The sequence below is a fragment of the Sphingobium sp. TCM1 genome (genome assembly GCF_001650725.1).
Classification (GTDB): domain Bacteria; phylum Pseudomonadota; class Alphaproteobacteria; order Sphingomonadales; family Sphingomonadaceae; genus Sphingobium.
This window is the reverse complement of record NZ_LXVX01000041.1, coordinates 1-56,056: the sequence shown is the minus strand read 5'-3', so window position 1 is coordinate 56,056 and position 56,056 is coordinate 1. Positions and strand designations below refer to the sequence as shown.

52 protein-coding genes (1 of these 52 cut by a window edge) are annotated in these 56,056 nt (G+C 66.2%); 29 read left to right on the top strand and 23 right to left on the bottom strand.

Features of this window, described 5'->3' with window-relative positions:
- Positions 1-182, top strand: partial view of a hypothetical protein gene (locus tag A7Q26_RS23860; RefSeq protein WP_066865685.1) — the 3' portion only. Its footprint begins 223 nt before the window's first position; only the last 182 of its 405 coding nucleotides appear in the window; its start codon lies beyond the left edge, outside the window; its stop codon occupies positions 180-182.
- 57 nt (positions 183-239) lie between these two features.
- Here A7Q26_RS23860 and A7Q26_RS23855 read toward each other — a convergent pair whose 3' ends face one another.
- From A7Q26_RS23855 to A7Q26_RS23845, 3 genes are all read right to left on the bottom strand, one after another.
- Entirely contained in the window at positions 240-428 is a 189-nt protein-coding gene (locus A7Q26_RS23855) for a hypothetical protein (RefSeq protein ID WP_066865683.1), read from the bottom strand.
- A 56-nt stretch (positions 429-484) separates the two neighbouring features.
- A complete protein-coding gene (locus A7Q26_RS23850; RefSeq protein ID WP_066865680.1) occupies positions 485-841 on the bottom strand; it encodes a hypothetical protein in 357 nt (118 codons plus the stop codon).
- A gap of 225 nt (positions 842-1,066) precedes the next feature.
- On the bottom strand, positions 1,067-1,786 hold the full coding sequence (locus A7Q26_RS23845; protein ID WP_066865677.1) for a hypothetical protein: 720 nt from the start codon (positions 1,784-1,786) through the stop codon (positions 1,067-1,069).
- Between the two features lie 254 nt (positions 1,787-2,040).
- Here A7Q26_RS23845 and A7Q26_RS23840 point away from each other — a divergent pair, with 254 nt between their 5' ends.
- The 6 genes from A7Q26_RS23840 to A7Q26_RS23815 all read left to right on the top strand — a co-directional run bounded on the left by A7Q26_RS23840 (position 2,041) and on the right by A7Q26_RS23815 (position 9,394).
- Positions 2,041-2,487, top strand: a complete 447-nt coding sequence (locus A7Q26_RS23840; RefSeq protein WP_066865674.1) for a DUF3576 domain-containing protein — start codon at positions 2,041-2,043, stop codon at positions 2,485-2,487.
- A gap of 101 nt (positions 2,488-2,588) precedes the next feature.
- A complete protein-coding gene (gene leuS, locus A7Q26_RS23835) occupies positions 2,589-5,102 on the top strand; it encodes a leucine--tRNA ligase (protein ID WP_066865672.1) in 2,514 nt (837 codons plus the stop codon).
- A 98-nt stretch (positions 5,103-5,200) separates the two neighbouring features.
- Complete coding sequence (gene lptE, locus A7Q26_RS23830; protein ID WP_066865978.1) at positions 5,201-5,701, top strand: LPS assembly lipoprotein LptE; 501 nt, start codon at positions 5,201-5,203, stop codon at positions 5,699-5,701.
- Positions 5,698-6,726 carry a DNA polymerase III subunit delta gene (gene holA / locus A7Q26_RS23825; RefSeq protein ID WP_066865669.1) on the top strand — a complete coding sequence of 343 codons (1,029 nt, stop codon included), beginning with the start codon at positions 5,698-5,700 and terminating at the stop codon, positions 6,724-6,726. Before lptE ends, holA begins: the two co-directional genes overlap by 4 nt.
- Positions 6,727-6,757: 31 nt before the next feature.
- Entirely contained in the window at positions 6,758-7,162 is a 405-nt protein-coding gene (gene msrB / locus A7Q26_RS23820) for a peptide-methionine (R)-S-oxide reductase MsrB (protein ID WP_066865665.1), read from the top strand.
- 141 nt (positions 7,163-7,303) lie between these two features.
- Positions 7,304-9,394 carry a transglycosylase domain-containing protein gene (locus A7Q26_RS23815; RefSeq protein WP_066865662.1) on the top strand — a complete coding sequence of 697 codons (2,091 nt, stop codon included), beginning with the start codon at positions 7,304-7,306 and terminating at the stop codon, positions 9,392-9,394.
- A gap of 12 nt (positions 9,395-9,406) precedes the next feature.
- On the opposite strand, the gene A7Q26_RS23810 is transcribed toward A7Q26_RS23815, so the two are convergent.
- Positions 9,407-10,399, bottom strand: a complete 993-nt coding sequence (locus tag A7Q26_RS23810; protein ID WP_066865659.1) for an aspartyl protease family protein — start codon at positions 10,397-10,399, stop codon at positions 9,407-9,409.
- Between the two features lie 265 nt (positions 10,400-10,664).
- Here A7Q26_RS23810 and rho point away from each other — a divergent pair, with 265 nt between their 5' ends.
- Together rho and A7Q26_RS23800 are read left to right on the top strand one after the other, a co-directional pair.
- A complete protein-coding gene (gene rho, locus A7Q26_RS23805) occupies positions 10,665-11,921 on the top strand; it encodes a transcription termination factor Rho (RefSeq protein WP_066865656.1) in 1,257 nt (418 codons plus the stop codon).
- A 122-nt stretch (positions 11,922-12,043) separates the two neighbouring features.
- A complete protein-coding gene (locus A7Q26_RS23800) occupies positions 12,044-12,766 on the top strand; it encodes a YjbE family putative metal transport protein (protein ID WP_066865653.1) in 723 nt (240 codons plus the stop codon).
- Between the two features lie 77 nt (positions 12,767-12,843).
- On the opposite strand, the gene A7Q26_RS23795 is transcribed toward A7Q26_RS23800, so the two are convergent.
- Together A7Q26_RS23795 and A7Q26_RS23790 are read right to left on the bottom strand one after the other, a co-directional pair.
- Positions 12,844-13,812, bottom strand: coding sequence for a quinone oxidoreductase family protein (locus A7Q26_RS23795; protein WP_232313910.1), 969 nt, complete (start codon positions 13,810-13,812; stop codon positions 12,844-12,846).
- On the bottom strand, positions 13,812-14,513 hold the full coding sequence (locus A7Q26_RS23790; protein WP_066865650.1) for a dienelactone hydrolase family protein: 702 nt from the start codon (positions 14,511-14,513) through the stop codon (positions 13,812-13,814). The genes A7Q26_RS23795 and A7Q26_RS23790 overlap by 1 nt, the downstream gene beginning before the upstream one ends.
- 154 nt (positions 14,514-14,667) lie before the next feature.
- On the opposite strand from A7Q26_RS23790, the gene A7Q26_RS23785 reads away from it, so the two are divergent.
- The 7 genes from A7Q26_RS23785 (at position 14,668) to pepN (ending at position 23,179) form a co-directional block, all read left to right on the top strand.
- On the top strand, positions 14,668-14,922 hold the full coding sequence (locus A7Q26_RS23785) for a DUF6489 family protein (protein ID WP_066865647.1): 255 nt from the start codon (positions 14,668-14,670) through the stop codon (positions 14,920-14,922).
- Between the two features lie 5 nt (positions 14,923-14,927).
- Positions 14,928-16,220 (top strand): tRNA uridine-5-carboxymethylaminomethyl(34) synthesis GTPase MnmE, encoded by a 1,293-nt coding sequence (gene mnmE, locus A7Q26_RS23780; RefSeq protein ID WP_066865644.1) that lies wholly within the window; start codon positions 14,928-14,930, stop codon positions 16,218-16,220.
- A 59-nt stretch (positions 16,221-16,279) separates the two neighbouring features.
- A complete protein-coding gene (gene mnmG, locus A7Q26_RS23775; RefSeq protein ID WP_066865641.1) occupies positions 16,280-18,130 on the top strand; it encodes a tRNA uridine-5-carboxymethylaminomethyl(34) synthesis enzyme MnmG in 1,851 nt (616 codons plus the stop codon).
- Positions 18,127-18,771 carry a 16S rRNA (guanine(527)-N(7))-methyltransferase RsmG gene (rsmG, locus tag A7Q26_RS23770; RefSeq protein ID WP_066865637.1) on the top strand — a complete coding sequence of 215 codons (645 nt, stop codon included), beginning with the start codon at positions 18,127-18,129 and terminating at the stop codon, positions 18,769-18,771. The genes mnmG and rsmG overlap by 4 nt, the downstream gene beginning before the upstream one ends.
- Positions 18,768-19,550: a ParA family protein gene (locus A7Q26_RS23765; protein ID WP_066865634.1), complete on the top strand. Its 783-nt coding sequence runs from the start codon at positions 18,768-18,770 to the stop codon at positions 19,548-19,550. The genes rsmG and A7Q26_RS23765 overlap by 4 nt, the downstream gene beginning before the upstream one ends.
- Positions 19,547-20,479: a ParB/RepB/Spo0J family partition protein gene (locus A7Q26_RS23760; RefSeq protein WP_066865631.1), complete on the top strand. Its 933-nt coding sequence runs from the start codon at positions 19,547-19,549 to the stop codon at positions 20,477-20,479. The genes A7Q26_RS23765 and A7Q26_RS23760 overlap by 4 nt, the downstream gene beginning before the upstream one ends.
- Before the next feature lie 99 nt (positions 20,480-20,578).
- Entirely contained in the window at positions 20,579-23,179 is a 2,601-nt protein-coding gene (gene pepN, locus A7Q26_RS23755) for an aminopeptidase N (protein WP_066865628.1), read from the top strand.
- A 265-nt stretch (positions 23,180-23,444) separates the two neighbouring features.
- Here pepN and A7Q26_RS23750 read toward each other — a convergent pair whose 3' ends face one another.
- From A7Q26_RS23750 to A7Q26_RS23735, 4 genes are read right to left on the bottom strand one after another with little or no spacing between them, the layout of a single operon-like run.
- Positions 23,445-24,056 (bottom strand): ABC-type transport auxiliary lipoprotein family protein, encoded by a 612-nt coding sequence (locus A7Q26_RS23750; protein ID WP_066865626.1) that lies wholly within the window; start codon positions 24,054-24,056, stop codon positions 23,445-23,447.
- Between the two features lie 17 nt (positions 24,057-24,073).
- Positions 24,074-25,036 (bottom strand): MlaD family protein, encoded by a 963-nt coding sequence (locus A7Q26_RS23745; RefSeq protein WP_066865624.1) that lies wholly within the window; start codon positions 25,034-25,036, stop codon positions 24,074-24,076.
- Positions 25,037-25,039: 3 nt separating this feature from the next.
- Positions 25,040-25,912, bottom strand: coding sequence for an ABC transporter ATP-binding protein (locus A7Q26_RS23740; RefSeq protein ID WP_066865621.1), 873 nt, complete (start codon positions 25,910-25,912; stop codon positions 25,040-25,042).
- Entirely contained in the window at positions 25,912-27,021 is a 1,110-nt protein-coding gene (locus A7Q26_RS23735; RefSeq protein WP_066865618.1) for an ABC transporter permease, read from the bottom strand. The genes A7Q26_RS23740 and A7Q26_RS23735 overlap by 1 nt, the downstream gene beginning before the upstream one ends.
- 98 nt (positions 27,022-27,119) lie before the next feature.
- Between A7Q26_RS23735 and A7Q26_RS23730 the strand changes: the two genes are divergently transcribed.
- Positions 27,120-27,797, top strand: a complete 678-nt coding sequence (locus A7Q26_RS23730) for an HAD family hydrolase (protein WP_269747284.1) — start codon at positions 27,120-27,122, stop codon at positions 27,795-27,797.
- On the opposite strand, the gene A7Q26_RS23725 is transcribed toward A7Q26_RS23730, so the two are convergent.
- From A7Q26_RS23725 to A7Q26_RS23715, 3 genes are all read right to left on the bottom strand, one after another.
- Positions 27,794-28,771 (bottom strand): 2-hydroxyacid dehydrogenase, encoded by a 978-nt coding sequence (locus tag A7Q26_RS23725; protein ID WP_066865614.1) that lies wholly within the window; start codon positions 28,769-28,771, stop codon positions 27,794-27,796. The genes A7Q26_RS23730 and A7Q26_RS23725 overlap by 4 nt on opposite strands.
- The gene (locus A7Q26_RS23720) at positions 28,768-30,093 is read right to left on the bottom strand and encodes a cystathionine gamma-synthase family protein (protein ID WP_066865611.1); all 1,326 of its coding nucleotides are present in this window, start codon (positions 30,091-30,093) and stop codon (positions 28,768-28,770) included. The genes A7Q26_RS23725 and A7Q26_RS23720 overlap by 4 nt, the downstream gene beginning before the upstream one ends.
- A 145-nt stretch (positions 30,094-30,238) precedes the next feature.
- Positions 30,239-30,451, bottom strand: coding sequence for a hypothetical protein (locus A7Q26_RS23715; protein WP_066865608.1), 213 nt, complete (start codon positions 30,449-30,451; stop codon positions 30,239-30,241).
- 206 nt (positions 30,452-30,657) lie between these two features.
- On the opposite strand from A7Q26_RS23715, the gene A7Q26_RS23710 reads away from it, so the two are divergent.
- Both A7Q26_RS23710 and A7Q26_RS23705 read left to right on the top strand, forming a co-directional pair.
- On the top strand, positions 30,658-33,081 hold the full coding sequence (locus A7Q26_RS23710) for a ligase-associated DNA damage response DEXH box helicase (RefSeq protein WP_066865605.1): 2,424 nt from the start codon (positions 30,658-30,660) through the stop codon (positions 33,079-33,081).
- A 43-nt stretch (positions 33,082-33,124) separates the two neighbouring features.
- A complete protein-coding gene (locus A7Q26_RS23705; protein ID WP_066865969.1) occupies positions 33,125-33,655 on the top strand; it encodes a hypothetical protein in 531 nt (176 codons plus the stop codon).
- 53 nt (positions 33,656-33,708) lie between these two features.
- Here A7Q26_RS23705 and A7Q26_RS26385 read toward each other — a convergent pair whose 3' ends face one another.
- The 3 genes from A7Q26_RS26385 to gyrB form a co-directional block, all read right to left on the bottom strand.
- Complete coding sequence (locus A7Q26_RS26385; RefSeq protein ID WP_443018185.1) at positions 33,709-34,041, bottom strand: hypothetical protein; 333 nt, start codon at positions 34,039-34,041, stop codon at positions 33,709-33,711.
- 179 nt (positions 34,042-34,220) lie between these two features.
- Positions 34,221-34,781: a DNA-3-methyladenine glycosylase I gene (locus tag A7Q26_RS23695; protein WP_066865600.1), complete on the bottom strand. Its 561-nt coding sequence runs from the start codon at positions 34,779-34,781 to the stop codon at positions 34,221-34,223.
- A gap of 4 nt (positions 34,782-34,785) precedes the next feature.
- Positions 34,786-37,290 carry a DNA topoisomerase (ATP-hydrolyzing) subunit B gene (gyrB, locus tag A7Q26_RS23690; protein ID WP_066865598.1) on the bottom strand — a complete coding sequence of 835 codons (2,505 nt, stop codon included), beginning with the start codon at positions 37,288-37,290 and terminating at the stop codon, positions 34,786-34,788.
- An 87-nt stretch (positions 37,291-37,377) separates the two neighbouring features.
- Between gyrB and A7Q26_RS23685 the strand changes: the two genes are divergently transcribed.
- A complete protein-coding gene (locus A7Q26_RS23685) occupies positions 37,378-37,872 on the top strand; it encodes a hypothetical protein (RefSeq protein ID WP_066865595.1) in 495 nt (164 codons plus the stop codon).
- A gap of 43 nt (positions 37,873-37,915) precedes the next feature.
- Here the strand turns inward: A7Q26_RS23685 and A7Q26_RS23680 are convergent, their stop codons facing one another.
- Positions 37,916-39,115 (bottom strand): hypothetical protein, encoded by a 1,200-nt coding sequence (locus A7Q26_RS23680; RefSeq protein WP_066865592.1) that lies wholly within the window; start codon positions 39,113-39,115, stop codon positions 37,916-37,918.
- A 125-nt stretch (positions 39,116-39,240) separates the two neighbouring features.
- Entirely contained in the window at positions 39,241-39,843 is a 603-nt protein-coding gene (yczE, locus tag A7Q26_RS23675; RefSeq protein WP_066865589.1) for a membrane protein YczE, read from the bottom strand.
- Between the two features lie 89 nt (positions 39,844-39,932).
- On the opposite strand from yczE, the gene yczR reads away from it, so the two are divergent.
- Positions 39,933-41,396: a MocR-like transcription factor YczR gene (yczR, locus tag A7Q26_RS23670; RefSeq protein ID WP_066865966.1), complete on the top strand. Its 1,464-nt coding sequence runs from the start codon at positions 39,933-39,935 to the stop codon at positions 41,394-41,396.
- Between the two features lie 89 nt (positions 41,397-41,485).
- On the opposite strand, the gene ppa is transcribed toward yczR, so the two are convergent.
- Both ppa and A7Q26_RS23660 read right to left on the bottom strand, forming a co-directional pair.
- The gene (gene ppa, locus A7Q26_RS23665) at positions 41,486-42,028 is read right to left on the bottom strand and encodes an inorganic diphosphatase (RefSeq protein WP_066865586.1); all 543 of its coding nucleotides are present in this window, start codon (positions 42,026-42,028) and stop codon (positions 41,486-41,488) included.
- A gap of 36 nt (positions 42,029-42,064) precedes the next feature.
- Positions 42,065-43,984, bottom strand: coding sequence for a M61 family metallopeptidase (locus A7Q26_RS23660; RefSeq protein WP_066865583.1), 1,920 nt, complete (start codon positions 43,982-43,984; stop codon positions 42,065-42,067).
- A gap of 217 nt (positions 43,985-44,201) precedes the next feature.
- Between A7Q26_RS23660 and A7Q26_RS23655 the strand changes: the two genes are divergently transcribed.
- The 7 genes from A7Q26_RS23655 (at position 44,202) to A7Q26_RS23625 (ending at position 53,145) form a co-directional block, all read left to right on the top strand.
- Positions 44,202-45,536, top strand: a complete 1,335-nt coding sequence (locus A7Q26_RS23655; protein ID WP_232313909.1) for an alginate export family protein — start codon at positions 44,202-44,204, stop codon at positions 45,534-45,536.
- Between the two features lie 58 nt (positions 45,537-45,594).
- The gene (gene hisS / locus A7Q26_RS23650; protein ID WP_066865577.1) at positions 45,595-46,917 is read left to right on the top strand and encodes a histidine--tRNA ligase; all 1,323 of its coding nucleotides are present in this window, start codon (positions 45,595-45,597) and stop codon (positions 46,915-46,917) included.
- Positions 46,917-48,002, top strand: a complete 1,086-nt coding sequence (gene prfA / locus A7Q26_RS23645) for a peptide chain release factor 1 (RefSeq protein ID WP_066865574.1) — start codon at positions 46,917-46,919, stop codon at positions 48,000-48,002. Before hisS ends, prfA begins: the two co-directional genes overlap by 1 nt.
- Positions 48,003-48,045: 43 nt before the next feature.
- Positions 48,046-48,876 carry a peptide chain release factor N(5)-glutamine methyltransferase gene (gene prmC, locus A7Q26_RS23640; protein WP_066865571.1) on the top strand — a complete coding sequence of 277 codons (831 nt, stop codon included), beginning with the start codon at positions 48,046-48,048 and terminating at the stop codon, positions 48,874-48,876.
- A 311-nt stretch (positions 48,877-49,187) separates the two neighbouring features.
- Positions 49,188-50,030: a DUF4167 domain-containing protein gene (locus tag A7Q26_RS23635; RefSeq protein WP_066865568.1), complete on the top strand. Its 843-nt coding sequence runs from the start codon at positions 49,188-49,190 to the stop codon at positions 50,028-50,030.
- A gap of 119 nt (positions 50,031-50,149) precedes the next feature.
- Positions 50,150-51,577, top strand: coding sequence for a DUF4139 domain-containing protein (locus A7Q26_RS23630; RefSeq protein ID WP_066865564.1), 1,428 nt, complete (start codon positions 50,150-50,152; stop codon positions 51,575-51,577).
- 14 nt (positions 51,578-51,591) lie between these two features.
- A complete protein-coding gene (locus A7Q26_RS23625; RefSeq protein ID WP_066865561.1) occupies positions 51,592-53,145 on the top strand; it encodes a DUF4139 domain-containing protein in 1,554 nt (517 codons plus the stop codon).
- A 10-nt stretch (positions 53,146-53,155) separates the two neighbouring features.
- Here A7Q26_RS23625 and A7Q26_RS23620 read toward each other — a convergent pair whose 3' ends face one another.
- Together A7Q26_RS23620 and A7Q26_RS23615 are read right to left on the bottom strand one after the other, a co-directional pair.
- Entirely contained in the window at positions 53,156-53,518 is a 363-nt protein-coding gene (locus tag A7Q26_RS23620) for an acyl-CoA thioesterase (protein WP_232313911.1), read from the bottom strand.
- Between the two features lies 1 nt (position 53,519).
- The gene (locus tag A7Q26_RS23615; protein WP_066865554.1) at positions 53,520-53,819 is read right to left on the bottom strand and encodes a hypothetical protein; all 300 of its coding nucleotides are present in this window, start codon (positions 53,817-53,819) and stop codon (positions 53,520-53,522) included.
- A gap of 76 nt (positions 53,820-53,895) precedes the next feature.
- Here A7Q26_RS23615 and A7Q26_RS23610 point away from each other — a divergent pair, with 76 nt between their 5' ends.
- Positions 53,896-54,324, top strand: coding sequence for a CBS domain-containing protein (locus A7Q26_RS23610; RefSeq protein WP_066865551.1), 429 nt, complete (start codon positions 53,896-53,898; stop codon positions 54,322-54,324).
- A 13-nt stretch (positions 54,325-54,337) separates the two neighbouring features.
- Here the strand turns inward: A7Q26_RS23610 and A7Q26_RS23605 are convergent, their stop codons facing one another.
- On the bottom strand, positions 54,338-55,825 hold the full coding sequence (locus tag A7Q26_RS23605) for a lipopolysaccharide biosynthesis protein (RefSeq protein ID WP_066865549.1): 1,488 nt from the start codon (positions 55,823-55,825) through the stop codon (positions 54,338-54,340).
- Positions 55,826-56,056: the final 231 nt, after the last annotated feature.

Below are 56,056 nucleotides of genomic sequence, written 5' to 3'. Positions count from 1 at the left end.
AGAATGAGCTGATCGGTAGTTGCAACGGCCTGACCTATGGCGACACGATGATCGTGCGCAGTTTCGGGTCGCAACTGTGCCGGGGCGATTTCACCACCACCGCCAATTTGCAGACGGGCATCACATCGGGTGCCTGCGCCCTGGGCGACTTCATCCCCTACCGCACGCCGCCGGGGAAGTGACAGGCGGGGGAACGGTCGTTCCCGAGCCGATGGCTTCGAAGGGCGGCCTGCCGTTCATCAGGCGGCGAACGCGTCGAGCGCGGCGTTGAGGCGTTGCCGGTCGGCCCGCGAGAGCGTTTCGCCACGCGCGATCTTGTCACGCGCGGTTTCGAGCATGGCTTCAAGCCTGTGCAGCCGGACAAGTCCGCCGGCTGACAGGGGCGATGGTGCGGCCGCCAGACCCGGTCCGGTGCGTCGATGATTCATTCCCTGATCCATTCCGGTTGGCGCTGCGGGGCCGCGGGGCTGCGGGGGCATCGGCGTCAATCGTTCAGCAGGACAGCGAGACCCGCCGCCGCGATCAGCAAGAGCAGGCCGTTGAAAATGACCGCACGGGAAAGAGTGTCGTCGCGAAACAGATCGGCAAGCCAGCGCAGGCCGCCGATCCTGTCGGGAAGGCCGGGCAGGGACGCGGGGGCGACCGGGTTGGCGGTGCCGCCTTCATTTTCCCAATCATCGATCGCTGCCTCCAGCCGCATTTCACGATCCCGCGAATCCGTGTCGGCGCGCAGCGTCCGTTCGCGCGCCGCGCCCAAGGCAAGGCCCTGCCGCTCGACACGGATGTGCAGATCGCCGGGCGGCAGTGAGGATGAAGCGTAGGAATTGGATGAGTTGGACATGTCGCTCTCCTTTCCAAACGGGAGCGCAAATCTCTCTCAGTCACAACATGTCTGGATCATCAGTGTCGCGATGCGGGATCTTACCACAGGGCGTGCCGGCGACCTAATGGTCTCTTCGTAGGGGGCGGGCGGACGCCTGTGGTCGTGACTGGCGCCGACGGTCTGCGGCTGATCAAGGCGAGGCGAATCGTCAGCCGCGCTGTACCCGGGACCGACCCGGCCGGATCAGAATTTGAAGATGGTGCCGAGATAGACGGCCTGGCTGTCCTGCCGGTCGTCGGTCATCGGGGTCAGGCGGCCCACGACATTATTGTTGTAGCGCACGCCCGCCGTCACATTGAGGTTGCGGGTCAGCGAATAGGAGCTGGCGAGGTCCAGCGAATAATCCTTGTCCGCCGATGGATTGCGCACGCCGGTGACGGTGTCGCGGCGGTTTTCGATCAGCACCTTGGTGCTGAAGCGGTCCTTCTTGCCGTCATCCAGCGAGAAATTCTTGGCATCGACCATGGTTTCGACCGGCACCGGGTCCAGCGCCTTGCGGCCCACTGCTTCGGGCAGGGCGAACTTGCGCCAGTTGTGCGATCCGCTCAGGCTGAACGCCATCGGCTTGATGTCGACCGGATCGGACGTCGGGCTGGTGACGCGGTCGGCGGCGCGGACCATGATGGTGATCGAGCGCTGGCCGCTCAGCGATCCGCTGGTCGGGGTGAAGCGAAAGCCCTGACGGCTGGCCGAGGCGGCGACCTTCGCATAGGCGGCTGCCAGTTGCGGGTCCTTGGTCGTCGGGGTGAAAGAGGAGATGCTGCCCAGCGCGCCCAGCGAGACGGGGGCGTCGGCGCGCAGATGAACAAGGTCGGTCGCGGCGCCGAACGCGGGCGACAGCAAGAAGCCGGCAACGGCTGTCGCCGCGCCTGCTATCGCCAAATGTCCCCTGTTCACACGCATGTCCCGACTCTCATCCCCGCTGTCTTAATCTTTGGTAACGCTTTACACCCGCAAAGCCGCCACTGGCTAGGGGCGGGAGTCCCTTTTTGTCGGAGCTGTTGCACGGAATACACAGGATCGGGCGGCAGGTTCCGCCATGTGGGATGCGCAAGCGCGGCGGACCGATGCGGCGCTACCCTGCGCCCCCTTGCCCATTGCCGCCCGCGCACTATAGAAGCGGGCTGATTTTCGTCATTTCAGTTAGGACATGCCTGATGGTCCGCCGCCTTCCCGCCTCCGTTTCCGCCGGCCTGCTGCTGGCCGCGCTCCTGCCGCTCGCTGCCTGCGGGGGCGGCTCCAAGGAACGCCCCAAGGCGGACCTCGCCGCGTCGAAGGTGACGACGATCGGCGTCAACGCCTATCTGTGGCGCGCCAGCCTCGACACCCTGTCCTTCATGCCGATGGTGCAGACCGATTCGAACGGCGGCGTGATCGTCACCGACTGGTACACCAATCCCAACAGCCCCAATGAGCGGATGAAGCTGACCGTGTCGATCCTGGACCAGGATCTGCGTGCCGACGCGCTGCGCGTCGCGGCCAGCCGCCAGGTCAACCAGAATGGCCAGTGGATCGACGCGCCGGTCAAGGCGGCGACGACGCAGAAGCTGGAGGAGATCATCCTCACCAAGGCGCGCGACCTGCGCCGCATGGCGATCGGCTGACCCAAACCCCTTCCGGGCGGGGCGGGTGCCACGCCCCTTTCACACCATCGGGGCTGGGCTTCATCAAAGGCCCAGCCCGCTCGCATTTGTAAGGACATGACATGCAAAGGCGCTTCAACCCGTTTGAGGCCGACGCCCGCTGGCAGGCGACCTGGGACGAGCAGCAGAGCTTCAAGGCCGACGATGCGTCGACCAAGCCCCGTTCCTATGTGCTGGAAATGTTCCCCTATCCGTCGGGGCGCATCCATATCGGCCATGTCCGCAACTATTCGATGGGCGACGTGCTGGCGCGTTTCCGCCGCATGACGGGCCATGAGGTGCTGCATCCGATGGGCTGGGACGCCTTTGGAATGCCGGCCGAAAATGCCGCGATGGAAAAGAAGGTCCATCCGGGGTCATGGACCCGCGAGAATATCGCCAACATGCGCGCGCAGCTCAAGAAGCTGGGCTTCGCGATCGACTGGAGCCGCGAACTCGCGACATGCGAGCCCGACTATTATGGCCATGAACAGGCGCTGTTCCTGGACATGCTGGAAGCGGGGCTGGTCTATCGCAAGGAAAGCGCGGTCAACTGGGACCCGGTCGACATGACCGTGCTGGCGAACGAGCAGGTGATCGACGGGCGCGGCTGGCGATCGGGCGCGCTGGTCGAGAAGCGCAAGCTGTCCCAGTGGTTCCTCAAGATCACCCAGTTCGCCGACGACCTGCTGGAGGGCCTCAAGACCCTCGACCAGTGGCCCGACAAGGTGCGGACGATGCAGGAAAACTGGATCGGCAAGTCGGTCGGCCTGCAATTCCATTTCGAACCGGTCGCGCCGTTCGACACGAGGATCGAGGTCTATTCGACCCGTCCCGACACCATCTTCGGCGCGAGCTTCGTGGCAATCGCGGCCGACCATCCGGTGGCGCAGGCGGTGGCGGCAGGCAACCCCGACGCCGTCACCTTCATCGAGAAGTGCAAGGAAGGCGGCACCACCGCGGCGGAACTGGAAACGGCGGAGAAGCTGGGCTTCGACACCGGTCTCACCGTTGCGCATCCCTTCGATCCCGACTGGCAGTTGCCCGTCTTCATCGCCAATTTCGTGCTGATGGACTATGGCACCGGCGCGGTCATGGGCGTGCCCGGGCACGACCAGCGCGACCTGGACTTCGCGCGCAAATATATGCTGCCGGTGGAGCGCGTCGTCGCGGCGGAAGGCGACGAGCAGGCGCCGATCCACAATGAAGCCTATACGGGGCCGGGCCGCCTGGTGAACAGCCGCTTCCTCAATGGCATGGCGATCGAGGAGGCCAAGGCCGCCGTCATCGCCCGCGCCGGATCCGAAGGCTGGGGCGCGGGCAAGACCGTGTTCCGCCTGCGCGACTGGGGCGTGTCGCGCCAGCGCTACTGGGGCACGCCGATCCCGGTCATCCATTGCGATAGCTGCGGCCCGGTGGGCGTGCCCAAGGAGCAGCTGCCGGTCGTGCTGCCAGAGGATGTCAGCTTCGACATTCCCGGCAATCCGCTTGATCGCCATCCGAGCTGGAAGCATGTCGACTGCCCGTCCTGTGGGCGTCCGGCCGTGCGCGAGACCGACACGCTCGATACGTTCGCGGATTCGAGCTGGTATTTCATCCGCTTCGCCAGCCAGCCCAAGGACAGGCCGTTCGACCGGGCAACGGTCGAGCAATGGCTGCCGGTCGGGCAGTATATCGGCGGCGTGGAACATGCGATCCTGCACTTGCTCTACGCCCGCTTCTGGACCCGCGCGCTGCAGCATATGGGGCAGTTGGGCTTTGCCGAGCCGTTCACCGGCCTGTTCACGCAGGGGATGGTGACGCATGAGACGTACAAGTCGCCCGAAGGCGCCTGGCTCGCGCCGCAGGATGTGGTGAAGCAGGGCGAAGGGCTGGTCATGGTCGATGGCGGGGCGTCAGTGACGGTCGGCCGTGTCGAGAAAATGTCCAAGTCCAAGAAGAATGTCGTCGATCCCGATGACATCATCGCCCAATATGGCGCGGACGCGGTGCGCTGGTTCATGCTGTCCGACAGCCCGCCCGAGCGCGACCTGCCCTGGACGGAAGCCGGGATCGAGGGCAGCTGGCGCTTCGTCAACCGCGTCTGGCGCCTGTTCGGCGAAGCGGATGCGTCGGCGGAAGGCGCGGATAAGGCGCTGGACCGCAAGCTGCACCAGACGATCGACGGCGTAGCCCGCGATGTCGAGGCGCTGGGCTTCAACAAGGCGGTCGCCAAGATCTACGAACTGGTGAACGCGATCGAGAAGGCCAGGCCGTCGGCGTCGCGCACCGCCGCGATTCGCACGCTGGCGCTGCTGGTCGCGCCGATGACGCCGCATCTGGCCGAAGAGGGCTGGGCCGAGATGGGGCAGGACGGCCTGATCGCCGACGCGGCCTGGCCTGCGGTCGACCCGGCGCTGCTGGTCGATGACGAGGTGACGATCGCCTGCCAGGTGATGGGCAAGCTGCGCGACACCATCACCGTGGCCAAGGGGACGCCGAAGGACGAGCTGGAACGCCTCGCCCTCGCCGCGCCCAATGTGGTCCGCATCCTCGACGGCGCGACGCCGAAGAAGGTGATCGTGGTGCCGGATCGCCTGGTCAATCTGGTCATCTAACAACATCCGTTCAGGCTGATCCTGTCGAAGCCTTTGCTTTTCTTCGGAAGAAGGAAAGCCCTTCGACAGGCTCAGGGCGAACGGTTATGGAGGTTGGCATGAAGCCTTCGCCCCTGCTCTTGATCGCTCTTGCGTCCCTCACCGCCTGCGGGCTGCGCCCGGTCTATGGCGGCGGGAGCCATGGCGCGGTGGCGCAGGCGCTGGGCAATGTCGAGGTCGCGCCGATCGAGGGCAAGGCCGGATGGCTGGTGCGCAACGCGCTCAACGACCGGCTGTCGGCGATGAGCGGCGGCAGCGGGCCGCGCTACAAGCTGGTGGTGAAACTGGACGACGACATCAGCGGCTTCGGCCTGCGCGCCGACGCCGCCATCACGCGCGAGCGGAGGACGCTGCGGGCGCGCTACCAGCTGGTCGACGAGGCCACCGGCGCGCAGATCCTGGACGATACCGCCGGTTCGGACGCGGGCATCGACGTCACGTCCAGCGAATATGCCACGATCGCGGCCGAAGACACCGCGCTGGAGCGGCTGTCGCAGACGGTGGCGGACCAGATCGTGACCCGCCTCGCGCTCTTTTCGCGCAAGGCCCCCAATCCTTGAAGGCCAGCCGGGGCCAGATCGAAAAGGCGCTGGATGCGCCGCCCGCCGACGTCCGCTTCTTCCTGCTCTACGGCCCCGACGAAGCGGGGAGCCAGGCGCTGGCGAAGCGGCTGGAGCGCGCCATGGGGCCGCAGGCGGAACGGATCGACCTGGACGGATCGACGCTGAAGGATGACCCGGCGCGCCTGTCGGACGAGGCGGCGTCCTTTTCCATGTTCGGGGACCGGCGCTGGGTCCGCATCAGCGGCATGGGGGACGAATCGCTGCCGGCGCTGACCGCGCTGCTGGAGGCGGAGGCGGCGGGCAATCCGGTGATCGCGGTGGCGGGTGCGCTCAAGAGCACGTCCAAGCTGGTCAAGCTCGCGCTCGACCACAAGGCGGCACTGGCTTTCATCTCCTACCAGCCCGATGCGCGCGAATCGGAGCAGATCGCGATCGCCATCGCGCGCGAGGGCGGGCTGCGCCTGCCGACCGAACTGGCGCGCCGCATCGTCGATCTCGCCAATGGCGACCGGGCGTTGATGGCCGGCGAGGTGGAGAAGCTGATCCTCTATCTGGACGCCGCGCCCGAGCGGCCGTGCGAGGCGACCGCCGACGCGCTCGATGCGCTGTCCGCCGACAACCCCGATACGGAGGTCGCGCCGCTGGTCAACGCGGTGCTGGGCGGCGACCTGAAAGCCATGCACCGGGAATTGACGAGCCTGAGCGAAACCGGCGCTGCCATGGCGTCGGTCATCCGCCCGCTGCTGACGCGGGCCATGCTGATCGCCACGATCCGCGACGCCTTCGACGCCAGCGGCCGGCTGGAGGCGGCGATCGAGACTGCGGGCAAGGCGGTCTTCTGGAAGGAGAAGGGGCTGGTGTCGCGCCAGGTGCGGCTGTGGGATGCGCCCGGGATCGCGCGGGTCATCCAGCGGCTGCTGGAGGCGGAGCGCGCCAGTCGCGGCAGCAGGGGCACAGGCGACCTGATGGTTCGCCACGAATTGCTGGCGATCACGCGACAGGCGGCGCGGGAGCGGGCTTGATCGCCCTGCGGGACAGCGCCATATTGCGGCCATGGAGAAGATGAATCTCACTGAAGCCGAATGGCGCCAGCGCCTGTCCCCCGAGCAATATCATGTGCTGCGCGAGGCGGGGACGGAGCGCGCCTTCACCGGCAAATATAACAGCAACAAGGCGGACGGCGTCTATTTTTGCGCCGGGTGCGGCACCGAACTGTTCGATGCCGCGGAAAAATATGACAGCGGATCGGGCTGGCCCAGCTTCACCGCGCCGGTCGATATCGACGCGGTCGAGGAAGTGCGCGACACCAGCCACGGCATGATGCGGACGGAGGTCCGTTGCGCCACCTGCGAGGGGCATCTGGGCCATGTCTTTCCCGACGGGCCAGGGGTCGATGGCCTGCGTTACTGCCTGAACAGCGCCAGCCTGGACTTCAAGCCGCGCAGCGAGGGAAAATAGCGGAGAGGTCCGCAGCGACGGACGCCGCTCATCCGCGACAAAGCGCGATTCCGCAGGGACGCCGCAATGGTGTTTTTCCACGCCGGACGCATGATTTGCGCTGGCCGCCGCACGCAATAGCGCCTATTCGAAGCGGCACAAATGGCAGGATCAAGCAAGAGCAAGGGCGCGCCCGGTCGCGCAAGGAAATGGCTGGTGCGCGGGCTGAAGATCGGCCTGGCGGCGGCGGTGGCGGGCCTGCTGGCCGTGGTGATCGCGGTTGTGATCGCGATGCAGTCGCTGCCCGACTATGACAGCCTGAAATCCTCCCCCAATGGCCAGATGATCCGCGTTCATGCCGCGGACGGCAGCGTCATCGTGTCGCTGGGGCCGAGCTTCGGCCAGTGGCTGAGCTATGACCGCATCCCGCAGGTGATGGTCGACGCGATGGTGTCGACCGAGGACAAGCGTTTCTACCTGCACCCCGGCGTGGATCCGATCGGCATGGCGCGCGCCGCCTGGGTTGCGGTCGAGCGACGGGGGCAGGGGCGTCGCTGGCAGGGGGCGTCGACGATCACCCAGCAGGTCACGCGCAACATCTTCCTCAACAACAGCTACAGTTTCGGCCGCAAGATCCGCGAAATGGTGCTGGCTCTGGCGCTGGAGCGGAAATTCTCCAAGCGGCAGATCCTCGAACTTTACCTCAACAAGGTCTATTTCGGCGGTGGCGCCTATGGCATCGACGCGGCCAGCCGCAAATTTTTCGGCCATCCGGCCACTGCGCTGGACCTGCCCGAAGCGGCGATCATCGCCGGCCTGGTCAAGGCGCCGTCCAGCTACTCCCCCACCGCCGATGCGGAGGCCGCGATCGGCCGCGCCGGCGTGGTGCTGGACCTGATGCAGGAAAATGGCGCGATTTCGGCGTCCGAGCGCGCCGGCGCCGACCTGGCGGGCGTCCGCATGGCGCCCGAGCCGCCGCAAAACAGCGTGCGTTACTTTACCGACTGGGCCTTGCCCCAGCTCGACCTGCTGATCGACGAGCCGAACGAGCCGCTGGAGGTCTACACCACCATCGACCTGAACATGCAGAATGCGGCGACGGCGGCGATCAAGGCCAATGTTCCCGCAGGCACGCAGGGCGCATTGGTCAGCCTGGACCGCGACGGAGCGGTGCGGGCGATGGTCGGCGGGCTGGATTATGTCAGCTCCAACTACAACCGCGCCACCACCGCGACGCGCCAGCCCGGTTCCGCGTGGAAGATCTTTGTCTATATGGCGGCGCTGGAGGCGGGCTATACCCCCGACACCGGCGTCACCGACGAGCCGGTGACGATCAACGGCTGGTCGCCGCGCAACAGTTCGGGCCGCTTTTCCGGCGACATCGACGTTCGCACCGCCTTCGCTTACTCGATCAACACCGTCGCGGCGAAGCTGGGCGTCGAGGTGGGCTTCCCGACCGTCGCCGACATGGCCCGCCGCTTCGGCATCACCACCCCGATCAACACCCATCCCTCCATGGTGCTGGGCACGTCGGACGTGCGCCTGATCGACATGACCCGCGCCTTCGCCTCGATCGCGCGCAAGGGGATCGCGGTGACGCCCTATGGCATCACCAAGGTGACGACCGCCGACGGCCGCCTGCTCTACAGCCATCAGGACGATACCAGCCGGGTGCTGGTCGCCCCATGGGTCGCCGCCGGCATGACCGACCTGATGCAGACCGCCGTGTCGACGGGCACCGGCCGTGCGGCGTCGATCGGGCGTCCGGTCGCGGGCAAGACCGGCACCACCAGCAGCAACAAGGATGGCTGGTTCCTGGGCTTTTCGAGCGGCATCACCACCGGCGTGTGGATGGGGCGTGACGACGCCCGGGCGGTCGGCGTTCTCCAGGGCGGTCGCGCCCCCGCGCGCGCCTTTGCCGACTATATGAAGGTGGCGGTGGCGAAGCGGCCGGTCGAACAGTTCGAGACCGAGGTCACGCTGCCCGAATGGCAGCTGGAACCCGATGAGGAAGCCTATTTCGGCACCCCGGACAGCGGCGCCGATGGCGGCATGATGGTCGATGAGAACGGGCTGCCGATCGACCGCCCCCGGCCCGAGGGGTCGGACGCGGACGAGCCGCAGATGGAGGTCGATCCGGAGGATCGGCCCCAGCCGCCGCGCCTGGACCAGCAATGGATCGACAATGTGTTGGGTCGTGATCGGCAGCGGCAACAGCCGCCGGCTGCGAACCGGCCGACGCCGGGGCAGTAGCCTGCGTCGCCGCTACCCGGTGGGTTGATCGTTCGCCGCCAGGCGCAGATTATCGACCGCGCTGGCATCGGGCAGCAGGAAGTCGACCTTGCCCCGGCCGAAGTCGATCGCGACCCGGTCGAAAATCTTGAGCGCGCTGATACCCAGCAGCAGCGCCGGCTTGTCCTGCATCCCCAATTCGGCAAAGGGGCTGGCGTCGGCGAAGATCACCGGCACCTCGGTCAGGTTGACGCGCCCCATCCGCACCGACTTGATCCGGCCGACCTGCCCGACCAGCGTGCCGCCGGTGACGCTGGTCAGCGTCGCGGTCAGCAGATCGGGCGCGCGCTTCTTGCGGACCAGCTTGTCGCGCAGCGCGAGATTGCCGATGCTGTAATTGGTGCCGGTGTCGAGCATGATGTTGACCCGCATCCCGTTGACGTCGGAATCGAGCAGGATCAGCTGGCCGCGCTTGCGCCGGGCCTCCACGACGATCGTGTCCGGTTCGACCGAGACTCGTCGTCGCGCGCCGCTGTCGGCGATCTCCATTCGCCCGGTACGGAAGTTGAGCGTCACCCGCTTGGCGTGCAGGCTGTCCAGGCCGAGCAGGCCCGGCGCGCCCAGATGCTCGCCCTCCAGCACGGGCGCCTCGATATCGTCGACCGTGCCGCCGCCAAAGCCGAGCCTCGGCACGGCGACGGTGGTCGCTTCGGACCGGCCGGTCATGCTGATGATGACGACATTGGACCGGGCGGGCAGGGCGAGTCGCTCGGCCAGGTCGCGGGCGATGACGGTGCGCTGCGACCCGGTGTCGATGATGAAGTTCCACGGCCCCTTGCCGTCGATATGGATGGGGATGGTGACGCGCTCGTCCGGCGACGGCCCGGTGCGGACGACCGTGGGGGGAACATGCGGGTCAAGGGCGGCTTCGGGCGCAGGTAAGGGCGAGGGGGGCGCATCCTGCGCGGCGAGGGGCGCGCCGCCGATCGCAAGCGCGATCCCCAGCAGGGCACGAAGCCGTCGCATATCCTCATCCTCTCTCTCTTATCGATCGCTTATACCATGAAGGGCGGCGGTCGCGCCAGCGCCACCGCTGGCCGCGCCTTCCTGTAAAAGCGCGAATTTCCGCTGGATCGCCGCCAGTGCCGCCTTGACTAAAGCCCTGCCGGATCGTTAAACGCGGAATATTCATCCTCGCCCGTCCGGAGCGAGGGTTGCCCGGCCTTCCTGTCCGGCTATCCCCTTCCTTTCCGGCCCATTTTCTCTTCCACCGCATCGGACCGACTCGCAAATGCATCTCAAGGACCTCAAGAAGCAAGCGCCCGCAGACCTCGTCACCATGGCCGAGGAACTCGGCGTGGAAGGCGCATCGACGCTGCGCAAGCAGGACCTGATGTTCGCCATCCTCAAGGCCGAGGCGGAAAATGGCGAACAGATCATGGGCGAAGGCACGATCGAGGTGCTGCCCGACGGCTTCGGCTTCCTGCGCAGCCCCGAGGCGAACTTCCTCGCCGGTCCCGACGACATCTATGTCTCGCCCAACCAGGTCCGCAAGTTCGGCCTGCGCACGGGCGATACGGTGGAGGGCGAGATTCGCGCGCCCAAGGATGGCGAACGCTATTTCGCGCTGACCAAGCTCAACACCGTCAATTTCGACGATCCCGATGTGGTCCGCCATCGCGTCAATTTCGACAATCTGACGCCGCTCTATCCCGAGCAGAAGTTGCGGCTCGACACGCTGGACCCGACGATCAAGGACAAGTCGGCGCGCGTTATCGACATCGTTTCCCCGCAGGGCAAGGGCCAGCGCACGCTGATCGTCGCGCCGCCCCGCGTCGGCAAGACGGTGATGCTCCAGAATATTGCCAAGGCGATCACCGACAATCATCCCGAAGTCTTCCTGATCGTGCTGCTGATCGACGAGCGCCCGGAAGAAGTCACCGACATGCAGCGCAGCGTGAAGGGCGAGGTCGTATCCTCCACCTTCGACGAGCCGGCCACCCGCCACGTCCAGGTCGCCGAAATGGTGATCGAGAAGGCGAAGCGCCTGGTCGAGCACAAGAAGGATGTGGTGATCCTGCTCGACTCCATCACCCGCCTCGGCCGCGCCTACAACACCGTCGTACCTTCGTCGGGCAAGGTGCTGACCGGCGGTGTCGACGCCAATGCGTTGCAGCGTCCCAAGCGCTTCTTCGGCGCCGCGCGTAACATTGAGGAGGGTGGTTCGCTTTCCATCATCGCGACCGCGCTGATCGACACCGGCAGCCGCATGGACGAAGTCATCTTCGAAGAGTTCAAGGGCACCGGCAACTCGGAAATCGTGCTGGACCGCAAGGTCGCCGACAAGCGCATCTTCCCGGCGCTGGACGTTGGCAAGTCGGGCACCCGCAAGGAAGAGTTGCTGGTCGAGAAGCCGACGCTCAGCAAGATGTGGGTGCTGCGCCGTATCCTGATGCAGATGGGCACGGTCGACGCGATGGAATTCCTGCTCGACAAGATGAAGGATTCCAAGACCAACGAGGATTTCTTCGCGACCATGAACCAGTAAGCGGCATGGCGGGGGGCGATCCGGATGGATCGGCCGCCGCCCTGCCTTATGTTTTTGCCGTGATCGCCGGGCCATGCCATGGTCCGGCTTTCGCTTTTTAACCACAGGGACGTTGGGCCGCCATGTTCGACCTTTTCGCCACCGCCGCCGCGACCGTTCAGGGACTGGGTTCCCCGGCCGACATCTGGCAGCATATCGTCAATGATTTCAGCAACATCGGATCACCCAGCGCATTAGCCGCCTTTGGCCAGGTGCTGATGATCGACATATTGTTGGCCGGCGACAACGCCATCGTCGTCGGCGCGCTGGCGGCGGGCCTCCCCGCGGCGCAGCGGCAGAAGGTGATCCTGATCGGCATCATCGCCGCACTGGTGCTGCGCATCGGTTTCGCGCTGGTGGTCAGCCAGCTGATGCAGATTGTCGGCCTGATCCTGGCGGGCGGCCTGCTGCTGCTCTGGGTCAGCTTCAAGATGTGGCGCGAACTCCACCCCAAGCGTGGCGGCGATACGCCGGGCGACACCAGCGACGACGACGTGTCGGGGCTGCGTCCGGCCAAGAGCTTCGCCGGCGCGGCATGGGCGGTCGCCGTGGCCGACGTGTCCATGAGCCTGGACAATGTGCTGGCGGTTGCCGGTGCCGCGCGGGATCATCCCGGTATCCTCATCATCGGCCTGATCCTGTCGGTCGCGCTGATGGGTATCGCGGCGAACATCATCGCCAAATATATCGAGCGTTTCCGCTGGATCGCCTATCTGGGCCTTGCCGTCATCATCTATGTCGCGGTGAAGATGATCTATGACGGCTTCGTCGATCATCAGGTGGGCATCCTCACCCTGTTCGCCTGATCCCGGATTACGGCCACGAAAAAGGGGGCGGCACCGTCGGTGCCGCCCCCTTTTTCATGCGTTTCGGCCGAAGATGGTCAGGGCAGGAGGACGGTCGCGCCGGTGGTCTGTCGTGCCTCCAGCGCCCGATGCGCCTCCGCCGCGTCGGCCAGCGCGAACCGCTGGCCGATCGTCGCGGTGACGACGCCGCGCTGCATCCGGTCGAACAGGCGATCGGCGGTGTGCGCCAGTTCCTGCGCCGTCGCTATATAATCGAACAGGGTCGGACGGGTGACATAGAGCGACCCGCCGCGGCTGAGGTCCAGCAGGCTGACCGGCGGCACCGCCCCGGAGGCATTGCCGTAGCTTACCATCAGGCCGCGCCGCTTGAGGCTGGCGAGCGAGGCAGTCCAGCTGTCCTTGCCGACGCCGTCATAGACGACATCGACGCCCTTGCCCCCGGTCAGTTCGCGGACCGTGGCGGCGAGTCCGTCGAACGCGCCATGCAGGCTGTGATCGGCCGCCACGGTCGCCGCCTTTTCTGCCGACCCGCAATGGGCGATGACGACCACGCCCTTGTCGCGCAGCCAGGGAAGGAGGATCGATCCGACGCCGCCCGCCGCGGCATGGACCAGCGCGACCTGGCCGGGCCGGAGGGCGATGCTGTCCTCCGCCAGATAGCAGGCGGTCATGCCCTTGAGCATCATGGCCGCCGCATCCGCGCTGGAGATGGCGTCGGGGATCTTCACCGCCCGATCCGCGGCGATGAGGCGATGCGTGGCATAGGCGCCGAGTCCGCTGACGCAGCCCACCCGGTCGCCCGGCGCGAAGCCGGTGACGCCCGCGCCCACCGCGACGACCCGGCCCGCGCCTTCCGATCCCAGGGGCGTTGGGAGGGGCGCGGGGTAGAGGCCGGTGCGATAATAGGTATCGATGAAGTTGAGACCGATCGCGTCCTGTTCGATCAGCAATTCGCCTTCACCCGGTGCGCCCGGATCGAAATCCTCGCGCGCGATGACTTCCGGCCCGCCATGGCTGCGCGCCACCATGCGCCATGTTTTGGCCATCAGGCGAGATGCTCGGCGAAAAAGTCGGCCGTTCGCCGGTCGGCAAGGGTTGCGGCCTGCTCATCGCGGCGGGCGCCCATTTCGGCGGCAAAGCCGTGATCCAGCCCTTCATAGTCGTACAGCGTGACATGGCGATTGTCCGCCAGCCCTTCATGCATCGCCTTCTGCGCGTCGGGCAGGACGAAGTGATCGGCCGTGGGAATGTGCAGCAGCACCGGCTTGCCGATCGCATGTTGCTCGTTCAGCAGCCCGTCGATGCCAACGCCATAATAGCCGACAAAGGCGTCGCCATCGGTGCGGCAGGCGGCCATGAATGCCAGCCGCCCGCCCAGGCAATAGCCGACCAGCCCGACTTTGCCGGTGCCGCCCAGTCCGGCGCGCGCGGCCTTGATTGTCGCTTCGATGTCGCGGATGCCCCGGTCCTGGTTGAATTTCTGCATATGGCCGATCGCCGCCTGGAATTCCTCCGGTACGTCGGCGTCCAGTTCGATATGCGGCTGCTCGCGCCAGAACAGGTCCGGCGCATAGGCGAGATAGCCCGCCTTGGCCCAGTTGTCGCATTTCCGGCGAATGCCCTCATTCACCCCAAAAATTTCCTGGATGACGATGATGGCCGCGCTCGGTGTTCCTTCGGGTTGCGCCACATAGGCGTCGAACTGCGCATCGCCTTCCAACGTGGCGATAGGGGTGAAGCTGCCCATGCCGATATCCTTTCCACCTTTGATTCTGGTCCGCATATTGGCTGATCGCGACAAAGGCGCAACCACTTGCCGCGTTTAAAAATTTGCGTTGATAGCGCGAGTTGCGGCATGACGGCGCAACGCGATCCGCCGGTCAACAGGGAAGGGCAGGGACATGAAGGTAACCGTCGATGTGGACTGCACGCCGTCCGAGGCCCGGGCCTTTCTGGGCCTGCCCGATGTCACGCCGATCCATGACAAATATATCAAGACGATGCTCGACAGTTTCGATGGCGTCGGCAGCGTCGAGCAGATGGAAACGCTGTTCAAAAGCTTCTCGCCGCTGGGCGACGCCGGGATGCGCCTGTTCCAGCAGATGATGAATGTCGGGCTGGCGGGCATGTCCGGGAGCAAGGACGAGAAGAAATAAGGTCCGTGCTTTCCGGCGAGGACGACACGATTTTTGCCCTGTCGAGCGGTGCGCCGCCGGCGGGGATCGCGGTGATCCGCGTGAGCGGCCCGCAGGCGCGCGCGGCGCTGGAGGCGCTGGCCCGTCGCGTGCCGCCGCCGCGTACAGTGAGCCTCGCCTTGCTGAAAGACCCGCGCGACGATGGCCCGCTCGATCGCGCGCTGCTGCTCTGGTTGCCTGGTCCGCACACGGTCACGGGCGAGGATATGGCCGAGCTGCATTGCCATGGCGGCCGTGCGGTGGTGGCGGCGGTCGAGGAGGCGCTGGGCGCGACGCCGGGCCTGCGCCGCGCCGAAGCAGGCGAATATACGCGCCGGGCCTTCGCCCATGGCCGCATGGACCTGACCGCTGTCGAGGGGCTTGCCGACCTGCTGGCCGCAGAGACTCAGAGCCAGCGCCGCGCCGCGCTGTTGATGGCGGAGGGGCATTTTTCCCGCCGGATCGAAGGATGGCGCGGGACCCTGCTCGACCTGTCGGCCATGGCCGAGGCGGCCCTCGACTTTTCCGACGAGGATGATGTGCCTGACGCTGCGATCGAGGCGCGGATCGGGGCGGGCATCGCCACGCTGGCGCAGGACGTGGATGCCATTCTGGCAGCGCCCTCCGCAGATCGGCTGCGGGACGGCGTGCGCGTGGTGCTGGCGGGCCCGCCCAATGCAGGCAAGTCGACCCTGCTCAACGCGCTGGTCGGACGGGATGCGGCAATCGTGTCGGACATTGCCGGGACGACGCGCGACCGGATCGAAGCGCCCGCGGCGATCGGTGGCACGGCCTTCCTCTTCACCGACACGGCGGGGCTGCGCGGCGAGACGGGCGACGCGATCGAGGCGATCGGGATCGATCGCGCGCGCGCCGCGCTGGCGGCTGCGGACATCATCCTGTGGCTGGGCGACGCGGACGCACTCCCGCGTGACGATGCTATCCTGGTGGCCGCGCAATGCGATCGCGCCGACGCCGATCGCCCCGGGCTTCGCCTGTCCGCGCGGACCGGCGAAGGGATGGATGTCCTGATCGCGCTGCTGCTGTCTCGCGCAGCCGCATTGCTGCCGGGGGAGGGCGACTATGCCCTGCATGCGCGGCAGCGACAGCGAGTTGGACAGGTGCGCGATCATCTCCTCGCGGCCGGAAGCACGGCCGATCTGCTCGTTGCGGCTGAGGAACTGCGACTCGCCAGGGCGGCCATCGATGCGCTTACCGGGCAGGCCGGGACTGAGGATATGCTCGACCGCCTCTTCTCGGGCTTCTGCATCGGCAAATGAATGATGTTCCACGTGGAACGCTTTTGACCTGCCCCGGCCCAATCTGATATGGGCGCGTCATGCGAACAAGCTATGATGTTATAGTGGTCGGTGGCGGCCATGCCGGCTGCGAGGCGGCTGCCGCTGCGGCGCGCAAGGGAGCGTCGGTGGCGCTGCTCACCTTCGATCGCCAGACGGTGGGCGCCATGTCCTGCAACCCGGCTATTGGCGGGCTGGGCAAAGGGCATCTGGTCCGTGAGGTCGATGCGCTCGATGGGCTCATCGGCCGTGCGGCCGATGCGGCGGCGATCCATTATCGGATGCTCAACAGCAGCAAGGGCGCGGCGGTGCAGGGACCGCGCGTGCAGGCGGACCGCAAGCTGTATCGCGCGGCCATCCACGCATTGCTGGCGGCGCAGCCGGGACTCGACATCGTCGAAGGCGAAGCCGCCGCGTTGATGCTGGACGGGGATGCCGTGGCTGGTGTCGCGCTGGACGACGGCCGGACGCTGGCGGCCTCCGCGATCGTGCTGGCGACGGGGACATTCCTGGGGGGCAAGCTGTTCCGGGGCGACGAGCGCGAAGCCGGGGGGCGGATCGGCGAGCGCGCCGCGACCGCGCTTGGCCTTCAGCAGCGCGCCCTGGGTCTGCCGGTCGCCCGGCTCAAGACGGGGACGCCGCCACGCCTCGATGGACGCACTATCGACTGGGCGAGGCTCGAGACCCAGCCATCGGACGACGAGGGCTGGACCATGTCTTCCCTGACGGCAGGGCGACGGTTGCCGCAGTTGGCTTGCGCCATTACCCGGACCAATGATCGGACCCATCAGATCATCCGCGACGGCCTTGGCCGCTCGCCACTGTTCAGCGGGGCGATCGAGGGCAGAGGGCCGCGCTATTGTCCCTCCATCGAGGATAAGGTGCTGCGCTTCGGCGACCGCGACGGGCATCAGGTTTTCCTCGAGCCGGAGGGGTTGGACGACCATCTGGTCTATCCCAATGGCATCAGCACTTCGCTGCCAACCGATGTGCAGGTCGCGATGGTCCGTTCGATGCCCGGTCTGGAGCGGGTCGAGATCGTCGTGCCGGGCTATGCGGTCGAATATGATCATGTCGATCCGCGCGCGCTGGACGCAAGCCTTGAAGTTCGCAACGTGCGGGGCCTGTTCTGCGCCGGGCAGATCAACGGCACCACCGGCTATGAAGAGGCGGCCGCCCAGGGCCTCGTCGCCGGGGTCAACGCGGCGGCGCGGGCGCGTGGCGAGGCGCCGATGATACTGGATCGCGCTACAAGCTATATCGGCGTGATGATCGATGATCTGGTCCTGCAGGGCGTGACCGAACCTTATCGGATGCTCACCGCCCGCGCCGAATATCGCTTGCGGTTGCGCGCCGACAATGCGGAGACACGGCTGGGTCCGATCGGCCTCGCCCATGGCGTGATCGGCGCGACTCGCGCGGGGCGACTGTCCGAGCGGGCGGCGTTGCGCACGACGATCGAAGCGGAACTCGGCCGGCTTTTGACTGCGAGCGACATGGCGCGGGCGGGCGCGGCGGTGCGCCAGGACGGCGCGCGACGCAGCCTGTTCGACTGGGCGCGTTTCCCGGAGGTCGACAGGGCGCTGCTGCTGGAACTGGCGCCGACGCTAAGCGTCGCGCCGGACGATCTGCGGGCCGAGATATTGGAGGACGCGCATTATGCGCCCTACCTCCAGCGCCAGGAAGCCGAGGTGGCGGAACTGCGCCGCAACGAGCGGGTGCATATCCCCGCCGACTTCGATTTTCATTCGATCGGTGGCCTGTCCACCGAGATGATCGAGCGGCTCGACGCGGCGCGGCCGGAGACGCTGGCTGCCGCAGGGCGGATACGGGGCATTACCCCAGCAGCGCTGGCGGCGATCCTCGTCCACGCGCGGCGGGAGGCGGCGTGAGCGAAGAGGAAGCGCGCGCCTGGCTTCAGGCGCAATTCGATGTTTCACGTGAAACATGGGTCAGGCTTGAGCGCTATGTCGCCATCCTCCTGTCGGCCATGGACGAACAGAATTTGATCGCCGAATCGACCCGGCCGCATGTGTGGGCGCGCCATATCGTCGATTCTGCGCAACTGCTGGTCCATGCCGATCGGGCGGGGGAGGGGGCCTGGCTCGACCTGGGGTCGGGCGCAGGGCTGCCGGGCGTCGTCGTTGCCTGCCTGTCCGAACGGCCCCTGATGATGGTCGAATCCCGACGCAAGCGTATCGATTTCCTGAACGATGTCGCGGCTGATTTGGGCCTGTCCCATGCGCGCGTCTTTGGTGGCCGGGTCGAGACGGTGCCCGCCACGCAGGCCGCGATCATCAGCGCGCGCGCTTATGCGCCGCTGCCCAAATTGCTCGCATCCGCGCTGCACCTGTCCGATAAAAACACGCTGTGGGTGCTGCCGAAGGGACGAAATGCACAAAATGAACTGGAGGCGGCGCGTCCGGCATGGCAAGGTATGTTCCACGTGGAACCCAGCGTGACCGATGACGACAGCGCCATCATCGTCGCGCGAGGCGTCGCGCCCGCCGGCAAGAAGAAAGGTCGTTCATGATCCGCATCGCCATCGCCAACCAGAAAGGTGGGGTGGGAAAGACCACGACCGCGATCAATCTGGCCACGGGCCTGGCGGCCACCGGACTGCGCGTGCTGCTGGTCGATCTCGACCCGCAGGGCAATGCGTCGACGGGGCTGGGGGTGGGGCAGGCGGAACGCGCCCAGTCCAGCTATGACCTGCTGGTCGGCAATTGCGCGCTGGATGACACGATCGTCACCACGCGCGTGCCCAAGCTCGATCTTGTGCCGGCGACGCAGGATCTGTCGGGGGCCGAAATCGAGCTGATCGACTATGAGGAGCGGACCCATCGGCTGGAGCGTGTCCTGTCCGAAGCACAGCCGGGCCGCTGGGACATCTGCCTGATCGACTGTCCGCCTTCGCTCGGCCTGCTGACGATCAATGCCATGGTTGCCGCCCAATATCTGCTGGTCCCGTTGCAGTGCGAATTTTTCGCGCTGGAGGGTCTGTCGCAACTGCTCCAGACGGTCGAGCGGATTCGCGGCCGCTTCAATCCTGGCCTGTCGATCATGGGCGTGGCGCTCACCATGTACGACCGGCGCAATCGGTTGACCGACCAGGTGGCCGACGATGTCCGCGCCTGTCTGGGCGATCTGGTCTTCACGACCGTGATCCCGCGCAATGTGCGCCTGTCCGAAGCGCCGAGCCATGGCGTGCCCGCCCTCATCTATGACTTCCGCTGTTCCGGATCGGAAGCCTATATGCGTCTCGCGCGCGAGCTTATCGCGCGCCTGCCCCGACAGGAGGTTGCCGCTTGAGCGACGAAACGACCGACAAGCCGAAGATCGCCAAGCGTCCCCAGGGTCTGGGTCGAGGTCTGTCCGCCCTGTTGGGCGATGTCTCCCGCGAAGAGCCGATCGCGCCTGCCGCCGTGCCGCAAGCCAATGGCAAGGCCGTGCAGAGCATCGAAGTCGCGCTTATCCATCCCCACCCGGAGCAGCCGCGGCGGCATTTCGATGATGGCGCATTGCAGGAGCTGGCCGACAGCATCGCCAAGCGGGGGGTGATCCAGCCGATCATCGTGCGCCCCCATGGCGGCGGATTCCAGATCATCGCGGGCGAGCGGCGCTGGCGCGCGGCGCAGCGCGCCCAGCTTCATCGCATCCCCGCCATCGTCCGCGATTTCGACGAGCAGGAAACGCTGGAAATTGCGCTGATCGAGAATATCCAGCGCGAAGACCTCAATCCGATCGAGGAGGCTGAAGCCTATCGCAAGCTGATCGCCGAATTTCATCACAGCCAGGAGGCGCTTGGCCGGATTGTCGGCAAGTCGCGCAGCCATGTCGCCAATTTGATGCGCCTGCTCGACCTGCCCGAGCCGGTGCAGCAGCAGCTGATGTACAATCGGATCAGCATGGGCCATGCCCGCGCGCTGATCGGGGCGCCTGATTGCGAAAGGCTGGCGCAACAGGTCGAGGAAAAGGGCCTTTCCGTCCGAGACACCGAGCAGCTGGTGCGGCGGGTCAAGACCGGCGCTGACGCACCCGCAGCGCGTCGCAGCGCGGGCGCGGTCGGAGACAAGGATCCTGACATCGCGGCGCTGGAACGGCATCTGGCGGACATATTGGGGCTGAAGGTCGACATTGGCCATGACGGTGCCTCGACCGGAGGGACGCTGGCGCTGCGCTATTCCAATCTCGATCAGCTCGACATGCTGTGCCAGCGCCTGTCCGGCGAGCGGATTTGACGTTCAAACGCCTGTGGGGATGCTGACGGGCGCGATCTTCCGTGCCTTCCCGGTCGAACCCTACTGGTCTTTTGGCGGCCTGCTCCCTACTGTGAGGGCATGGCCGATATGCTCTCCACCAACGCCGCCGCTCCCGCCGTCATCCGCCGCGCCGACTATAGCGCGCCCGACTGGCTGGTGCCCGACATCGCGCTCGATTTCGACCTCGATCCCGCGCTGACGCGCGTGCGCGCGACGCTCTCCGTCACGCGCAATGGCGATCATGCCCGCCCGCTGCGGCTGGATGGGGACGGGTTGGTGCCGCTGGAAGTGAAGATCGACGGCCGCTTGCTCGGCGACGAGGAATGGCATCTGGAAGCCGGCGCGCTCATCATCGCGCTGACCGGCGCAACACACAGCATCGAGACGCTGGTTGAGCTGGCGCCGGAGAGCAACAGCAAGCTGATGGGCCTTTACGCCAGCGGTGGGCTGCTCTGCACCCAGTGCGAGGCCGAGGGATTCCGTCGGATAACCTTCTTTCCCGATCGCCCTGACGTCCTCTCGCGCTACAGCGTTCGCATGGCGGCCGACAAGACGCGCTTTCCCGTGCTGCTCGCCAATGGCGACCCGATCGACCAGGGCGAACTGGACGGTGGCCGCCATTGGGCGCTCTGGAACGACCCCTTCCCCAAGCCCTGCTACCTGTTCGCTCTGGTGGCGGGCGACCTCGCGTGCAATGCCGACCGCTTCGTGACGATGAGCGGACGGGAAGTGCGCCTCGGCATCTGGGTCAAGGAGGCCGACCTGCCGCGCACGGCTCACGCCATGCAGGCGCTGAAGAACAGCATGGCCTGGGACGAACGCGTCTATGGCCGCGAATATGACCTGGATGTGTTCAACATCGTGGCGGTGGCCGACTTCAATTTCGGCGCGATGGAGAACAAAGGCCTCAACATATTCAATTCCCGCTATATTCTGGCCGATCCGGAGACCGCGACCGACATCGATTATGATGGGGTCGAGGGTGTGGTGGCGCATGAATATTTTCACAACTGGTCGGGCAATCGCGTCACCTGCCGCGACTGGTTCCAGCTGAGCCTGAAGGAAGGCTTCACCGTCTTTCGCGACCAGAATTTTTCCGCCGACATGGGCAGCCATGCGGTCAAGCGGATCGAGGATGTCCGTATCCTGCGGGCCGCCCAGTTCCAGGAGGATTCAGGGCCGCTGGCGCATCCGGTTCGCCCTGAATCCTATATGGAAATCAGCAACTTCTACACGGCGACCATCTACAACAAGGGTGCGGAAGTGATTCGCATGATGGCGCTGATGCTCGGCCCGGAACGGTTCCGCGCGGGCACGGACCTCTATTTCGACCGGCATGACGGCGAAGCGGCGACGTGCGAGGATTTCGTGCGTGCGATGGAGGAGGGCGGCGAGATCGACCTCGGCCAGTTCCGCCTCTGGTATGAACAGGCGGGCACGCCGCACGTGCGCGCGCTTCTGTCACATGATCCGGTGGCGCAGACCGTCGAGCTGACGCTGGAGCAGACCGTGCCTGCCACGCCGGGCCAACCCGACAAGCGGCCAATGGCGATCCCGCTGCGTACCGCGCTGTTCGACCCGGCGATGGGGCAGCATCATGGCGATGCGTTGCTGATGCTGACGGAGGCGCGGCAGAGCTTCACCTTCACTGGCTTTGCCGGCGCGCCGGTCCTGTCGATCAATCGCGGTTTTTCGGCACCGGTGATCGTCGAAACCAACCGCAGCCAGGACGATCTGGCCTTCCTGTCGGCGCATGATGATGACCCCTTCGCCCGTTATGAAGCGATGCAGCAGCTGATGGTCAATGTGCTGGTGGGCCGCATCGCGGGGCAGGATGTGGACGATGCCGCCGTGATCGCCGCGATCCGCAACATATTGACCGACGTGGCATTGGACCCGGCGTTCGTGGCCGAAGTTATCCGCCTGCCGAGCGAAGCCTATCTGGGCGACCAGATGCGGCAGGTCGATCCCGACGCGATCCACGCGGCGCGCGACGCGCTGCAACACAAGATCGGCGCGGAGCTGGAACCGTTCTGGCGCGATGTCCATGCCAAGACCCGGGCCAACGCCTTCTCGCTGTCGTCGTCGGCCAAGGGCGCGCGCAAGCTGCGCAACGCTGCGCTCCATTATCTGGTCGCGTCGGGGACGGGGGATGGCCCGGCCATTGCCTTCGCCCAGTTCAGCGATGCCGATAATATGACCGAGCGTCAGGCGGCGCTCGGTACGCTCGCCAACGGCACCAGCGCCGAGCGGGTGGCGGCGCTCGACATCTTCTACAACCGCTATTCGGGTGACGCGCTGACGCTGGACAAATGGTTCCAGACCCAGGCCTTCGCCCTTCATCCCGATACGGTCGACCAGGTCGAGGAGTTGAGCCGGCACAAGGACTTCACGCTCGCCAATCCCAATCGCGTGCGATCGCTCTATGGCGCCTTCGCGGGCAACCAGTGGGCGTTCCACCATAGGTCGGGCAAGGGATACCGGCTGGTCGCCGACTGCATCATCGCGCTCGACAAGCTGAACCCGCAGACGGCGGCGCGGCTGGTGCCGCCGCTGGGCCGCTGGAAGCGGTTCGACGAGGGGCGCGCTGGCCTGATGCGCGCGGAATTGCAGCGCATCCTGGCGGAACCGGGCCTGTCCAAGGATGTGATGGAGCAGGCGGGCAAGAGCCTGGAGTGAGCGAGTTTGCTGGTGTTCGAACGGGGTGGGTTGCGTAACGGCCGCTCTACATCGGCATCCCCGCGGGGGCGGGGAACCGTCTTCTCAGCGCCGTGCTGGACGCAAGGTCAGGAGATGGATTCCCGCTTTGGCCTGCGGCCGCCCTTCGGGTCGCTGGGGTGACGGTAATATGGGATGACCGCTTCCGAGCGGCGCCGGGCCGCGCTTGACTGCCCGCCTCTGGTCGTCTCAGGACCGGCAGCGCCAGCCGGGAGAGCCCTCCGGCCTATTCCTTCACCGCTGCGACCCAGGCTGCGACATCGGTCGCGACCTTGTTGGCGGCGGTATTGAGCGGGGCGCCGACGGTGGTCGCCTCGATCTTGCCGCTGACCGGCGCGCTGGCGGTGAAGCGCTGGCGGGCCAGCGCGACGCCCGCCGGCGTGGTCAGCACCGCATCATAGGTCACGATCGCGTTATGGCTGGCCTGATCGATGGTGAAGGCGACAAGTTCGCCCGACAGGCGCTGACCGCCGTCGCCGGAGAACTGGCCCGAATCGAGCACCACCCGGTCGGTCGTCGCGGATATGGTTTCGGCCATAAGCCGGCGGAACAGGTGACGTGGCGTATCGGCCCACTGGACCTTGGTCACATAGGCGACCGAAGTCGGCGTCATCTGTACCGGGACGCGGATCGTATCCAGCATCTTGGGCGCTTCGGGATCGGCGACGATCAGCGTCCGTCCGCTGCCCGCCACCCGCGCGGCCCCCGCCGGCACCTTTTGGGCCGCGTCGAGCGTCAGCAATTGCGCCGGCGGCTTGGCGCCGAAGGAAACGCAGCCCGACAGCAGGACGGCGGCGGCGAGGGCGGCCAGCGCGCCCTGTTGTTTCACATGGAACATGGTCCGCATCCTTCTCATCAATTCTTGTAGTCCGGCAGCTTGGGCGATCCGACCAGCGACCCGGCGCCCTGCTGGTCCAGCTTTTCGGCGACCCCGCGGAAGGCGCGCGACATTTCGCGCAGGTCGCGCACCAACTGGTTCACTTCGGGCATGGTCTGGTTGCTGAACGCCTTTACGCCCGGCTGCGCCTCGCCGATCGTCTTGTCGAGCGTGTCGATGCTGCGCGTCGCCGACTGCACGGTCTTGCGCAGATCGGCCATCAGCGGCTTGCCCTCGTCGTTGAGCAGCGCATCGGTGGTGGCGGCGAGCTTGCCGATCTGCTCGACCGCCACGCCGGTCCGCTGCACCGCGATCCGTGCTTCGGCGAGGGTGGCGGCGATTTCGGGGCTGCGGTCGGCCAGCGCGCCGGACACCCGCTCGACATTGGCGAGGATGCCGGCGATCGACTGCTGGTTCTTGTCGTTGAGCAGTTCGGTCAGCCGTTCCGTGAGCGTCGACAGCCGTTCCAGCAGCTGGGGGGCGTTGTTGAGCAGTTCGCCCAGCGCGCCGGGCTTGGTCGGGATCACCGGCACGCCATCGGGGCAGACGGCCATGGTGTTTTCCGCCGGGCAGATGATCGGTGGCGCGCCCTTGACCGCGCCATCCAGCACGATCTCGCTGACGCCGGTGAAGCCGACGCCGGCAATGGTGGCGGTCGTCCCCTGGAGCACCGGCGTGCCCTCCTTGACGGAAATACGCACCTTCACGAAGCTCGGATCGCGCTTCCACAGCTCGATCTTCTCGACCTGGCCGGACGGCACGCCCGCATAGTTGACGCTCGAACCCTTCGCCAGGCCGTTGACCGACTGTTTGAAGAAGATGTCATATTCCATGTTGTCGCCCTGCGACAGGCGCGAGAACCAGAAGGCGGCGATCATGACCGCGGCCAGCAGCAGCAGCGTGACCGTGCCGACCAGCACATGATTGGAGCGGGTTTCCATATCCTATCGCCTTCCGTCCGGCGACGCGGCGGCCGCCCTGTTCTTTTCGCGTTCGACCGCCGCCGTCGCGGCGCGGCCGCGCGGGCCGTTGAAATATTCCTGTATCCACGCATGATCGGTGGCCAGCAGTTCCTCGATCGTGCCGACCGCGATCACCTTCCTGTCCGCCAGCACCGCCACCCGGTCGCAGATGGAATAGAGCGTATCGAGGTCGTGGGTGATGAGGAACACGGTGAGGCCCAGCGTCTGTTGCAGCTTGCGGGTCTGATCGTCGAAGGCGGCCGCGCCGATCGGGTCGAGGCCGGCCGTCGGTTCGTCCAGGAACAGAAGGTCCGGGTCCAGCGCCAGAGCGCGGGCAAGACCCGCGCGCTTCTTCATGCCGCCCGACAGTTCGGACGGATATTTGGGGCCAGCCTCGGTCGGCAGGCCGGTGAGGCGGATCTTGTAGGCGGCGATCTCGTCGCGCAGTTGCGGCCCGATATTGGGATAATATTCGCGGATCGGCACCTCGACATTTTCGGCAACGGTCAGCGTGGAAAAGAGCGCGCCGCCCTGGAACAGCACGCCCCAGCGCTTGCGGATCGCCAGCGCCTCGTCGTCCAGCCGCCCGATCATCGATTCGCCGAAGACGCAGACCTCGCCCTCGTCCGGTGTCTGGAGGCCGATGATCGAACGCATCAGGACGGACTTGCCCGTGCCCGATCCGCCGACCACGCCCAATATCTCGCCCTTGCGCACGTCCAGGTCGAGATGTTCGTGCACGACCTGATCGCCGAAACTGTTTCGCAGGCCGCGCACCTTGATGGCGATGTCGGCGGTTTCCACCGCTTGCTCGATGCGGCGCTCCTCGGCCTGCTGGATTTCCTCCTCGCTCATCAGTTCCAGCCCACCCAGGTGAAGAAGACCGCGAAGAAGGCGTCGATGACGATGACGAGGAAGATGGCCTGCACGACCGCCGCGGTGGTACGCATACCGACCTCTTCGGCGTTCGCCTTGACCTGCATACCCTGGAAGCAGCCCGACAGGGCGATGATGATGCCGAACACCGGCGCCTTGATGAGGCCGACCCACAGGTCGGTGATCGGCACCACTTCGCGCAGCCGCTGGACGAAGGTGATGGGGGGAATCTCCAGCGCCACGGCGCACAGGAAGCCGCCACCGATGATCGCGACGATCGAGCTGTAGAAGCCGAGCAGCGGCATCATGACGACGACGGCGAGCGTGCGCGGGAGCACCAGCGCTTCCATCGGCGATACGCCGATAGTACGCATCGCGTCGATTTCCTCGGTCAGCTTCATCGTGCCCAGTTGCGCGGCGAAGGCGGAACCCGAGCGACCCGCGACCATGATCGCGGTCATGAGCACGCCCAGTTCGCGGAAGGTGAGGCGGCCGACCAGGTTGATGGTCAGCATCTCCATGCCGAACTGGCGCAGCTGCACCGATCCCTGCTGGGCGATGACGATGCCGATCAGGAAGCTCATCAGGCCGATGATGCCGAGCGCGGAAACGCCCACCACTTCGAACCGCTGGATGACGGCGTTCCACCGGAAACGGCGGGGATGGCGGATCAGGCTCCAGCTTGCCACCAGCGTCGCGCCGAAGAAGCCGAGCAGGCCGAGCAGCGTTGCGCCGGAATTGGCGACCGCTTCGCCGATCTGGCCGACGACGCGGCGCAGCGCATGAACATGCTCCGGCCGGATCGGCACCGGCTCGTCCAGCTGGCCTACGGTATCGATCAGGCGCCGGGCGTCGTCATGCGCGCCAGTGACCTCCGCGCCCAGCCGCTTGGCCGTGCGAAGCACCGTCCAGGCGCCGATCGTGTCGATATGGTCGACCCCGGACAGGTCGATGGCGCTGACCGGACCCTGAAGGCCGTCGAGCCGATCGGGCAGGTCGTGGAGGCACGCTATGGCCAGGTTTCCCGAAAGCCGTATTACCGTGCCGCCATCGCGCTTTTCTTCTGCAAGGTCGGCGGCTTTGTTCATCAAGGCGGTTTAGTGGTCCATTATCGGTTGCACGGCAAGCCGAAACGGCCCATCCGCAAGCCAGAACGAAGAGCTGGGGCAAAAGTTTCGGAAACGGCATGACGACGCACAGGCTGGCGATCTACGACATGGACCGCACGGTGACCTTCAGTGGCACCTATACGGGTTTCCTTCTGCATGTGGCGCGGCGGATGGCTCCGTGGCGGCTGTTGCTGTTCCCCTGCGTCATTCTGCTGATGCTGGCCTATGTGGTGAAGCTGATTACGCGCCAGCGGCTGAAGGAACTGAACCAGGCACTGATGATCGGCCATCATGTCGAACGGGCGAAGCTGATGCCGCATATCGAAAGCTATGCCGACAAGGTGGTGGCGACCAATTTGCGGCAGGGCGCGGTAGCGCAGATCGCGAAGGACCGGGCGGACGGCTATCGGCTTGTGCTGGCGACCGCCTCCTACCGCCTCTATGTCGAGCCGATCGCGCGGCGGCTGGGTTTCGACGCGGTGATCGCGACCGATCATCTGAGCCAGGATCTGCGCTATGTCCGCGCCAGGATCGCGGGCGAGAATTGTTACGACACGGGCAAGCTGCGGATGATCAAGGCCTGGATGGCGGCCGAGGCGATCGACCGCAGCCAGGCCCAGATCCGCGCCTATTCCGACCATGTGTCGGACGCGCCGATGCTGGAATTCGCCGACATTCCCTTCGCCTCCAACCCGCACAAGCCGCTGGCGAAGCTGGCGGCGGAGCGGGGCTGGACGCGGGTGGACTGGAACTAGGGCAGAGAGTGGCCCGCTGACCGCCCAGGATCACGGACCGGGGCGGGCAGGGGTTCGCCCGCGAAATGAGCGGCGAGATTGGCTTGCAGCATCTGCACCATGCGCCCGACCGCTTCCTGGGTCGCGCCGCCGGTATGGGGCGTCAGAACGACATTGGGGACGTCGGCCCAGCGCGCGGGGTCGGTCGGTTCGGGATCGAACACGTCGAGCGCCGCGCCGCCAAGCCGTCCGTCCCTGAGCGCGTCGATCAGGGCGGCCTCGTCGACCAGTTGCCCGCGTGCGACATTCACCAGCAGCCCGGAGGGACCAAGCGCGTCGAGGATGGCGGCCGCAATCATGCCGCGATTGTCGTCCGCGGCGCGCGCGGCGATCACCAATATGTCGCTGTCCTGCGCCAGCGCCATCAGGCTTGTCGCGCGCGGCCAGGGGAGGGCGGGCTTGTCCCGCGGTCCCCACCAGCCGACACGCATCTTCATCGCCTGCGCCCGCTCCGCCGTTGCCACGCCGATCGCGCCCATGCCCACGATCCCCAGCCGGGCACCGCCCATCGAGCGGGTGATCGTCTTGGCCTGCGCTGTCCACAGCCCGGCGCGCAGTTGCCGGTCGCCCTCGACGATCCAGCGACGATGCGCCAGCATCAGCCCGATCGCATGGTCTGCGACATCCTCCGCATTGGCATTGCCCGCATGGGTGACGGCGATGCCACGCGACCGGGCGAGATCCAGGTCGACCCCGTCATAGCCCACGGTGAAGCAGGCGATGAGGCCGAGGCGCGGCATCGCCGCGATCAGCGCGGGGTCGAGCGGGAACTCCCCCGCCGTCACCAGCGCCGCCGCATCGCCAAGCCGGGCGCGCCCGCCCTGCTCCCACAACGGCATGACGTCATAGTCCGCCGCCAATACGCCCAGCAGCGGCGCGAGATGCGGCTGGGCGATCAGGACGACGGGCGGGACGGCCGGATGCGCGTCGCTCATCCGACCTGCCGCAGCGCCTGGGCGAAATCGGCGATCAGATCGTCGGCATCCTCGCAGCCGATCGAGATGCGGACCATATTGTCGCTGATCGCCAGGGCCTGCTTGCGCTCAGCCGGCACCGATAGATGGGTCATCGCGGCGGGATGGCTGGCCAGCGTTTCGGTGCCGCCCAGGCTGACCGCCAGCTTGGCGATCTTGAGCGCGTCGAGAAAGGCGAAGGCTTCCGCCTCGCCGCCCTTCAGATAGAGCGAGAAGGTCGATCCCGCCCCGGTGCAGTGGCGGCGGTAGATGTCGGCCTGCCGCTCCGTCTCCGGGAAGCCGAGATAGACGATTTTCTCCACCTGCGGCTGGTCCCTCAGCCAGGCGCAGACCTTCGCCGCATTCTCGCCCGCCCGGCTCATCCGCAATTCCAGCGTTTCGAGGCTGCGGAGCAGCATCCAGGCGCTGTGCGGGTCGAGGATGGTGCCGATGGTGTTGCGCATCAGCCGGATGCTGTTGATGAGCGCGTTGCTCCCCAGCACACCGCCCGCGACCAGATCGCTATGCCCGCCGGCATATTTGGTCAGGCTGTAGATGACGAGGTCGGCGCCATGGGCGATCGGCTTGTGCCACAGCGGGCCGAGGAAAGTATTGTCGATCGCGATCGGCGGGACATGCGCCTCGCCGGCGAAGAGGGCGTTGCGCCGCGCGACTACCGCTTCCAGATCGACCAGGACATTGGTCGGATTGGCCGGGCTCTCCAGATAGAGAAGCGCGACCCGGCCCAGTCCCCTCGCTTTCTCGATCACCGCGCCGATCTCCGCCTCGGTCGCGCCGGCGGGGAAATCGAGCCATTGCACTCCGAATTTACCCAATATGCGGCCGATCAGCGATTCGGTCGCGGCGTAGAGGGGGGCAGAATGGACGATGACATCGCCCGGCTGGACCAGTGCGAGCAGGGTGGTGGCAATGGCCGACATGCCGCTGGAAAAGAGCAGCGCGTCCTCCGCCTCCTCCCACACCGAGAGCCGATCCTCGCAAATCTCCTGATTGGGACCGTTGAAACGGGAATAGACCAGTCCTTCCGCCCCGCCGGGACGGATGCCGGTCACGCCCTCGAAATGGCGCTTGCCCGCCGCCGCGCTTTCGAAGGCGAAGGTGGATGTGAGGAAGATGGGCGGCTTGAGCGATCCTTCCGACAGGGTCGGGTCGTAGCCATGGCCCATCATCAAGGTGGCGGGCTTCAGCTTGCGGCCGTCAATTTCCATGATGGGCGCCTTGGGACGGCGACGGTTGCGCGGGGCGTCCGCGCCGGTGAGGTCGGCTTCGGTCGGGCCGGTCATGTCATTCTCCTGCTTGGTGCGGCGTCTGGAGCGCCGCTGTCATGGGCCGGATTGTAACGCAGGAGCGGGGGAGGGAGCCAGAGGAATGAGCAAGATTATTTCTTCCGGCTATATGATTATTCCGACGATTTCATCCTCGCCCGGATCAGGCCACCAAGCCCGGTTCATCCTCGATCGGGCGGGGCGCGTCTTCGATGGCCCCCGAATCGCGAAGATAAGGACGGCAATGGGCGACGTGCAGCGCCTCCTCGTAGAAGCTCCACCAATTGGCCCAGAAGGTGAAGGGCAGCAGCCAGGCATCGAACAGGGTCATCGGCACAATCGTCGGCATGGCAGGTTCGCCATATGATTCGGTCATGAATCGGTTTCCTCTCATGGACGGGCGTCCTCGCGGCAGGGCGCCTTGGCTGTCCTGTGCCTGACCGCGCGGCGCGAGTCAGTTGCATGGCGCATATGCCGCTTGAGAGCAGGCTATCATGATATGGGATACGTCGCCATGGTCGCAGCGACGAGCGGCCATGGCGGACCGTGACAGGCGGGCCGGTGCGCCCTACATCCGGGGCCATGTCGGCTTCCCTTCCCGCCATCGTCGAAAACTGGTTCGCCGCACGCGGCTGGCGGCCGCGACGGCATCAACTGGAGATGCTGGCCGCGGCGCAGCGCGGCGACCATGCCCTGCTGGTGGCGCCGACCGGGGCGGGCAAGACGCTGGCGGGATTCCTGCCGACCCTGGCCGATCTGATCCGCGATCCGGCCGACGGCCTGCACACGCTATATGTTTCGCCGCTCAAGGCGCTCGCGGTCGATGTGCGCCGCAACCTGCTTACGCCCATCGAGGAGATGGGGCTGCCGATCCGGGTCGAGACGCGCACCGGCGACACGCCGTCCGATCGCAAGGCGCGCCAGCGCGTCCGACCGCCGCAGATTTTGCTCACCACGCCCGAATCGCTGTCGCTGCTGCTCAGTCACCCCGATGCGAGGCTGCTGTTCGCGAATCTGGGCACGGTGATCGTGGACGAGGTCCATGCCTTCGCGACGCAGAAGCGGGGCGACCTGCTGAACCTTTCCATGGCGCGATTGCAGGCGATCAACCCGGCGCTGCGCCGGGTGGCGCTGTCCGCCACGGTCGCCGATGTCGACGCCTATCGCGCCTGGCTGGCGCCCGATGGCGATATCGGCGCTGTGACGCCGGTGCTGGGCGAGGCCGGCGCGGACCCCGATGTCGCGATCCTGATCCCGGAGGGGCGCGTCCCCTGGTCCGGTCATTCGGGCAAATATGCGGCCAGACAGGTGATGGCGGAGATCGAGTCGCGCGGGACGACTCTGGTCTTTTGTAACACGCGCGGTCTTGCCGAGCTGATCTTCCAGGAACTCTGGTCGGTCAACGACGCCAACCTGCCGATCGGCATCCACCATGGCAGCCTGTCGATCGAGGCGCGGCGCAAGGTCGAAGCCGCGATGGCGGCGGGCAAATTGCGCGCGCTGGTGGCGACCGCGTCGCTGGACCTGGGCGTCGACTGGGGCAATGTCGACTGCGTGATCCAGATGGGCGCGCCAAAGGGCAGTTCGCGCCTGCTCCAGCGGATCGGCCGCGCCAACCATCGGCTCGAGATGGCGTCGGAAGCGATCCTGATTCCGGGCAACCGTTTCGAATATCTGGAAGCGCGCGCCGCGCTCGATGCGGTGGAGGCGGGCGAACGCGATGCCGACGATTTCCGTCCCGGCAGCCTGGACGTGCTGGCCCAGCATGTCATGGGCCTGGCCTGCGCCGGGCCCTTCCGGGCGGAGGAGCTGCTGGCGGAGGTGCGGTCCGCCACTCCCTATAGCGCGCTGACCGCCGAGGCGTTCGAGACTGTCCTGCACTTCATCGAGGGGGGCGGCTATGCCCTGCGCGCCTATGACCGGTTCAAGCGGCTGACGCAGGAGCCGGATGGCGAGGGGCAGATGCTCTGGCGCGTGTCGCACCCGCGCTTCATCCAGCAGCATCGCCTCAACGCCGGCATCATCGTCGATCAGCCCGCGCTCGCCGTGCGCTTCGCCAATGGGCGCAAGCTCGGCACAGTGGAGGAGGGGTTCGCCGCCACCTTGCGCCCCGGTGACAGTTTCTTCTTCTCCGGCATGGCGCTGGAAGTGGTGCGGATGGACACGACCGATCTGGTGGTGCGCGCCACGTCGAAGCAGGCGCGCATCCCCAGCTGGGGCGGCACCCGCATGGCGATGTCGACGCGGCTGGCCGAGCGGGTGCGGCATTTCCTGGCCGAGCCGGAGGAATGGCATCGCTTCCCGCCCGACGTGCGTGAATGGCTGGACATGCAGAAGCTGCGGTCCACCCTGCCGCAGCCGGGTCAGCTGCTGATCGAGACCTTTCCGCATGAGGGGCGCCATTATCTCGTCTGCTACAGTTTCGAGGGCTGGAATGCCCACCAGTCGCTCGGGATGTTGCTGACCCGCCGCATGGACGCGCAGGGGCTGATGCCGCTGGGGTTCGTTGCCAACGACTATGCGTTGGCGGTCTATGGGCTGAAGCCCGTCACCGACCCCGGAAGCCTCTTTTCCGCCGACATCCTGGACCATGAATTTGTCGAATGGGTCGAACAGTCTAGTCTGCTCAAGCGCGCCTTCCGCGACGTGGCGGTGATTTCCGGCCTGATCGAGCGGCAGCATCCGGGCAAGCGCAAGACCGGACGGCAGGTCACCTTCTCGACCGACCTCATCTATGACGTGCTGCGCAAATATCAGCCCGATCATCTGCTGCTCAAGGCCGCCTGGGCGGACGCGCGCGCGCGGATGACCGATGTGGGGCGGCTCGGCGACCTGATCGACCGGGCGAGCCAGACCATGCTGCATGTAACGCTGGACCGGGTCAGTCCCCTGGCGGTGCCGGTTCTGATCCTGATCGGCCGGGAGCAGGTGGCGCAGCAGGCCGCCGAGGATGCGCTGCTGATGGAGGCAGAAGCGCTGGTGGCGGAGGCGATGCGGGCCGACTGAAGCCTATGTTGATCGGGATCAGGGTATGGTCCATGATATTGTAATGACGCTATTTTCCTTGCGGCCCCTGTCGCTGCTGCTCGCCCTTTCGCCGCTCCCCGCGCTGGCGGCCGAACCGGATTTCTTCGGCGCGGCCCTGTGCCAGCCGCCCTATTCGCTCGGCAATGCCACCACCCTCTATGAAGCGGCGGAAAAGATCGCCAAGCCCGACACATCGGGGCTGGGCGCGGCCATCTATCATCTGAAGGCGCCGATCGAACGCGACGGGTTCGTCGCCCAGGATGTTATGTTCGGCGGCATGGCTGTGGGCGTCCTCGTCAAGGGAGAAGTCGCGGCGCAACTGGCGGAACATTATGATCTAAAGCCGGAATCAAATCGATTGCTGGGCAGTTCCAGCCTCGGCTTTTCCCGGCAACTGCCGGAAGCCGATCAAGGGATGAGGGATATGGGCCTGATCTCGATCGTCGCACGGCAGGGACCAGCGCTCAAGGGACGGACCCTGCTCGCCTGCGAATTCGTGTCGGATGAAGACCGAGCGACGATGGAGGCACTGGAGGGCGCGACGCCGGACTGATCGGCTTCGGCACTATCCGCTTCTCGACATGCGCGAAGCGAACGGGCGTAGGGCTATGGGCGGTCCGGCCCCTCGTCCTCCCGGATACCGCCGCAGCCCTTGAGCGTCCCCTCTCCAAAGGCAATCTGAACCCGCTCGGACCAGATTGCGTCGCTCATGCCGTCGCTGCACGGCCCTTCCGTCGCGGTCAGGGTGAAGCCTTCGCCCAGATAACGGATCGCCCGATCATCCCCGTCATGCGCCACGCTATAGCGGAGCGGGCGATGATCCGGCCGTTCCAGCAGGGCGGTTGATCCGCGTATCGTGACGGCCCAAAAGGGTTCGGTACCGATCGCGCGATAATCGGCTGGCGTCGGGCGACGGGGTGGTGTTTCACGTGAAACCAAGGGTTTGGCTTCATCCAACGGAAGCGGTGTTGGCACAGGCGGTGGTGCCACGCTCTCGTTCGCGATGCTGTTGTTGATGGGCGCGGCGACTTCCGGCGTTGTCTCGGTTCGATTCGCGGCTGGTTGCTCGCTTCCACATCCGCCGATCATCAGCAGCGGGAGCAGGAACCGGCTCGCCTTCATGCGTTGACGACGTCGCGGCGGAAGCAATCCACCGCATGGTCGTTGACTATGCCGATCGCCTGCATCCAGGCATAGACGATGGTTGGCCCCACAAACTTGAAGCCGCGCGTCTTCAGGTCTTTTGAGATGGCTTCGGACAGGTCTGTCTTTGCCGGGAAATGCACGCCGTCATTGCGGATCGGCTGGGCATCCACGAAGGCCCAGACATAGGCCGCGAAATCCTCCCCCGAATCGCGCATGGCGCAGAAAATCTGCGCGCCCCGGATCGTCGCCTCGATCTTCGCGCGTGCGCGCACGATGCCGGGATCGCCCATCAGCCGCTCGACATCGGCATCGTCGAAAGCGGCGACCTTGTCGGGATCAAAGCCGGCGAAGGCAGCGCGAAAGCCTTCGCGTTTGCGCAATATGGTGATCCAGGAAAGGCCCGCCTGGAACCCTTCCAGCATCAGCATTTCCCAGAGCATTCGCGAATCGCGTTCCGGCACGCCCCATTCGGCATCATGATAGGCGCAATAAAGCGGGTCGGTCCCGGCCCAGCCGCAACGGACCCGCTCCATCGGATCACACGTCCAGATTGGCGACGTTCAGCGCATTGTCCTGGATGAACTCGCGGCGCGGTTCGACGACGTCGCCCATCAGCCGGGTGAAGATCTCGTCGGCGACGTCGGCCTGCTCCACCTCGACGCGCAGCATCGAGCGATTGTCCGGGTCCAGCGTGGTTTCCCACAGCTGTTCCGCATTCATTTCGCCCAGGCCCTTGTAGCGCTGGATCGCCAGTCCCTTGCGCCCGGCGGTCAGGATGGCGTCGAGCAGTTCGCTCGGCCGCGTGACGATCGCGCCCTTGGCCGGGGCAGCGGGCAGATCGTCGTCGCTCGCCTCGGCGGCGAGCGCGGCCTTGACCGTCACCAGGCGGCTGGTGGTGCGATAGCTGTCGGCATCCTCGGCCGCGATGGCGTGGAGCTTGCGCGCTTCGGCCGATCCGATGAAGCCGCCCTCGATCACGTGATGGTCGGTGACGCCGCGCCACAGACGCTGGAAATGGAAGCCGCCTTCCTCGGCGACGATCCCGCTCCAGCGCCCCTCGACATCCTGCGCGTCCATCCAGGCAACGGTCGCCGCCAGCCGCTCGGCCTGCGCGGCGTTCGACAGTTCGGGATCGAGCGCGCCGTTGATGCTCAGCGCCTCGATGATCGCGGGGTTATAGCGGCGCGGCACATAGCGCATCACCGCGCGCATCCGCCGCGCATGTTCGATCAGGCTGCGCAGGTCGTCGCCGGTGCGTGTCCCGCCGGTCGTTTCCAGCGCCATCGAATCGACGCCATTGTCGACCAGATATTGTTCGAGCGCCGCCTCGTTCTTGAGATAGACTTCGGACCGGCCGCGCGTCGCCTTGTAGAGCGGCGGCTGGGCGATGTAGAGATGCCCGGCCTCGATGATCTGCGGCATCTGCCGGTAGAAGAAGGTCAGCAGCAGGGTGCGGATATGGGCGCCGTCGACGTCGGCGTCGGTCATGATGACGATCTTGTGATAGCGCAGTTTTTCCAGGTTGAAATCGTCGCGGATGCCGGTGCCCATCGCCTGGATGAGGGTGCCGACTTCCTTGGACGAGAGCATCCGGTCGAAGCGGGCGCGCTCGACGTTCAGGATCTTGCCCTTCAGCGGCAGGATCGCCTGGTTGTGGCGGTTGCGGCCCTGCTTGGCCGAGCCGCCGGCCGAGTCACCCTCGACCAGGAAGAGTTCGGACTTGGCCGGGTCGCGTTCCTGGCAATCGGCGAGCTTGCCGGGCAGCGAGGCGATGTCCATCGCGCCCTTGCGCCGGGTCAGTTCGCGCGCCTTCTTCGCGGCTTCGCGGGCCGCGGCGGCGTCGATGACCTTCTGGACGATCATCTTGCCGTGCGCCGGGTTCTCCTCCAGCCATTCGGCCATCTTGTCGGCCATCAGGCTTTCGAGCGGCTGGCGCACTTCGGAGCTGACCAGCTTGTCCTTGGTCTGCGACGAGAATTTGGGATCGGGCAGCTTGACCGAGACGATCGCGGTCAGCCCTTCGCGCATATCCTCGCCGGTGAGCGAAACCTTCTCCTTCTTCAGCGCGCCGGATTTTTCCGCATAATTGTTGAGCGTGCGGGTCAGCGCCGCGCGGAAGGCCGCAAGATGGGTGCCGCCGTCACGCTGCGGGATGTTGTTGGTGAAGCAGAGGACGTTTTCATAGTAGGAGTCGTTCCACTCCAGCGCGACGTCGATGGTCACGTCGTCGCGGGTGCCGGCGATCGCGATCGGATCGGGCATCAGCGCATTCTTGTTGCGATCGAGATATTTCACGAAGGCCGCGATACCGCCTTCGTAGAACAGCTCGACTTCCTTCTTCTCCTCATGCCGCGCATCGACCAGGAACAGGCGGACGCCGCTGTTGAGGAAAGCCAGCTCGCGATAGCGATGCTCCAGCTTCTCGAAATCATAGTCGGTCTGGTTCTTGAAGGTGCCGCCGTCGCCGGGCACCTTCTCGGTCGAGGCGAGGAAGGTGACGCGCGTGCCCTTCTTGCCCGCCGGCGCATCGCCGATCACCTCGAGCGGCGCGGTCGCGTCGCCATAGGCGAAGCGCATATAATGTTCCTTGCCGTCCCGCCAGATATTGAGGTCCAGCCATTCGGACAGGGCGTTGACGACCGATACGCCCACGCCGTGCAGGCCGCCCGACACCTTGTAGGCATTGTCGTCGCTGGTGTTTTCGAACTTTCCGCCCGCGTGCAGCTGGGTCATGATGACCTCGGCCGCCGACACGCCCTCTTCCTTGTGGATGCCGGTCGGGATGCCGCGGCCATTATCCTCGACGCTGACCGACCCGTCGGGATTGAGCGTGATGACGATCCGGTCGCAATGGCCGGCCAGCGCCTCGTCGATCGCATTGTCGCTGACCTCGAACACCATATGGTGCAGGCCCGATCCATCGTCGGTGTCGCCGATATACATGCCGGGCCGCTTGCGGACCGCATCCAGGCCTTTCAGCACCTTGATGCTGTCGGCGCCATAATCATTGCTGTTCGGGGAGTTGACGGGTTCTTCGCTCATGTACGAGCATATAGGGAAAGCGCCCACGAAACTAAAGCGAAACATGGCGTCTTCCGCCGGGGGGCCGGGGGGTCTATCACGCTTGTCATGCGCGCCGTCCTCGTCCTGATGCTGTTGTCCCTGCCGGGGCTGTCCGGCTGTTCGAAGAGCAACGACGTCTATGAGGAATTGCCCAACAGTTCGCTGGCTGGCGCGCCGCGCGAGGAGGTGCCGGAAAGCCGCATGGACGCGCCCGTCGCCCGGCCCGTCACCATCGGGGAGGATGGTCCCCGGCTCGACGCCTGCGGTGCAATGGGGCAGGTCACGCGCGCCGGGGCTAAGGGGCTGGCGCTGCGCGCCGCGCCCTTTGCAGACGCCCGCGAAGTGGCGCGCATGGTCGAGGGCGATCGCGCCTGGATCTGCACCCGCAGCATCGACCAGAAATGGCTGGGTGTGGTGGTGGTGCCCGCTCCGGCGACGGGCAACGAGGCGGAGCCCGCCGATTGCGGCGTCGCGTCCCCCGCGGAGCGCAAGCAGCCCTATGACGGTCCCTGCGTCAGTGGCTGGGTCGCCAGTGCCTATGTCCGGATGATCGCGGGATAATCCTTCGATTTGGGCGAAGTCGGTGCGGACGGCGTGGATCGCGCTATTCGACCCCCGTGAAGACCAGCTTCTGCACGCGGCGGCCGGTGTTCACCTCGGTCGCATAGAGATTGCCGTCGCTGTCGGTGTCGATACTGTGCAGCCAGGTGAACTGCCCCGCCTGCCGTCCGACCCGGCCGATCGCACCCAATATCGTGTGCGTCTTGCGCTCCAATATCCAGATGCGGCTGTTCATCATGTCCGCGACATAAAGCCAGGTCTGTTCGGGATCGGGAGAGAAGGCGATGTCCGTGACCGTGTGAGTGCCGCCCGTGTCGCCTGCGATCACCAGGTCGCGCACGAAGGTCAGGCCGCCATCCTTCCCGCGCTTGAACAGTTGGGCGCGGTTGTTGTTGCGGTCGCAGACATAGACATGGCCATCCCGGGTCGGCACCACGCAATGGACGATGTCGGCGAAAATGTCCGACCTGGGATTGGCGACCTTGCCCGGATCGACGGCGTGGCTCTGGTCGAAATCGCCGGTGCGGGTCGGCGCGATCGGAGGCTTGCCATAGGCGCCCCAGCGGCCCCTATAGGCATTGGTTTTCGCGTCGAAGCCGATCACTCGCCGGTTCACATAACCGTCGGAAATCAGCACCATGCCGTCCGAATGATGGACGTCGGAGGGGTTGCCGAGCTGGTCGGTCGCGTCATTGCCGCCGGTCTTGTCGCGCCGGCCGAAGCTGCGGATAAAGCGGCCATCGGCGCTGTAGTTCAGGACGACATGGTCGCCCTTGCCATTGCCGCCGAACCAGACGCTGTTCGCCTTGTCGATGAAAATGCCGTGCAGGCTGGCGGGCCACTGGTTGACGCCGTCGATCGTGGGCGCACTCGCCGCGCCGCCCCAGCCGCCCAGGTACCGGCCATCCTTGCCGAAGCGCACCACCGGCGGTGCGGGCTTGCAACAGACCGCGATGGGGGGGCTTTGCGCCAGGCCCGTATCGGTGTTGGTCAGCGAATGGGGGCGGTGGACGACCCAGACCGAATCGTCCGGCCCCACCGCCACGCCGCTGACCTGCCCCAGCAGCAGGTCGCCGGGCATCGCCGGCCAAGCGGCATCGACCTTGAAACGCGGCATTTTGGTTCCGGCCGGCGCGATCTGTTCGAAGGCGAGGGGGGCGAGCGCCGGTTGCGGCGGGCCGGCGTCCGAAGGTGCGGCGGCGGTCAGCGGCAGGAGAAGGGCGGCGGCAAGCAGGGGGCGCATGGGGAGGATGCTCCGTGATCGGGGGAGGGCGCGGCGGATCATGCCCGTCTGCCCGGCCCCGTCAATGGATAGGCCGCGAATTTTCAACGAGAAATGGCGCGATTTCGATCGCGGTGCCGACCGTTTCAGGCGCTGGCCGCTTGCTTGACATCCGCGATGCGGAACCAGGGCAGGGCGTGGTGGACGATCCAGCCGATGGTCGCGGCGTACAGGATGGTGCCGACGCCCACCGTACCGCCCAGCATCCAACCGATCGCCAGCACGCCGATCTCGATTCCGGTCCGCACCCATTTAACCGGCCAGCCGGTGCGGCGGCACAGGCCTGTCATGAGGCCGTCGCGCGGCCCCGGTCCGAGACCCGCGCCGATATAGGCACCCCCGGCCAGGCCGTTGAGGATGATCCCTGCGCCCAGCCAGGCCGATCGCATCGCAAATCCTTCGGGTGTCGGCAGCAGCATCAGCGACAGGTCCACCGCTGTCCCGATCACCAGGATATTGGCGACGGTGCCGATTCCGGGCCGCTGCCGGAGCGGCCACCAGAGCAGCAGCACGAGGGCGCCGATCAGATTGACCGTCATGCCGAAGCTCAGGCCTAGTTTCGGGGCAAGTCCCTGGTGCAGCACGTCCCAGGGATCGAGCCCCAGATCGGCACGCAGCATCAGCGCCATGGAAAAGCCGTAGAGGGCGAGGCCCCAGACAAGCTGGAAAAGGCGGCGTTGCATCATCATGGGAGGCTTCTTCCGCGCAACTGGCCTTTTTCAAAAGGACCAATCTGGCATAAATGGCCCTGATCCATGGCCAGAACGGGATGACCCTCATGTCCACTTCGCTGCTTCGTCCACCCTCTCTCCTGCGCCTGCTGGGCGCCTGGCGCGCGCAGGACAGCGCGGAGCCGGCCTATCGCCAGCTCGCGCAGGCGCTCCGGATGCTGGTGCTGGACGGCCGGGTGGGCCTGAATGTCCGCCTGCCCGGAGAAAGGGAACTGGCCGCCGCGCTCGGCCTGTCGCGCACCACCGTCGCCGCCGCTTTCGACCGGCTCCGCGACGAGGGGTTTCTCGAAAGCCGGCAGGGATCGGGCAGCGTCACCCGTCTGCCGACGGGTCATGTCGAAGCGCCCCAGGAAGATCGGGATTCGGGCGGCGGCGGCAATATCCTCAACTGGACCCATGCAGCGCTGCCCGCCGCGCCGGGGGTCGGCCGCGCCTATCAGGCAGCGGTGGAGGCGCTTCCCGCCTATCTCGGCGACCTTGGCTATGATCCGCTCGGCCTGATGGTGCTGCGCCGCGCGATCGCCGCCCATTATGAACGGCGCGGCTGCCCGACCTCTCCCGACCAGATCATGGTGACGAACGGTGCGCAGCAGGGCTTCTCCCTGCTGCTCAAGTGGCTGGCGGGGCCGGGCGACCGGGCGGTGATCGACCATCCCACCTACCATAATGCGATCCAGGCGTTGCAGCGCGCCCATGTCGTCCCCGTGCCGGTCGGCCTGCCCATGCAGGGTTGGGACATCGACGCCATGGAGGCGGCATTCCGCCAGACCGCGCCCCGCTTCGCCTATGTCATCGCCGATTTCCACAATCCCACCGGGCGCAGCATGGACCCCGCCACGCGCCGTGCGCTGGTCGCAGCGGCCGCGCGCACCCATACGCCGCTGATCGTCGACGAGACGATGGTGGCCATGGGCCTCGACTTCGCGCCCCCACCGCCGGTCGCGATGCACGACCTGTCCGGGCGGCAGGTCATCACCCTGGGATCGGCCAGCAAGATTTTCTGGGGCGGCCTGCGCGTCGGCTGGATTCGCGCCGATGCGCAGACCGTCGCCGCGCTCGGCCGCCTGCGCACGACGATGGACATGGCCAGCCCCGTGGTCGAACAGCTGGCCGTCGCGCAACTGATCGATGCCGATGTCGGGCTGGGCGCGCGGGCGGCGGTACTGCGCGACCGGCGCGACCAGCTGATGGGCCTGATCGCGCGGCACCTTCCCCATTGGCGGGTCGAGGCGCCGGCGGGCGGCCTCTCCCTCTGGGCCGAACTGCCGCGCGCGGAGGCGACTGCGCTCGCCGCCCTGGCCGAAAGTCTGGGGGTGCGTATCGCGGCGGGGCCGCGCTTCGGCGTCGGCGGCGCGTTCGAGCGATTCCTGCGCCTGCCTTTCACGCTGGACGAGGCGCAACTGGAGGCGGGCGTCGAGCGGCTGGTGGAGGCCGACGCCCGGCTTCATGCGCGCATGCCCAAGGCGCGCGATTCACTCGCCCTCGCGCTGGAGGCGGATCGATTGATTTGAGGATGGCTGGGAAGGCGCGAACCTGACCAAAGAAAAAGGCCGCCCCGATCATCCGGTGCGGCCTTCTTGTTCGATCGGAAGGGCCGGCCTCAGGCCGCCTTCTTTTCCGCCTTGTAGCGTTCGATCGCTTCCAGCGTGATGCGCTTGGCATCGTCTGCGCCGCCCCAGGTGCCGACGCGCACCCACTTCTTCTTCTCCAGATCCTTGTAGTGGGTGAAGAAATGCTCGATCTGCTCCATCACGATGCCGGGCAGGTCGTCCTTCTCGCTCACATTGGAATAATAAGGGAAGACCGAGTCGGCCGGCACGCACACCAGCTTTTCGTCGCCGCCGGCTTCATCTTCCAGGTTCAGCACCGCGATCGGGCGGGCTGCCACGACGGCGCCGGGGATGAAGGGCGAGCGGGCGATCACCAGCGCGTCGAGCGGATCGCCGTCCGGCGACAGCGTGTGCGGCACGAAGCCGTAGTTCGCCGGATAGCGCATCGGCGTGTGCAGGATGCGGTCCACGAACAGCGCGCCAGACGCCTTGTCGAACTCATATTTCACCGGCTCGCCACCGGTCGGCACTTCGATGATGACGTTCAGGCTGTGGGGCGGATCGTCGCCCACCGGGATCAGTTCGATATTCATGGAAATGCCTTTTCCTACACGTTGCTTTGCGGGTGATTATGTTCTCGGTTTGAGCAGCCGATCGAGGCTGCCTTCACCCTCTCCTGTCTTTTCCAGGCGCGGATAGCGCAGCCCGCCCGAATAATCGAGTGTCAAAGTGCGATAGTATTTATCCTGCTTTAGGATGATCTGGATCGGCGCCTTGGCGTTGATCGCGGCCTTCCACACATCGCCGGAAAATTCGTCGCCATTGACCGCCAATATTTTCGACCCCACGGCCAGCCCGGCCTTGAACGCCGCGCTGTCCCAGATCACGCCGCTGATCTCGCCGTCATTCTTGACGATGGCGCCGATCCCGAAACTCTGGTCGACCATCTTGTTGGCGCCCTCGGCCGCCTTGGTGATGGCGTTGGGCGTATCGCCATAGACCAGCTTGTAGCCGCCCAGGATGAAGCCACCCTTGGGCGTCTCCTTCGTCGGCGAATCGACATATTTCTGGAAGAAACCGGCCCAGTCATAGGGTGCGATGTCGTTCAGCGTGCGGACGACCTCGTCGCGGTTGTAGACGACCTGGCCCCAGTCGCCCGGCTTGATGCCGAAGAAGGCCTTGGCGAAATCGTCCAGCCCCTTCTTGCCGCGCGTCGCCTTGGCGATGATCGCGTCGGCCTCCAGCCAGATCATCAGCCCTTCATTATAATAATCCTCGGACCGCTGCCAGCTGGCCCAGCCCTTGGGCCGGCGCGCGGAGATGATCGGATCGTGGGTGGTATCTTCCATGGGGCGCCACTCGCGGCCGACCGCCGTGTCCAGTTTCGCCGCGATCTGGGCATAGGCGTCCAGCGTCTCGGCCTTCGTGAACAGGCCCGAGCGCGCGCCCAGCACATAGCCCCAGAATTGCGTCTGCCCTTCATAGACCCACAGGAGATTATCCTGCATCGGCACGTTGAAGTCGGGCGTCCAGAGCAGGTCGGGGCGGCGGAACTTGCCGTCCCAGCTATGGGTGAATTCATGCGGCAGCAGGTTGCGGTCCAGCAGCGCCTCGCCCGAATCCCATTTCTTGAAATAGCCCGGCTCGACCTGATTCTCGGACGAGCGATGATGTTCGAGGCCAATGCCGCCCATCTCGTCCGTGATGGCGAGCAGGAAGTCATAATGGTTGAAATGATAGGCGCCGAACAGCGCGCCCGCTTCAGCCACCAGCTTCCTGTGCCTGGCGATCTGCTCGGGCTTATAGTCCAGTTCGTCGGCATCGTCCGCGACGATGTTGAGCGTCACATTGCTGCCAAGGTCCACCGGCTTGAAATGGCGGCCGGCGAAGACGGGCGAATCCTGCAAGGCTTCATAGTCGATCGTCTCATAGGCGACTTTATCACCCGTCTTCGTGCCGCGCAGCGCGGTCGCGGCCTGCCAGCCGGCCGGATAGGTGACGGTCGCCTGGATCGGGATCTGGCGGGTATAATAGCCGGCCGGATAGAGCGAGACGCTTTCCCACTGGATGTTCAGCATCCTCGGCGTCACGACGACCCGGCCCTGGTTGGGCTGGGTGGCGGACAGGAACTGGAACTGCGCCACCACCTCGGTCGCGCCCTGCGGCACGTCGAGGTTGAAGGCATAGACGTTCAGCGGATCGCGCTTCCATGCGACCGGCTGGCCATTGGCGGTGAAAGTGACGCCGGTCAGCTTCTCGATCTGCCCGCGCGGGGCATGATTGCCGGGCAGCCATTCGGGCATCAGCAGGGTGAGCGGACCCGCCGAAGCGACGGGTATCGTCTCCCTGACGCGGAAGATGCGCTGGGTCGTGTCGCTCGCATCGACCTCCAGCCGGATCGTGCCGCCGGGATAGGGCACGTCCCTGGGTGTCGGGGCGGCGTCGTTGACGGACTGGGCGCTAGGCTTGGACCGGATGACGTCCTGCGCCAGCAGCGGGCTGGCGATCGCGGACGAAAGATAGAGGGCGGCAGCAAGGCTGCGGATCATGGAGGTCTCCGAAAAGGCATGTGGGCCGGACGGCCCCGATGGGTTCAGCATGGCGGCAGGACGGGCGCGCGTCCACCCCTGCCGACGCAAAAGGGCTTGATCCGCGCGCGGCTTTTGGCCATGCCCGCGCCATCGGGATCAGCGCCTTCCCGGTCAGCGCTCGCGCGCCAAAGGCTGCCTCATCACCCCCGCAACTGCGGGAAGAAGGAGCCTGGTCGTGACGCCATTACGCCTGTTTTTTGCCGCTTCCGCCCTTGCCATAGCCTCACCCGTGTCCGCGCAGGCAGATGGGTTCGCGCTCTCCGGCAATGTCCGGCTGCGTTATGAGGCGCTCGACGGGCAGGCGCGCGCTGGCCTCGACGACCGGATCGATCTCGTCAGCCTGCGGAGCGTGCTGGCTGCCGACTATCGGTCCGGCCCGCTCCATGTCGGCCTGGAATTGTGGGACAGCCGCGTCTGGGATGGTCATCCGGGCGAAGGAATCGGTACGGGCGAAGTCAATACGCTGGAGCCGGTGCAGGCTTATGTCGCTGCGGATCTCGGCCCGCTGCTTGGGCCGGGCAGCAAGAGTTCGGTCCAGCTCGGCCGTTTCATGCTGAACCTGGGCGCGCGGCGGCTGGTCGCGGCGGACGATTATCGCAACACCACCAACGGCTATACCGGGGCGCGGATCGACCTGGCGAGCGGGACGGGCGGATCGGCGACGCTGATCTACGTCCTGCCGCAGATGCGGCGGCCCGACGACGAGGCGTCCGTGCTGGACAATGATGCGGCAATCGACCGGGAAAGTGCGGACCTTCGGCTGTGGGGCGGCTATGCGGCGCAGACATTGTCGCGCCGGTCGATGATCGAACTGGGCTATATCGGCCTTGCCGAGCGCGATGCGCCGGGGCGGCCGACCCGCAATCGCCATTTGCACAGCATGAGCCTGCGGCTGATGCGCGATCCCGCCCCGGCGTCCCTCGATTTTGAAGTGGAAGGCATCTGGCAGATGGGGCGCGTGCGGGCGGGAACCGCGCCGGGCGCCGCGCCGCTCGACGTCGCCGCCTGGTTCGTCCATGCCGACGCCGGCTACAGTTTCGCGGGACCGCTCAGGGCGCGCCTCTCCGCCGAGTTCGATTATGCCAGCGGCGACCGGAGCGGCGGCGATTATGGCCGGTTCGACACGTTGTTCGGAATGCGCCGGGGCGATTTCGTGCCGGCGGGCATCTTTGCCCAGACCCACAGGGCCAATATTCTGACCCCTGGCCTGCGGCTGGAGATGGCGCCGGGCAAGCGGATCGACCTGTTCGCCAACTGGCATCCGATGTGGCTGGCGTCGCGAACCGACGCCTTTTCGACCACCGGCGTGCGGGACGCGACCGGCCGTTCGGGCCGCTTCGCCGGTCATATGATCGACGGGCGGCTGCGCTGGTGGACGGTGCCCAGGCTGCTGCGCACCGAAATCAATGCCAGCTGGCTGGGCAAGGGGCGTTTCCTGCGCGGCGCGCCCAATGCGCCGGGCGGCGGCGACGTGCGCTATGTGTCGCTCGCGCTGACCGCCACCTTCTAGCGGACTGCTCGAAAAAGCGCGTTTCCTTGGGCAACAATTACCGTTAAAGGCGCGCGCCATGGCGAAACAAGAAACGCCGCGCCCGGTGCGCGGCACGCAGGACATGTTGGGCGGCACGGCGGAGGCGTTCCAGGAGCGGTTCGCGCATGTGGTTGCGACGTTCGACCGGGTGCGCAAACTCTACGGCTTTCAGCGCGTGGAAGTGCCGGTGTTCGAATCCACGGCTGTATTCGCCCGTTCGCTCGGCGAATCGACCGACGTCGTCTCCAAGGAGATGTACACGTTCACGGATCGGGGCGGCGACAGCATCACGCTGCGCCCCGAATTCACCGCCGGCATCAGCCGCGCCTATATCACCGAGGGCTGGCAGCAATATGCGCCGCTGAAGGTCGCGACCCACGGTCCGCTGTTCCGCTACGAGCGCCCGCAAAAAGGCCGCTTCCGCCAGTTCCACCAGCTCGACGCGGAGATCATCGGCGCGGGCGAGCCGGGCGCGGACGTGGAACTGCTGGTCTTCGCCGACCAGTTGCTCCGGGAATTGGGCGTCTCCGACGGCGTGACGCTGAACCTCAACACGCTGGGCGACGCGGAAAGCCGCGAGGCATGGCGCGCGGCGCTGGTCGCGCATTTCGAGGCCCATCGTGACCAGCTGTCGGAAGAGAGCCTGGACCGATTGCAGCGCAATCCGCTGCGCATCCTCGACAGCAAGGATCCGCGCGATCGCCCGGTGGCCGACAGCGCGCCCGACATCGACGCCTATCTGACCGATGAGGCGCGCAGCTTCTTCGAGAAGGTGACGAGCGGCCTCGACGCGGCGGGCGTGGCGTGGGAGCGCAATGCCCGGCTGGTCCGCGGCCTCGATTATTATCGCCACACCGCGTTCGAGTTCATCACCGACCGGCTCGGCGCGCAGGGCACGGTGCTGGGCGGCGGCCGCTATGACGGGCTGATCGAGAATCTGGGTGGTCCCTCCACCCCGGCGGTCGGCTGGGCGGCGGGGATCGAGCGGCTGGCGATGCTGGTGGACATGCCGGAGGCAGCACGCATCGACGTTGCCGTGATTCCGATGGGCGAAGCGGCCGAAGCAGTTGCGATCGGTATCGTCGCCAATCTGCGCCGCGCCGGCGTCGTCACTGATATGGGTTTCCGCGGTAATATGAAAAAGCGGATGCAGCGCGCCAACGCGGCCGGTGCGCAAACGGCCATCATCATTGGCGACGATGAACTGGCCCAAGGTGAGGTAACGGTTCGCAATCTGGTCGATGGATCGCAGGAGCGTTGCAAGATCGAGGCGCTGGGCGACTATCCCTTGGCGAGTAAAACCAGCTTTGTGGAAGGTTTGTTGCGCGGATTTGATCCAACCAAGGTCATCGCCAACTAATGCACATTTCCGCCGAACGCATCGCGCAGATCGAGGCGCGCCGGGACGAGGTGCAGGCGTCGATGACGCGCGCCGATCTGGCCGCCGACGCGTTCGTGAAACTGTCCAAGGAATATGCTGAGATCGAGCCGGTCGCCAACGCCGCGCGCGAACTGCGCCGGTTGCGGCAGGAACTGGCCGCGCTGGAGGCGATGACCGGCGGCGAGGAAGCCGATCCGCTGATGCGCGAGATGGCGCAGGAGGAGATGCAGCTGCTCAAGAGCCAGCTGCCCGCGGCCGAGCGTGCGCTGGCGCTGCAATTGCTGCCCCGCGACGCCGCCGACGCCCGGCCCGCCATGCTGGAAATCCGCGCCGGCACCGGCGGGGATGAAGCCGCGCTCTTCGCCGGCGACCTGTTCCGCATGTATCAGCGCTACGCCGATACGCAGGGGTGGAAGATGGAGATGATCTCCGCCAACGCCTCGGAACAGGGCGGCTTCAAGGAAGTTGTCGCCAGCATCAACGGCGCCGGCGTGTTCGCCAAGCTGAAGTTCGAAAGCGGCGTCCACCGGGTCCAGCGCGTGCCCGTCACCGAAAGCGGCGGGCGCATCCACACCAGCGCGGCCACCGTCGCCGTCCTTCCCGAACCGGAGGAAGTCGATGTCCAGATCGCTGACAGTGACCTCAAGATCGACATCTATCGCGCGTCGGGCGCGGGCGGCCAGCATGTCAACACCACCGATTCCGCCGTTCGCATCACCCATTTGCCGAGCGGCATCGTTGTCACCCAGCAGGATGAACGCTCCCAGCACAAGAACAAGGCGAAGGCGATGCAGGTGCTGCGCGCGCGCCTCTATGAAGCCGAGCGCGAGCGCACCCAGAGCGAACAGGCCGGCGCGCGCAAGGCGATGGTGGGGTCGGGCGACCGCTCCGAACGCATCCGCACCTATAATTTTCCGCAGGGGCGCGTCACCGACCATCGCATCAACCTGACCCTGCATCGCCTGCCCGAAATTCTCGAAGGCCCGGGCCTGGCCGAAGTCATCGACGCGCTGATCGCCGAGGACGAGGCGGCGCGGCTGGCGCAGCTGGACGGGGTTGCTTGAGGCCCGTCCAAGTCCTTTCCCCCGCATCCCCGCAGGGGCGGGAATGACGATCGGGGGCGTCGCGGACGCCCTGCGTGCGGCAACTGTCCAGATCGCTGTCGTGAGCGACACGGCGCGGCTCGACGCCGAACTGCTGATGGCCCATGCGCTGGGCCTGTCGCGCTCCGACATGTTGCTGCGCCAGCGCGATCTTGATGCGCCCGCCAACTTCGCCGCCTTGCTCGACCGCCGCCTGTCGGGTGAGCCGATCGCGCATATTCTGGGCACGCGCGACTTCTGGACGATCAGCCTGCGCGTCACGCCCGATGTGCTGATCCCGCGCCCGGACAGCGAAACGCTGATAGAGGCGGCGGTCGATCATTTCCGCGACCGTGCGCCGGACACACTGCTCGACCTGGGCACCGGCTCTGGCGCGCTGCTGCTGGCGGCGCTGGCGGAGTGGCCGCAGGCGCGGGGGCTGGGCATCGACGCCTCGCCCGCCGCGCTCGCCGTCGCGCAGGATAATGGGGCGCGGCTCGGCCTGGCCGACCGCGCGACCTTTCGTCTGGGCGACTGGGGCGACGGGGTCGATGGTCCGTTCGACCTGCTGCTGATCAACCCGCCCTATATCGGCGTCGATGAGCCGCTGTCGGGCGACGTGCTGCGCGATCCGCCCTCGGCGCTGTTCGCGGGCACCGACGGTCTTGCCGACTATCGTCGCATCGCGCCCGACCTGCCGCGCCTGATCGCGCCGGGCGGCATGGCCGCGATCGAGATCGGCCATGCGCAGGGGGACGGTGTCTCCGCCTTGCTGCGCGAACAGGGGCTGGCCGTTGCCGTCCGGCGCGATCTTGCGGGGCACGACCGCTGTCTCATCGCGACACATTCGGCTTGAACAAGTCTCCATTTACCATGGGACAAGCGAAAATTGCTTGGTTTATGGTGGGAAAGACACTACATCAGGGTCAGAAGCAGCCCATCTTGCCCCTGTTCGCTCAGGGGATTGACGGAAAAGGCTGTTTTTTACGCTCCTTAAAGTCACGACGGCGCTCGCTGCGCAAGCGCCGCTGGCAGCTGGGGTAATGGTCCGGCCAAGGACCATGCCTGGCGGAGCCGTATCCGGCCTGAAGGACAGGCCGTGCTTGGGGATGGCGACTGAACAGTGTTTTCAGTGAGTTTTGGCATAGCGAACGCAAGGATCATGTCTTGATCAACAACCGGCAGGCCGGCCGCCGCAATCGCGGCCGGAACAATAATGGTCGTCCCAACGGCAATAATCGGGGCGGCGGCGATAATGGCAACCGCATCGACAACCGCGCCCGTGGCAATGCGGCCCAGCTTCTTGAGAAATACAAGAACATGGCTCGCGATGCCCAGATGGCGGGCGACCGGGTGAACGCCGAATATTATCTCCAGTTCGCCGATCATTATTTCCGCGTGCTGGCCGATAATCGCGCCCGGCAGGAGGAGCAGCAGCAGCGCTTCCGTCCCCGCGAGGAAAATTATGACGAGGATGGCGAGGATTTCGACGGCGCCTATGACGGCGGCGATGATTTCCGTAGCGAACCGCAGCCTTCCTACGACCGCGCCCCGCGCGACCAGGATCGCCGTCACGATCGCGCCGAGGAATCGCGTGACAATCGCGACAGCCGGGAAGGGCGCGACAACCGGGAAGGCCGTGACGGCCGCAACAATCGTCGCGACCGCAACCGCCGCGATCGCTTCGCTGGCGATGAAAATGCCCCGGTGAAGCAGGATATGGGCCTTGAGGGCCCGGTCGCCAGCCCTGCGGCCGAGCCCGCGCCGCAGCCGGTGGGGGATGCCGCGCCTGTGCCAGCAGCCGAGGCCGAAGCGCCCCGTCCTCCGCGTCGCGGCCGCCCGCGCAAGGTCGCCGCACCGGCCGATGCCGGCGAAGCCTTCGACGCGGCGGTGTTGCCGCCGTCGATCGCGCGCGCCGACAATGATGCCGAGCCGGCTGCCGAAGCGGAAGCGCCCAAGAAGCGCACCCGTCGCCCCCGCGCGGCCGCCACGACCGAAGCGGCCGAATAAGCGGTTCGACTTTTCGAGATCAAAGGGACGATGCCCGGCGCATCGTCCCTTTTTTCATGCCTGCTTTCCAAGCATCGGGTGATCCGGCACAAGGCGCTGACCTTGCTGGAGAGATGCCGATGAAAGCCGCGCGCCTGCTGCCCCTGCTGCTGACCGCTTTTCCCTTTTCGGCGCAGGCGCAGGCGACGGCCGACCCCACCGGCGCGACCGCGCAGGGCGATGTCGCGGTCACCATCTACAACCATGGCCAGTCGCTGGTGCAGGATGACCGGCAGCTGACGGTCAATCCGGGCCGCAACCGAATCGAATTTCCCGACGTGTCGGCGCGCATCCGGCCCGAAACGGTCAACCTCTCCGGACCCGGCCTGTCCATCGTCGAGCAGAATTTCGACTATGACCTGCTGTCCCCGGACAAGCTGATGGACAAGGCGGTGGGGCAGGAGGTGACTTTGCTCCGCACCAATCCCGCCACCGGCGCGGAGACGCGCGAACGGGCGAGGATATTGGCGGCCAATGGCGGGATCGTCCTCCAGATCGGCGCGCGAATCGAAGTGTTGCGTGATGACGGCCTGCCGGTGCGTGTCATTTTCGATCGGGTGCCGCCCAATCTGCGCGCGCGGCCGACTCTTTCCGTCACGGTCGAAGCGGAAAGGGGCGGCACGGTGCCGGCGCGGCTCTCCTATCTGACGCCGAATCTGGGCTGGACGGCGGACTATGTCGCCCTGTTCGACGCGGCGAAGGGGGCGATGGACATGCAGGGCTGGGTCACGCTCACCAACAATAGCGGGACCAGCTTCACCAACGCCAGGACGATTCTCGTCGCGGGCAATCCCGCCAATGGCGGCGGTCGGACCAACTGGTGGCAATCGTCGGGTGGCGCGTCGAGCGGCGCGATCGACCAGGCCGGCACCGAAAGCGGCCCGCGAGAGCGCCTCGGCGACTATTATCTCTATCCGCTCGGCTCCCGCACGACGATCGCCAACGCCCAGCAGAAGCAGGTCAGCTTTCTCGACGTGAAGGGCGCGCCCGCGCGGGCGACCTATGAATATGTCAATGGGTGGCTCGGCAGCGCGACGGAACCGATGAGCGCGTCGAGCGTGCTCAAATTCTCGACCTCGAAACAGGGCGGCCTGGGCGACCAGCTCCCCGCCGGGATCATCCGCGTCTATATGCGCGACGCGCGCGGCGACCCCCAGTTCATCGGCGAGAATAATATCGACCATACGCCAATGGGCTCGTCCATGGCGCTGCGCACCGGCGACGCCTTCGACGTCAAGGTCCGCCCGACCGTCGAGCAGCGCAGTCGGAAAGGTGGGGCCCGCTGGGAAACGAAGATGCGCTACACGCTGACCAACGCCCGCCCCGAAGCGGTGACGGTCGATCTGGCGCAGCAGGGACTGTGGGGCGACACCCGCGTCACCGCGCAAATGCTGGGTGGCCAGGTGGTGGAGGGCAGGCGGGTGTCGGCCGACCGGATGGAATGGAGCGTGCCGGTGCCGGCCAATGCATCGGTCGACCTCAGCATCACCTTCGATTCGCGTTACTGAGTGGACGGCCGCCAGTGCCGCGCCTTCTCGCCCTGCTGCTTCTGTTTGGCGCCGGCCTCGCCCCGGCCCAAGCCGGCACCGTCGTGTCCGGCGCGGCCGATTCGGTCTCCGTCACCGTCTATCGCCAGCCCGGTCGCGCCAAGGGGGCAATCGATCGCAACTGGCCAGGCGGCTATGCGCTCATCACCGAAAGCCGCACCATCGACCTGCCTCCGGGCGAATCGGTCGTCCGGTTCGAGGGCGTCGCCGAAGGGCTGATGCCGGAAACGGCCGTGCTGTCGGGTATGCCGCGTGGCGTGAAGGAAAAGAACCGGGACGCCCGCCTCCTCTCGCCCGCCGGACTGGTCGATGCCTATCTGAAACGCAGCGTCACGCTCCGCCGCACCAACCGCAAGACGGGGAAGGTGACGGAACAGGACGCGATCATCAGCGCCGGCCCTGCTGGCGGCGTGATCCTCCAGACCGCGCAGGGCCACGAGGCGCTGGGGTGCAGTGGCCTGCCCGAACGGATGCTCTATCCGCAGGCGCCGCCGGACCTGTCCCCGCGCCCGACCCTGTCGGTGATCGCGACCAGCGACCGCGCCACCCGCGCGACCGTGCAGCTCACCTATCTTGCCGAGGGATTCGACTGGGCTGCCAACTATGTCGCAGACATGCGGTCTGATAGTCGGACGCTCGACCTGATGGCCTGGTTGACCGTCGCCAACGGCGGCGCCACCGGCTTTCCCGATGCGCGCCTTGCGGTCATTGCGGGCCAGCCCGACAAACGGGCCCGCCGGGCGCAGCCGCGGCCCACCGCTGGTCCCCTGCGCCTGACCTGCTGGCCGATGGACGTCACCAGTACCCATCCGCGCTGGGCGCTCGCCCCGCTGGAGATGCCGCCGCCCGTCATGGAGATGACAGGTGCGGAGGATATCGTCGTGTCCGCGCAGCGCCGCACCCACCGAGCCATGGTCATGCCAGTGGCGGCGCCTGCGCCTCCGCCCCCTCCTCCACCGCCGCCGGAGGATGTCGGCGACCTCAAACTCTATCGCGTGCCCGTGAGGGTCGACGTGTCCGCCAATGGCCAGAAGCAGGTCGCGCTGCTGCGCCAGGCGGGCGTCAAGGTGGAGCGCCTCTACGCCGCCACCGTTCATACGGCGATCGAGGAGGCGCAGCCAATGACGCTGCGCCTGCGCGTGCAGAACCGCCAAGCGGATGGCCTCGGCATCGCCTTGCCATCGGGCCGGGTCGCGCTGTTCGAGGAAGTGGGCGGGATTCGCCTGCTCGTGGGCGAAGCCGATATCGGCGACAAGGCGGAGGGCGAGCGGGTCGATTATGACCTGACACAAAGCGCGGACGCGCGCATCGTCGCCCGCATCGTCTCCGAATCGCGCAAGACGCGCCGTTGGCGGATCGGGCTCAGCAACGCCCGGCCTTTCGCCGTGACAGCCGAAATCACGATCGCGCACGACATCCATCCCCGGCCGATGAACATGGAGCGGCGCGGCGACAGCTGGATCTGGCGCGCGCTCATACCGGCCAATGACACCGTCGAGCTTGGCTATGCGGAGCGGCTGGCGCGCTGAGGCGCGTGGCTCAGGGTAGCGGCCGTGGCCGGTGATTCGCGTCGAGCGCGACGAACGTATAGACGCCGCTGGTGAGTTCGACCTCTTGCTGGCCGATGCCGCGCGTTGCGACCACGTCGACCCGGATCGCGACGGACGTGCGGCCGCGTCGCTCTTCCCGCGCATAGACCGATACGATGTCGCCCAGCAGGATCGGTGTGATGAACTTCATGCTCTCGATCGCCACCGTCGCGACCGCGCCCTGCGCGATTCGCGATGCGACGATGCCACCGGCAATGTCCATCTGGCTCAGCACCCAGCCACCGAAGATATGGCCGTTGCTGTTGATGTCGGCCAATCGCGGGACCACCCGCAACACCACTTCACCCCGCATGTCAGTCGTCAATGGGAACCTCATCCTTCAACCGGTCCATCACCTGTTCGTCATGGCCTGTGCCATGGGACAGGAAGGCGAGCGCCATCAGGCCCGTCCCCAGCATGAAGGTCAACCAGACCCCCAATATGGTCGCGATCGCCATGTGCATTGGCAGTGCGCCCGTCCACCAGTAGAGGCACAGCAGTGCTGCCACAACGCACAGCGCGCCGGCCAGCGCCATCCACGCCATGATGCGGCGGAATCGGCGCCAGGCGGTGGCTGCGATCTCGGGATCGTCGAGCGCTTCCTTGCGTGTCATCCCTTTTCAATGGGCCGCAAAAGTGGGATCATCAAGCCGCCGAATATAATGAATTCAGGCGAAAAGGAGAGCAGCCATGACCATCGCGGCGATTTTGCAGGGGAAGGGACGCGACGTCATTCAAGTGAAACCGACCGACAGCGTGTTGTCGGCGGTGCAATTGCTGGCGGACAAGCGCATCGGCTGCGTGCCGGTGGTCGAGAATGGTGATGTGCTCGGCATATTTTCCGAACGTGACCTGCTCTATCGCGTCGCCAGCGATGGCGCGGCGGCGCTCGATCATACGGTGGGCGAAGTCATGACCGCGCCCGCCATCACCATCGATGACCAGACGCCGGTGCTGCACGGCCTGTCGCTGATGACCAAGCGGCGCGTGCGTCATCTGCCGGTCGTCATCGACGGAAAGCTGGTGGGGCTGATCTCGATCGGCGATCTGGTGAAGTTCCGCATCGACACCATCGAATCGGAAGCGGCGTCACTGCGCGACTATATTCAGACCGCCTGATCGCCAGGCCGGCTCAGGCAGGCGCCTGGGCCGGCGGCTTGCGCCGGATCAGCAACCCGACCAGTTCCATCAGCGTCCCGCGCGCGCACAGCATCAGCGCGCCGAGGAAGGCGAGACCGCCCACCGGCACGAGTAGGCCCAGGCGCATCGGCGCGGGGAGAGGCGGCAACACTGCGTCGACCGCCATCACCACCCCGGCCATCAGCACCGAACAGCCAAGGCCGGGCGCGGCCGCGCGAATCAGGTCCACGAATCGCAGCCCCATCGGCCCGCCGGCAAGACGGGCTGTAATTGCGGTCAGGATCGGGAAGGCGATCAACCAGGCCCAGGCCAGGCCGATCGCGCCGAACCGGATACCGATCAGGAAGGCGGCGGGCATCAGAACTGCGCCTGCCGCCGCGACTCGCGCCGTTGTCCCGGGGCGGCCCAGCGCGTTGCTCACCGGCGCAAACATCACCTGTACGGTCATGAACGGCATGGCGAGCGCGAGAATCGCGACGAAAGGCGCCATTTCCAGCCATTTCCGGCCGAACAGCGTCTCCACCAGCGGTTCCGCCGTCACCGCCATGCCCAGGTAGATGGGACAGGTCAGCAGCAGCAGCAGCCGAACAGCCTTGCAAAAGGACCAGGCGACCCGGCTGAGATCCTTCTGCATCCGCGCATAAGCGGGGAAGGCGACGTCATTGAGCGGCGGCACGAATTTGCTGACGAAGATCTGGGTCAGGAACAGCGCCTCGGCATAGAGGCCCAGCGCATGGGGTTCCAGCACGCGCCCGCCGATGAAGATGTCGGCCTGGCTCTGGATGATCCAGAAGAGCTGTCCGCCCAGCAGCGATGCGCCATAGGCCACCATCGCGCCGGTGCCGCGGAAATCGAAGCTCGGGATCGGCCTGAACCCGGTCGCCAGCACATAGCCCGCCGCCTTCACCCAGAAACCGGCGATCGGCGCGAATACCAGCGTCCAGACGCCCCAGCCCGACAGCGCGCCAACCAGCGCCACGCCCGCCGAGGCCGCCGCCGCGATCAGGTTGACCAGGGCAGGGCGACGAAAATCCAGCGCCCGCCCCATGATCGCTTCGGGAATCGAGATGAAGGGAGTGGACAGATAGAGCAGCGCCTGCACCCGCAGCAGGTCGGCGATCATCGGCTGGTCATAATAATCGGCCGCCAGGGGGGCGATGGCGAGTTGGCACAGGGCCAGCCCGCCGTTCAGCAGCAGCATGATGCCGAAGGCCTGGCGCAGCCGGTGCGTCTCGAGCGTGTCGGACTGGACCAGCGCGCTCACCAGCCCATAGCCGTTGAGGAAGGTCGCGAAGTTCAGGATCACCTGGGTCATGGCGAACAGGCCGTAGTCGGCCGGATCGAGCAGGCGGATCACCGCCAGCGTCACGACCCAGCTCATCATCTGCGACAAGATCTGGCTGCCCGATCGCCAGAAGATCGCACTCCTTATGCGCGCGCCGAAACCCGCATCATTCGCGTCGGCATCCTGCAAGCCCATTATACCCGTCGTCCCCGTGATCCTGATCGCGTCGAACCCCTGTAGCGGGAACCTCCCAAAAATTTCTGAAATAAAATTGCAAAAAGGGTTTGACGGTTCGGGAGGACGCGCCTAGAGGGCTGTTCACCGGACGGGGCGCTGCCAGCAGGAAGCGCTCGGAACGGTCACCGACATAGACGGACAGCAGTCCTCCGAAACGCAAGGATCGGGGTGATGGTTTGTCCGCCTCTT

Excerpts from the sequence above, each read along its gene's own strand:
- yczR (WP_066865966.1), top strand. The coding sequence starts at position 39,933 with ATGTCCACTTCGCTGCTTCGTCCACCCTCTCTCCTGCGCCTGCTGGGC.
- A7Q26_RS23785 (WP_066865647.1), top strand. The coding sequence starts at position 14,668 with ATGAAGGTAACCGTCGATGTGGACTGCACGCCGTCCGAGGCCCGGGCC.
- A7Q26_RS23800 (WP_066865653.1), top strand. The coding sequence starts at position 12,044 with ATGTTCGACCTTTTCGCCACCGCCGCCGCGACCGTTCAGGGACTGGGT.
- prmC (WP_066865571.1), top strand. The coding sequence starts at position 48,046 with ATGACGATCGGGGGCGTCGCGGACGCCCTGCGTGCGGCAACTGTCCAG.
- A7Q26_RS23695 (WP_066865600.1), bottom strand. The coding sequence starts at position 34,781 with ATGGAGCGGGTCCGTTGCGGCTGGGCCGGGACCGACCCGCTTTATTGC.
- A7Q26_RS23715 (WP_066865608.1), bottom strand. The coding sequence starts at position 30,451 with ATGACCGAATCATATGGCGAACCTGCCATGCCGACGATTGTGCCGATG.
- A7Q26_RS23720 (WP_066865611.1), bottom strand. The coding sequence starts at position 30,093 with ATGACCGGCCCGACCGAAGCCGACCTCACCGGCGCGGACGCCCCGCGC.
- lptE (WP_066865978.1), top strand. The coding sequence starts at position 5,201 with ATGAAGCCTTCGCCCCTGCTCTTGATCGCTCTTGCGTCCCTCACCGCC.
- A7Q26_RS23745 (WP_066865624.1), bottom strand. The coding sequence starts at position 25,036 with ATGGAAACCCGCTCCAATCATGTGCTGGTCGGCACGGTCACGCTGCTG.
- A7Q26_RS23740 (WP_066865621.1), bottom strand. The coding sequence starts at position 25,912 with ATGAGCGAGGAGGAAATCCAGCAGGCCGAGGAGCGCCGCATCGAGCAA.
- A7Q26_RS23810 (WP_066865659.1), bottom strand. The coding sequence starts at position 10,399 with ATGCGACGGCTTCGTGCCCTGCTGGGGATCGCGCTTGCGATCGGCGGC.
- A7Q26_RS23680 (WP_066865592.1), bottom strand. The coding sequence starts at position 39,115 with ATGCGCCCCCTGCTTGCCGCCGCCCTTCTCCTGCCGCTGACCGCCGCC.
- leuS (WP_066865672.1), top strand. The coding sequence starts at position 2,589 with ATGCAAAGGCGCTTCAACCCGTTTGAGGCCGACGCCCGCTGGCAGGCG.
- A7Q26_RS23855 (WP_066865683.1), bottom strand. The coding sequence starts at position 428 with ATGAATCATCGACGCACCGGACCGGGTCTGGCGGCCGCACCATCGCCC.
- A7Q26_RS23750 (WP_066865626.1), bottom strand. The coding sequence starts at position 24,056 with ATGTTCCATGTGAAACAACAGGGCGCGCTGGCCGCCCTCGCCGCCGCC.
- yczE (WP_066865589.1), bottom strand. The coding sequence starts at position 39,843 with ATGATGATGCAACGCCGCCTTTTCCAGCTTGTCTGGGGCCTCGCCCTC.
- A7Q26_RS23815 (WP_066865662.1), top strand. The coding sequence starts at position 7,304 with ATGGCAGGATCAAGCAAGAGCAAGGGCGCGCCCGGTCGCGCAAGGAAA.
- mnmG (WP_066865641.1), top strand. The coding sequence starts at position 16,280 with ATGCGAACAAGCTATGATGTTATAGTGGTCGGTGGCGGCCATGCCGGC.
- msrB (WP_066865665.1), top strand. The coding sequence starts at position 6,758 with ATGGAGAAGATGAATCTCACTGAAGCCGAATGGCGCCAGCGCCTGTCC.
- A7Q26_RS23725 (WP_066865614.1), bottom strand. The coding sequence starts at position 28,771 with ATGAGCGACGCGCATCCGGCCGTCCCGCCCGTCGTCCTGATCGCCCAG.
- A7Q26_RS23730 (WP_269747284.1), top strand. The coding sequence starts at position 27,120 with ATGACGACGCACAGGCTGGCGATCTACGACATGGACCGCACGGTGACC.
- A7Q26_RS23790 (WP_066865650.1), bottom strand. The coding sequence starts at position 14,513 with ATGGGCAGCTTCACCCCTATCGCCACGTTGGAAGGCGATGCGCAGTTC.
- A7Q26_RS23850 (WP_066865680.1), bottom strand. The coding sequence starts at position 841 with ATGTCCAACTCATCCAATTCCTACGCTTCATCCTCACTGCCGCCCGGC.
- A7Q26_RS23610 (WP_066865551.1), top strand. The coding sequence starts at position 53,896 with ATGACCATCGCGGCGATTTTGCAGGGGAAGGGACGCGACGTCATTCAA.
- A7Q26_RS23795 (WP_232313910.1), bottom strand. The coding sequence starts at position 13,812 with ATGGCCAAAACATGGCGCATGGTGGCGCGCAGCCATGGCGGGCCGGAA.
- ppa (WP_066865586.1), bottom strand. The coding sequence starts at position 42,028 with ATGAATATCGAACTGATCCCGGTGGGCGACGATCCGCCCCACAGCCTG.
- A7Q26_RS23845 (WP_066865677.1), bottom strand. The coding sequence starts at position 1,786 with ATGCGTGTGAACAGGGGACATTTGGCGATAGCAGGCGCGGCGACAGCC.
- A7Q26_RS23660 (WP_066865583.1), bottom strand. The coding sequence starts at position 43,984 with ATGATCCGCAGCCTTGCTGCCGCCCTCTATCTTTCGTCCGCGATCGCC.
- pepN (WP_066865628.1), top strand. The coding sequence starts at position 20,579 with ATGGCCGATATGCTCTCCACCAACGCCGCCGCTCCCGCCGTCATCCGC.
- rho (WP_066865656.1), top strand. The coding sequence starts at position 10,665 with ATGCATCTCAAGGACCTCAAGAAGCAAGCGCCCGCAGACCTCGTCACC.
- gyrB (WP_066865598.1), bottom strand. The coding sequence starts at position 37,290 with ATGAGCGAAGAACCCGTCAACTCCCCGAACAGCAATGATTATGGCGCC.
- hisS (WP_066865577.1), top strand. The coding sequence starts at position 45,595 with ATGGCGAAACAAGAAACGCCGCGCCCGGTGCGCGGCACGCAGGACATG.
- A7Q26_RS23620 (WP_232313911.1), bottom strand. The coding sequence starts at position 53,518 with ATGCGGGGTGAAGTGGTGTTGCGGGTGGTCCCGCGATTGGCCGACATC.
- A7Q26_RS23765 (WP_066865634.1), top strand. The coding sequence starts at position 18,768 with ATGATCCGCATCGCCATCGCCAACCAGAAAGGTGGGGTGGGAAAGACC.
- prfA (WP_066865574.1), top strand. The coding sequence starts at position 46,917 with ATGCACATTTCCGCCGAACGCATCGCGCAGATCGAGGCGCGCCGGGAC.
- A7Q26_RS23710 (WP_066865605.1), top strand. The coding sequence starts at position 30,658 with ATGTCGGCTTCCCTTCCCGCCATCGTCGAAAACTGGTTCGCCGCACGC.
- A7Q26_RS23605 (WP_066865549.1), bottom strand. The coding sequence starts at position 55,825 with ATGGGCTTGCAGGATGCCGACGCGAATGATGCGGGTTTCGGCGCGCGC.
- A7Q26_RS23630 (WP_066865564.1), top strand. The coding sequence starts at position 50,150 with ATGAAAGCCGCGCGCCTGCTGCCCCTGCTGCTGACCGCTTTTCCCTTT.
- A7Q26_RS23840 (WP_066865674.1), top strand. The coding sequence starts at position 2,041 with ATGGTCCGCCGCCTTCCCGCCTCCGTTTCCGCCGGCCTGCTGCTGGCC.
- A7Q26_RS23685 (WP_066865595.1), top strand. The coding sequence starts at position 37,378 with ATGCGCGCCGTCCTCGTCCTGATGCTGTTGTCCCTGCCGGGGCTGTCC.
- A7Q26_RS23735 (WP_066865618.1), bottom strand. The coding sequence starts at position 27,021 with ATGAACAAAGCCGCCGACCTTGCAGAAGAAAAGCGCGATGGCGGCACG.
- A7Q26_RS23705 (WP_066865969.1), top strand. The coding sequence starts at position 33,125 with ATGACGCTATTTTCCTTGCGGCCCCTGTCGCTGCTGCTCGCCCTTTCG.
- A7Q26_RS23615 (WP_066865554.1), bottom strand. The coding sequence starts at position 53,819 with ATGACACGCAAGGAAGCGCTCGACGATCCCGAGATCGCAGCCACCGCC.